Below are 57,671 nucleotides of genomic sequence, written 5' to 3'. Positions count from 1 at the left end.
ACGGATTCGTCCATATGAACGGACAACACTTGCTTCTGAATACGTAGGATGTCCTCGATGCCAGCCATCGTCTCCACACGGTCCGAAGGCTGTGAGCCTTCACTTCCGAACAGCACCATCCGATGCTCATCGGCCTCATCGGGATAGCCTAGCGTTAGCTTCATCATGAAGCGGTCAAGCTGCGCTTCCGGCAGCATATAGGTGCCTTCGAACTCTATCGGATTCTGCGTGGCCAGCAGGATGAACGGCTCAGGCAGCAGATAAGTGTCCCCGTCTACCGTTACATGCCCCTCTTCCATAGCTTCCAGCAGAGCGGATTGCGTCTTCGTCGTCGCGCGATTAATCTCATCAGCCAGCAGCACGTTCGCCATCACCGGACCCGGACGGAACAGGAACGTCTCCTGCTTCGGGTGATAGATGGATACGCCTGTTATATCAGTAGGAAGGAGATCCGGGTTGCATTGAATTCGCCGGAACTGTCCTCCGATTGACTTAGACAGTGCCTTCACGAGCTGTGTCTTGCCTGTGCCGGGCACATCCTCCAGCAGCACATGGCCGCCGGCTATGACGGCAATGAACAATCTCTCAATCTCATCATGCTTCCCCAGGATACAAGAGTCTAAGTTATGAAGAATGGCAGCGCACAGCTGCATGTCGGCAAGCCGAATATCCATGGATGGAACCCTCCCGGTGAGTAGGTAAAATAAATCTATGAATCTATTTTACAGTACTAACGTCGGGCCGTACAAATTAGTTGCATTCCAAAAAAAACTGGAGGATCCCACAGGACCATCCAGCTCTGGTTGATATTATCCCTTGGGTCTGACAACAAGCGCAGCCAGGAACGAGAATATAATCGCTGCCGATATACCGGCGCTCGTAACCTTGAATATACCGGAGATGACTCCAATCCAGCCCACGTTGTGAAGCTCGGTGAGCGCTCCGTGAACCAGCGCGTTGCCGAAGGAGGTAATCGGAACGGTCACCCCGGCTCCTGCGAACTTAATGAGCGGCTCATACCAATCCAGACCATCCACTATGGCGCCAACAACAACTAGTGTAGACATCGTATGCGCCGGAGTCAGCTTGAGCACGTCGAACATTAATTGGCCGATGACGCAGATCGCTCCGCCGACGAGAAATGCCCATAGAAAAATCATCTGCCTTACTCCCTTCGTCCTATTGCTACAGCATGGGCAATACATGGTATGCTCTCGCCCTGTTGGAAGGAGAGCGGCGACAGCAGCGCCCCTGTAGCTACAACCAATATCCGCCCCAGCTCGCCCTGTGCCAGCCGCTTGAGCAAGTGACCGTAGGTTACGACCGCGGAGCAGCCGCAGCCGCTTCCCCCCGCCTGAACCTTCTGCTTCTTCACGTCATAGACCATCAGCCCGCAGTCGCCGAACACCGTCTCGTTCATCGGAACGCCGTTCTTAAGCAGCAGCTCATTCGCTATGGGATGGCCTACCGACGCCAGATCCCCGGTCACGATCAGGTCGTAATCCGCTGGAGTTCTCCCCGTATCATTGAAGTGCGATTGAATCGTATCCACAGCAGCTGGTGCCATGGCCGCCCCCATATTGAAGGGATCCTTGATGCCGAGGTCAACGATTCGGCCAATGGTAGCGCATTCGACGACGGGTCCTTCTCCCTCTGAGGACACGACGGCCGCACCGGCTCCAGTCACGGTGAACTGTGCGGTCGGCGGCTTCTGAGAGCCGTATTCCGTCGGGTAACGGAACTGCTTCTCCGCTGTGCAGTTATGACTGCAGGTACCGGCAAGCGCATAATCTGCCGAGCCAGAGTTAACTAGCTGCGCGGCAAGCGCAAGGCTCTCCATTGAAGTGGAGCAGGCGCCGAATACCCCGATATACGGGGTGCCTAATGCCCGGGCAGCGAAGCTGTTGGATATAATCTGGTTCATGAGATCGCCGCCGATATAGAATTGCAGCTGCTCCTTGTCAATGCCTGCGTGCTGCAGTGCGAAGTCTGAGGCCTGCTCCAGCAGCAGCCGCTCCGCCTTCTCCCAGCTCTTCTGCTGCATATCGAGCTCAGGATGAATGAGGTCGAAGTCAGCCGCGAGCGGGCCTTCCCCCTCATCCGGCCCAACGACCGTAGCAGCGCCGATAATGACTGGGCGTCGATCGAACCACCAGGTCTGCTTACCCATTAGCATCGCTTATTGACCCCCTGTGCCTAATATCAGATGGACGATGCCGACGAAGAATGCTGCAACAGTCCCGTACACAATGACCGAGCCCGCCAGCTTGAACATATTGCCGCCTACGCCAAGTACGAGACCCTCGCTCCGATGCTCCAGCGCTGCGGAACACATGGAATTCGCGAAGCCTGTCACTGGAACCGCAGAGCCTGCTCCCGCCCATTGCGCCAGCTTGTCGTATACCCCGAGACTGGTTAGTATGACCGAGATGAGAATGAGAACCGCAACCGTCGGATTGCTTGCATCCTTCTCGCTCATGCCCATGAGATGAACGAACATCTCCTGGATGCCTTGTCCGATGAGGCAGATTGTCCCTCCGATCAAGAAGGCTCTCAGGCAATTAAGGGTAATCGACCTCGGCGGCTCCTTCTGCTTGGCGAAGGTCTGGTATTCCTTCGGTGACATATTCATCTTCTGATACTTGTCCGTCCTGCCCGATTGTTCAGCAGCCAATCCTTCCAACCCCCTTCCATTAGATCTGACTATATTCCCTCAATTATATGGTTGCAGGGATGAACCTCTTCGATCATTATTCGTCATGCCGAGTGTTGTTATTCTTGTTCATGCCAAAAAAAACCGCTCCATCGGCAGCTAATGCCCGAAGAGCGGTCTATGGACGAGGCTGACTCGCTATGCGAGCAACGCCAGTAACAACATGAGAACTAGAAGGACATATAAAACGAGAACTGCAAGCATGAAGGTATGCAGCTCTTGCTTCTGCTGCTTCGTCAGCTTCACGGTTAATCCCTCCCTAGGCGGGCTTCTACCTATAGCTTATGCCTCTTGCCCAATTATGGAGATTGTCCACGGATAATCCGTTGCACTGACGTGCTGTACTTGTCTTAAGCCAAGCTCAGCTCCACCTCAATGTTGCCCCTTGTCGCCTTGGAATAAGGGCATACGCCGTGCGCAGCCTCAACAAGCTGCTGAGCTACATCAGCCTCTACTCCCGCAATCTTCACGTTAAGCTTAGCTGAGAGCAGATAGCCGCCATCAGCAGGATCCTTATCCAGTGATACGCTCGCCGTGACCGATGTGCTGTCAACGGACAGCTTCTTCGTACGAATAACTAGGGCTAATGCACTGTCGAAGCACGCAGCATAGCCGGCAGCGAACAACTGCTCTGGATTCGTCGCCTCTCCGCCTGGACCGCCTAATGCCTTCGGCATACGAACGTCCAAGGACAGGTTACCGTCTTCAGATACGACCTTGCCGTTGCGTCCACCCTCTGCGGTTACTGTTGCTGTGTATAGATGACTCATGTTGTCCCATCTCCTCTTGTAGTTGTTAGCTTACAGCTTGTGTGGCTGTGCAATTGTACTTGCTTGTGCAAGTATAGCTCGTCTGGCAGCAACCCGCGTTAAGACTGCAGGAGTACCTTAATATGCTTCTCAATCTGCTCAGGCGTATCCGTCGGAGCGAATCTTCTCACTACTCGGCCATCCCGGTCGACCAGGAACTTCGTGAAGTTCCACTTGATGGACTTGGACCCTAGGATGCCAGGAGCTTCCTTGGACAAGAACTGGAATAACGGATGAGCGGTCGAGCCCTTCACATCTACCTTCGCGAACATCGGGAAGGTGACCCCATGATTAATCTGGCAGAATTCAGCAATCTCTTCCTCATTGCCCGGCTCTTGGTTAGCGAACTGATTACTAGGGAATCCTAGGATCTCGAACCCTGTATCCTTGTATTCGTCGTACAGCTTCTGCAGGCCCGTATACTGAGGGGTGAAGCCGCACTTGCTGGCTGTATTCACAATCAGCATCGCCTTGCCTCGATACTCGGATAGTGGCTTCTGTACGCCCTGGAGCGTTACAGCTTCATAATCATAGACTGACATTGGATTACCTCCTTCACATCTATCACTCGCAATTAGATTGTATGCAATTAAATAACGAATGTCAACCCTCACTCTATTCCTCTAACACGAAGAAGCCGATTATCTAGCAGCATAGATGCCACTTGATAGATCCGGCTTCTTCGGATTCTTCTCTAATAACGGTCTCATCATACATCGAGTGGGTACATCTTGATCTTAAGGACAGCCTTGCGCACTAATTGCTCTTCATCTGATTCCATTAGGCAACAAGGCCGGTGCACGTCCCCAGGCAATAACACAATGAACATGCCTTCATTGAGTCTAATGAACTGCTCCCCTTGTACTTGCTGGAAGAAGAGATGATCATCCATAGCAGGCGCGTGATTAGCAGCTAATGTAAGACCATTGTCCCTTGCCCAGCCCATCATCTCATAGCCTCGAATGACATAATGGATATCCACATGCTGTATATGGCGCTCTGCATACACCTGTTCAGGTCTGCGAAGAGCCACCTCCTTCACGATGAGCCTAGCACTCTTCCCAACCTCATATTCGCCATCCTCGCAGGTCTGCCAGTCCATGGATTGCAACATCTTCAAGTCATGCTGCAGCCTCTCAGAATAGATCTCATGTTCAATCTCCCATGATGACAGCTGTCCGATAATCACTTGTGCCGCCTCCTAATTCGCCGTTCCAATGGGATATCAATGTCTAATTAGCATAACGACCGCACCCGCTACAGGTGTCATAATCATCGCCGTTCTCAGCAGCAGGCGAGGCGCACGCTTAGTGAACTTCGCTCCAATATAAGAGCCAATGATTGTACCTGCTACAACTTGAAGCAGCAGGCTTCCATCCAGATACCCGGCCTGAGTGAATCCTATGGCACCGAATAAGGCAATCGGCACAATGACGATCATCGTAGTCCCTACTGCTCTCCGAAGCGAGAATCCGAAGAAGATTAACAAGCCGAGCTGAATGAACGGGGTTGAACCAATGCCGAATACACCAGACAATAGGCCGGTGACAACCCCAGTTCCACCTGCGCTCAGCCAGAATCCGAGCTTCCTAATGTCCTCTCGACCTGCAGCAGCATCCTCCTCTGAGACCTTCATCCGAGTTCGAATCCAGATGAGGAACCCTGAGAGCAGCAGCATGCCGCTCGTCAACCAGATCAGATACTGCTCTTCAATTCCTCTGGAGATGAAGGTTCCGCCATAGGCACCTCCGGCACCGAACAATCCTACGATTAACCCCGTCCTCAAGGAAGCATTCCCTTCCTTCAGATGACTGATAGAGCCGGACAACGTCGTGAACACCATGGCTGCTATGGAAGTGCCAAGCGCAGTATGAATTGGAATGAGGAAGAGAGCTACGAGCAGACCTATGATGAAGCCGGAGCCGCCCGTCCCAGCGAACCCAAGGACAACCCCCATTATCAGCATGGTTAGGAAAATCATGCGAACTGCTCTTCATAGTGCTTGTAGAATTCAGGACGCATATCCTTAAGGTTGCGGTTATGACCATTAGCCCGAATAGACTTCAAGTAGTCTATGTTGAGCTCAGCCGTAATGACGCTCTCTACGTTAGGCTCACCTTGCTTAATAATTCCGCTTGGTGTTCCAATCATCGGTTGAATCGGACTATAGATACCGCTCTGTCCAGTGAAGGTGAAGCCATATGGGATATGCTTAGGAATGGGCAGTGCACCAATCAAGTGGCTGTTCACAACGAACAGCTGATTCTCACTAGCGCGGGCTTGCGAGAAGAGCACATTCCTCGCTCTACCCCATTCATCAAGGCACGCCGTTGGGGCAAGGATGATGTCTGCTCCAAGCCGGCTTAGTATTCTCGCTATCTCAGGGAAGGAGCTGTCGTAGCAGACGGATATGCCTATCTTGACTGAATCAATCTCGAATACGCTCAGCTTGTTACCTGGCGTTGTGATGTCCTTGTTGTAGACAAGCTCGTAGGAAGGATGAATCTTATTCTGCACATGTGTTCTGCCATCCGGCAAGAAGACGAAGGCGGTGTTATAACAGCGATCCTCACTTGAATCGTAGGCGAAGTGGGAGCCCGCAGCAATTGCTAGATTATACTCTGAAGCGAGGTTCGCACACACTTCCTTAACAGGTTCCGTATACGTCTTGGCGAATTGCTCGAAGATCAACTCCATCTCCGCATTCGTCTCTCCTGTGTATCCTTCCAACGTCATGAGCTCAATCGTGAAGAACTCGGGAAGCAGCAGCAGACTAGCTCTTTGCCGTGCCGCTTCCTCCACATGCCATCTCACGTGCTCTTCAAAATCGTTAAAGGAACTTAGCATCCTTACTCTAAACTGACTGGTAGCGATTCTCATGTACAGATACCCCTCTCGGTTCGGTTATCGGATTCAGACTGCGAAGGAACTGCGCCATCCTCGGAGAAGGCTGGCCGAACAGTTCATCCGGTCTGCCATCCCGGGTAATCCTGCCTTCCTCCATGAACAGCACACGATCTGATACATTCCTGGCAAAATTCATCTCATGGGTGACAACGACCATTGTCATTCCCTCTCCAGCAAGCTGCACCATAATCTCGAGCACCTCATGCACTAACTCCGGATCAAGCGCTGAGGTCGGTTCGTCGAAGAGGATAACCTTAGGCTGCATAGCTAACGCTCTTGCAATAGCAACCCGCTGCTGCTGTCCGCCGGACAAGCTGGTAGGATATTCATTCATCTTATCTGCCAAGCCTACCTTCTCGAGCAAGCCCCTTGCTCTGGCTTCGGCGACCAGCTTCGGGACCTTCTGCACAATACGCGGCCCTTCCGTAATATTGTCCAGAACCGTCTTGTCTGGCCACAGATGGAATTGCTGGAATACCATTCCTACATCTGTACGGAGCCAGCTCAGTCGAATGTGTGATAGAATGGTCAACTTCCCCTTAGCATTCGTCTTATAATGCACGGGCTTGCCGTCTACAGCCATCTCTCCCTCACTCGGCACCTCTAATAGATTAATGCATCGAAGGAGCGTACTTTTGCCCGCACCGCTTGGGCCAATGATGGACACCACTTGCCCCTCTTGGATATCAAGATTAATGTCCCTCAGTACCTGTCGCCCCTTGAACTGCTTGCCTAGTCCGCGAATTCGAATCACAAGATACTCCCCCTTACTTCCTATTCATGCGCAGCTTCTTCTCAATAAGCGTCTGAAGCAGCATGATGGCACTAGTCATCGTCAAGTAGACCGCACCGGCTACACCTAACGTCTCTGCTACGCTGTACGTACTGTTATACGCACGTTGAGCAGCTAGCATTAAGTCAGGCACCGTAATGATTGACACTTGAGCAGATTCCTTCAGCATGATGACACAGTTGTTAATGTATGGAGGAGTCACTAGCCGGACTGCCTGCGGAATCGTAATGCGAATCATCTTCTGCAGCGGAGTCATTCCTACCGCTTCCGCAGCTTCGAGCTGGCCCTTGTCAACAGACTGCAGTCCAGCCCGTATAATCTCTGACTTGAATGACGCAGAATTAATAGTCATTGCTGCAAGTCCAGCTGTGAATGCAGTTAAGGTTAGATTGAAGGGAGTAGCGTAATAGAGCCAGAACAAGGTGAGCATGAGAGGGGTTCCGCGAAGCACCCACACATAAGTGAAGGCAACCCCGCGAAGAACCGATAGACTTGACAGTCTGAGCAGAGCAACGAAGTATCCGAGAATCGTGGCACAGATCATCGCTAATACGGAGATTTGCAAGGTCGTCCACGCGCCGTCTAGATACAATCGCCAATAGCTGGATACAATGTCCCAATTCATAGGCATCACTCGTTTTCTATATAAGTTGGCTGTAGCTTCGCATGCACTTTCTTACTTGAATGGCTTGCCAATCCACTTCACGGCCAGCTTATCTATTGTGCCGTCCGACTTCTTCGTCTCTATGAATTCATCTAGGAATGCCCTTAGTTCAGACTCTTCCTTCCGCAGGCCAATCCCCATCTCCTTAATCGCATATACTTCGCCTACCAGCTTAAGCTTCTCGTTGCTCTTGTCATTCTTAATATAATCAGTGGAGGCGATATTCCCCGTCGCGTAGACGTCCATACGGCCAGCCTTCAGATCGGTGAATGCTTCAGCATTACCCGGATACTCCTTCAATTCCTTATAACCTCCAATGCCTTGTACGACGGTATGGGTGCCGGAACCTCCTATAACCCCAACAACCAAGCCATCAAGCTTGCTCACATCCGTCACCTTGGCATCCCCTTCCTTCGTCACTGCAATGACTCCGTCTTGACCATACGGCGCAGAGAAGTCAATGGACTTCTTACGCTCATCTGTAGCTAGCAGCCCTGACATGACGAGGTCGAACTTCCCTGACGTAAGGCCAGGAATAAGTCCTGCGAGATTGCCGGGAACGAACTCCACTTCAACACCTAGCTCCTCTGCAATCATCGTGCCGAGCTCAATATCTAATCCATCCAGCTTGCCTTGCTCATTCATGAATGTAATGGGGCGATAATTGCCTGAGGTTGCAATGACCAGCTTGCCTTTGCTCTTGATTGCTTCTAGGGCGTCGTTCTTATCAGCAGCACCTGCCTCAGCGTTACTCTCAGGCTTGTTAGTGTTGTTGCCTCCTTCATTGCTGCACGCTGTAACGAGAAGCAATGCCACCATAGTTAACACTAGAATCGTTTTCCTCATCTCCAACCGCTCCCTATGTACGTTTTTGTCTTCTACATGTAATAATATATAACATATAGTAGAGCCCAACATTGTCGTTAAGCAACAAAAACATTCAGAGGATTTGTGAACTCTTCACAATGAAAATAAGAAAAACGCAATAAAAGCCTTCCGTTCAGCTTAATTCCAAGGATATCAATTGTGAAATAAAACGAAAAGATACATGAACGATATCCCACTACGTGTTATAATATCTTACATGTGATAAAAAAGGGGGGAGTGGAGCGATGAGTGCGATAACCGTTCACAAGCTGATTACAAGCAAACCCTACTTATTCGGGGAGCAACCTGTTATAAGCGGTCGCCAAGGCCTCGATCGAATCATCACGAATGTGAACGTGATGGAAGTGCCCGATGTGTATCGCTGGGTGCGACAAGGAGACCTGCTGCTTACGACTGCCTATTCCATTAAGGACAACGAAGAAGAGCAAGAGAAGCTTATTCCTAAGCTAGCGGAAGTCGGTATCGCGGCATTAGCCATTAAGACCGGACGCTATATTAAGGAAGTTCCCTTACGAATGATAGAGATGTCCGAACAGCATCACTTCCCTATCCTTAGCCTAAATTATAATATTGGGTACTCCCAGACGATTAGTGAGGTGCTCGAAGAAATACTCAGCCACAAGACAAAATGGCTGACCGTGCTGCACGATAACATTCAGCTGCTGACTAGATCCATATTAATGGGTGAGAATATACGATCGATCGTGGAGACGATTGCTGGCAGTATGGGCGTTCAAGCCGCGCTGCTGCTTCATACGAAGGAATGTATCTCCACAGATCCCCTCATGCCGCTTGCTTGGCCTGATGGATCTATCGAGCTCGATGGAGACAAGGTATATTATCCAATTGAGAAGAATCAGGAAGTTATCGGATATCTCGTCTGCTGGAGCCTTAAGAGCAACTGGGATGAATATGCTCTCTTCGTCCAGCATGCCGTTGCTCTCTTAACACTCCAGCTGAGCAAGCAGCAAGCGCTACATGACATTGAAGACAGTCAGAGAGACCGATTCCTGAAGACATGGATACTTGGGGAGATGGATGAAGCGACCATAGTCCTTCACGCTGCGATGGTAGGGATGGAGTTGAAGAGTCAATATTATGTATGTGTTACCTCGAAGCTTGACACCGTCTCTTATAAGGAGACGGCTCGCCTCAGGTCTGCGTTCATTACGCAGGGCATCATCCTAATCTCGTTAGGGACGGAGTTGGCTCTGCTTGTCTCAGCTGAGCAGCCGCGTCTGGATGAGCTGTTCTATCGACTGCTTAACGAGCTCAGGCAGACGCTGAAGCAGCCCCTCATTCGAATGGGAATCAGTGAGAGGAAGTCATTCGGGGCTGTGCATGAAGGGTATGAGGATTCGCTGCAAGTATTGGAGCTAGGCATGATTATCTACCCGAACGAACCGATCAGCCGCTATGAGAAGCTGGGCATGTATCCGATTGTCCACCTGCTTGCTGAACAGAAGGGTATTCATCATCGGCTGACAGCACTAATAGAACCTCTGCAGCGTTATGACCACAAGAACCAATCCAAGCTGATCGAGACATTAACCGTATTCCTCCGGCAGGATGGCAATGTGAAGGAGACAGCAGCCCGGCTATTCTGCCACTATAACTCCGTTACATACAGACTGGATAAGATACAGAGCTTGCTTGGCGTTGATATGAGAGATCCTGAGACGAAGTTCCAGCTCCAGATGGCGTTAAGAGTGCTTGAATATGCGCAGCTAAGAGATAATCTTACAGATTCCAATGGATAATGTGCTTATGGCAGCCAAGCTGCGGACTAATAAGCTCAATGACATCACCATTCCGGCCATACTGAGGATTAGCTGGTGTGCCGGTTAATATCATATCTCCTGCTCTTAACGTCATCATCTCAGACAGATGTGAGATTAGCCAGTTGGCAGAGAAGAGCAGCTGGCTTGTATGATCCTGCTGCTTAAGTTCTCCATTCACCCACATCTCTAAGGTCACATCGGCAGGGTTGATGTGTGGGATAAGCGGACCAATCGGAGTCGTCTGGTCGAACATCTTGAATCTGCCCGTGTCAAGATGCGCCGTTGCTGTAATATCATTCACTAAGGCGCAGCCGGCAACAATAGAACTCACCTCTTCTTCCCGAATACGCTTCACGTCTTGACCAATCACTACTGCAAGTTCAACCTCGCAGACGAACTCCGTCAGTAGGCTTGGCAAGTAGATATGCTCAGCCCCGGTTAAGCTATCTGGAGACTTCAGGAACAGGAACGGCAATCCTTCATCTGGCAGCTCTCTCTGAGCCCGGAAGGATCGGAAGTTAGGTCCTACGCCAATTATTTTCCTTGTACTCTGGAACCAGTCCTTATGCTCCGAGCTCATAGTCCTTCCATCCCTTCATCGTACGAATATGCTGTAAGCTAGAATTAGCTTAGCCTGAATCCTCCTCATTGGTCAATCAGCAGAATCGACAATAAGCGGCTCCCAGGCTGAATGCCCGGGATACCGCTTCTATCATTGCTTACTTCACACCCTTAGCATCAAGCTGCTTGATGACTTCTGTCTTCACGTATTCTTGCAGCTTGTCTACACCTGCAGACTTCAGCTTGTCGCGATACTCCTGAAGCTTCTTGTCTACGTCATTCACAAGTCCAAGCATAAGTGGTCTGCCATATTGCTCAACAACTTGGTTAACAGCTGCCAGCTCAGACTTCACAGGATCATAATTAAGTGAGATTGAGCTAAGAGTATTCGGCTTAGCTATACCTTCGAATTCTTGCTTCAGCGCTTCAAGGCCCGACCATGCACCGTCTTCTGTCTTCATGTTAGGCTCATAACGCCAGCCCCATGAAGCAATGTCATAACGCGGTACTTCATTAAGATCTATACCAGGTGCCGGTACGACTATCGTCTTGTCATCCTTGCCTTGCGCCCAGTGACGGCCTTCAATTCCATAGGTCATCAGGTTGAAGTATCTCGGATCATTACGCAGCTTGTCAAGAACCATGAGAGAGCGCTCTGGATTAGCCGCATTCTTCGGAACAGCCATGCCATTCGTGATTGACAGCGTCGGAACGACATAGTCATGGAAGCGAGTGAACGGGAAGTAACCAAGCTCCATCTTCAGCCCCTTGCCCTTCACCTCATTGATGAAGCCGCCAGCAGCGGAAGGATTACGCCAGTATACCGCACCCTGTCCAGTCTTGACGAAGTCCCCTGCCTCTTGCTTAGAGGATAGAGTATTCGTGCTCCAATAACCCTTCTGCTGCCATTCCTTCATCTTCTTCACCCAAGCTTCATACTCCGGTGTGAAGGCGTAGTTAATAATCTCGCGCGGGTTATCATAAGATTCGGAAGCAATAGGCGAGAATTCATTAATGTAAGGCTGATAGTCATTCATCGCACGGAAGAGCTTGAATACGTTCTCGTAAGCAATCCCGTTAATCGGTGTCACTTGCTTCTTCGTCTTCACCGCGTCAAGGTAAGCCTCAATGGAAGCAAGGTCCGTCAGCTCAGGTGTACCGAGCTCTTGGCGCCAGTCTTCGCGATACACCCAGCCATCCGGGCTGTATTCTGCATAGGTGCTAGGAATAGCTAGAATCTTATTATCCAGCGTTACATCAGCCCAGTGTTCCTTAGGAACAGTCTCCCAAGTCTTAGGAGCGTACTTCGGAAGCAACTCCTTAATGTCCAGGAACGCACCTTGATTGGCCAGACGATAGAAGTCAGCCCACTGGGAAGCGAAGATCATGTCCACCTTCTCGCCAGAGGTAAGAAGCAGATTGTACTTCGTCGTCCAGTCATTCCAAGTTGTGAAGTTCAGCTTCACGGTCGTATTGAGGTCCTTCTCCAGCATCTTGTTCCACTCGTCTACAATCTGCTGCTGATCCTTGTGCGCATCACCTACTAGGTACCATACTAGTTCAACCTTCTTAGACGTATCCGGTGCACCGCTGTCTGTCTGTTCGTTCGCGGCACCCGTATTGCCTCCATTGTTGCCTGCATTTCCTTTGTTGCCATCGCCATTGCCCCCGCTGCATGCTGCAAGCAAGGAACCCATGAGCGCTACAGTCAGTACTAGCGTCATCAGTTTGAACCATTTGTTGTTTACTCTTTTCACATAGACTCCTCCTAATTAAGTATGTTACCCCTTCAATCCTTGCTCTAGCGCATAATGACTATATGTTAGCCGGACTCACCGGTACTAACCGCATGTAATCAGGGAGCTGTTGGCTATCCTTTTACAGCACCAATCGTCAGTCCCTTGACGAAGAATCGTTGAACGAATGGATACAAGAGGACAATTGGTCCTGTTGCAATGACGGCTACCGCCATTTTCAACGTCTCCGTTGGTGGGGTTACATTCGCTGATATATAAGCAGCTGCGTTCGTCTGCAAGACAGCTGAGCTTGCCAGGATCTTGTACAGCAGGAATTGAAGTGGATACTTGGATGCGGTTGTGATGAACATATTCGCTTGGAACCAATCATTCCAGTACCCTAGTGCGAGGAATAATCCGATCGTTGCTAGACCCGGCGTAGACAGAGGCAGAATCAGCGAACGATAGATTCGGAAGTCATCTGCCCCGTCGATCTTAGCGGATTCTACAATCGAGTCCGGAATTGACTTCATGAAGTTCTTCATTAGAATGATATTCCACGCACTAATGAGAAGCGGTACCACTAACACCAGATAGCTATCCTTAAGCGACAGCTGATTCACAATGAGCATATACCATGGAATAAGGCCCCCGGTGAACAGCGTCGTGAAGTAGATGAAGAATGACAGTTGATTGCGGTACTTCATCTCCTTGCGAGACAGCACATAGCCGGCCATGGAGGTCAGGAACAACCCGATAACCGTCCCAATGACAGTCACCGCAATCGTCACGCCATAGGCGCGGTAGATCTGGTCGGGCGTAGCGAATACCGCCTTGTAAGCTTCCATGGAGAGCTGGTCCGGGATGATCTTGAAGCCCTCGGCCATAATCTCCATCTCATCCGTGATCGAGCCGGACACGATTAGCCAGAACGGGATGAGACAGAACAGCGCGAGCAGCGACAGGAACACATAGCCTATAAGGTTGAATGCAACCGTGGCACGTTCTGTTTTTATTTGCACAAGATCCTCCTCCTAGAACAACGCATAATCTTCGCGAGTCTTCTTAATGATGTAGTTGACCGTCAAGATGAGAATGAAGCCGAAGAAGGACTGGTACAACCCGGCTGCTGAGCCCATACCTAGATCGAAGGAGACCGCAAGTGAGCGGAATACATACGTATCAATAATATCGGTCGCTTCATACAGCAGGCTGTTCGTGCCAATAATCTGATAGAACAGATCGAATTGACCCTTCAGAATACCGCCTAAGCTGAACAAGATAAGCAGGACGAACGTTGGAACGAGCAGCGGAAGCGTAATGTGCCTGATCTGCTGGAATATATTCGCTCCATCGATTCGAGCTGCCTCATAATAATCCTCACTGATGCTCATAATGGCCGCCAAGTAGATAATCATCCCGTAGCCAAGCCCCTTCCATAGGAAGAAGGTCGTAATAATGTACTTCCAAGGGGAGGCCGACAGATAGAAGTCGTAGTTCGGCAAGCCCAGCTGGGTAAGCATCGTATTGATGACCCCAGTGTCGAAGTTGAACAAGTTATAGACGAAGGCACCGACTAGCACCCATGAGATGAAGTAAGGCAGGAACATGAGCGATTGTGCCGACTTCTTGAACAGCTTGCCAGGAATCTGTGCCAGGAAGATCGCGCTGACTAGTTGAAGGATGTTCCCGATTAAGATGAAGGCGATATTGTACAGCACCGTGTTTTTGGTAATGTTCCACAAGACGCCTGACTTATAGAGGAATTCGAAGTTCTGGAATCCAACGAACGTGCTTCCGAACAGCCCTTCCTCGAAGCTGTAATCCGTGAAGGCATAGTAGATGCCGACCATAGGAATGTAATTGAATACGATGAAAAAAATTAGCGTCGGCAGTATCATTAGATACAACAGCCGGTTACGCCTCAGTTCCCCAAGCAAACCTGCCATGTTCTCGCCCTCCTGTTTCTTTTTCTATGGTGTTGTTGTTTCCCGTCCTGTTCAAATTGTAGGGCGAAGGGCTATTACGGACAACTAACCATAGCCGAAATGCCTCACTTTTCTAATAGGATTCGTCCTAACCTTTTCCGAACTGACTGTACTTCTGCCATCTGAGCAGCACCAGATAGCCTGATATAGCGGGATTCTAGGCTTGTAACGACAATAAAAAACCCGGACCCTGTAACTGCTCAAGGTCCGAGCCTATGGCTGCTTGCTATTCCCTGCTGCCAGCCGATCTGGCATGCTTACGATATTCAACCGGAGTAACGCCGTTCACCTTCTTGAAGGCCTTGAAGAAGTATGGGCTGTTCGAGAAGCCCGTTCGTTCAGCAACTTCCCCAATCGGCAGATCTGTCGTGACTAGCAGCTCACGGGCACTATTCATCCTAACCTCGTTAATATAGCCTAGGATGGTCTTCAACGTATGCTGCTTGAAGATTCTCCCGATATAAGTAGCTGACATCCCCAGCTCTTCTGCAATCGTATCGAGCGAGAGATTCTGGTCCGTATACTTCGTATCGACTAGATCCATGACGCTGCCGACGAGATCGTCATGCTTCGTCTTCCTCTTCTCCTCGAGCTTCGCTGCTAATTCATCGAACAAGGTATAGAACTTACGGGTTATCTCCTCAAGAGTCTCTACATGATTGTCCATCACGGTATGAAGCTGAGGCAGATGGAGCTCTCCTGCCGAGCCCGAATATTGACTAATCGTGGCAATCGTATTGTTCACCGCCAAGGACAGCTGGGAGAAGGCAAGCTGGAAGGAGACGAATGGATAATCAGCAGTCTCGCTCATCATCTCATGGAACAATCGCTTCACTTCCTCCGTCCGCCCGAGCATGAGCTCATCAATCAGCTGCTTCTCCTTGTGTGCTGGATAGCTGTATGGCTTATCAATATGCGCATGAAGCTTCTCGGCGTCAATAATGCTCTCATAGCCGTAGAAGAAGCGGTGATAGGAAGCGGATATGAGCTGATTGTACAGGGCCGGAAGACCGCTAATCCCGTCCTCGGAAGCACCGAAGACAGCCGTGACAGACAGCTTCAGCCAATCATAGACATTGAACTGCAGCTGCTTGATGCTCCGGAGCAGCAGCGAGGTCAAGTCTGAGCCAAGCAGGGACTCCCCCGTGAGGATGACGGCAATTCGGTCATCACCCATATCGACGGCGAACGCTTGATTGTCCTTCGAGAGCACTTCCTGGGCAATATTCATGATCGCGAACTTGTACAGCTTGCGATCCTCGCTGCTGAACCTCTCCACGAACTCCTGATAGCGGTCCAATCGAATATAGACCATCGCTGCCGGGCTGCCAGCTTCGATTGCAATATTATATTTCTTGAACTTGGCGTCCAGCTGGCTATCGGACTTCTTCTCCCAGCCGAGCAGGACGTTACGCATATATTCTTGGCGCAGAATGTGAAGGCTGTCACGCTGCTCGGCCTCGAGCTGATTCAGTTGTTCCAGCTTCTTATCTACCTTGACGAACAGCTTGCGTGAGATAATGTACGAGAGCAGCAAGCCAGCGAGCAGGATGGAACCTGCGATTGCAATAGTTTTCATCCTCATCTGATTAATCTGAGCATTAATCTCCCCGTATGGAAGAATGCGAATATAGCGCCAGCCCAGACTGTCTGGCTGCGTATAGGCGAAGAAGGCTTTTTTTCCCTCTATTGTCCCTCTGACATAACCGGAGGAGTTAGGCTTGCTCAGAATCTCTTGTATATAAGGCAGCTTGTCGACAGACGAGAGGATTGGATACTTCCAGCTGCTCGACATCAGTCTTCCTTCTTCATTGATGATGAAGGTATTGCCCTTGGATTGCGTGAGGAGACCGTCAATCTTCTTATGCAGATGCGTCTCTGACATATTAATGATGACGGCATTCTGCCGCGGCTGATTGGCAAGGGTGTCGAATAACAAGAAGGTATAGGTATCTCGCAGCTTCTCTTCCGGATTGCTCTTGTTGTCAACCTTCATCTGCCTCGGGATCGGCTTCAGAGCCTCGTACTTGTTCAATTGCCCGACCATCGACACCAGCTCCTGATCGATGACCTCTTCTTCCCGCTGAACACCTACAGCACTCTGTAAGTCCGAGCTGACGTAGAAGGTTCGCTGTTGAGCATTGTATACATAGATGGAGTCAATGAACGGCGATGTCGCTCGATAAGCATTCATCTGATTAATGACGTTGAACGCGTCAACGGCCTCAACCGACAGATTATTCAGCAGCTTCGTCACCTGGACATCGTTGTAGATCTGCTTCGCGAAGGAAGCCGCGGTCACCGTCATGACGGATGCGTCTTGAGAGGTCTGCTCCAGATTGCTGACGGTCTGCTCGTAGGTCTGTCTAAGCGCAATATCTTCGAAGTTCAGGTAGAGAATGGTGGATAGAATGACAATGGTAGCTACTATCGTAATCGTGAGCACGGTGAATACTCTGGCGTAGAATGATGTTGCATCTGAGCGCGTACGCGGCTTCCACAGCAATGGCATAGCTAATGAGCCCCTTCGGTAGGTGTAATGAAGTTAGCGGGAGGGTAACAATCAACTGTACAAGTATACCTGCCTGACAGGCGATTCGTAAACCCTTACAGAATGGCTCAGCACAAAAAGAAAGCTGCCCAATCGAATGGGCAGCTTAGCTTATTCATGCGATAACGCGAAGTACATCTTCCAGCTGGGGCATACCGTCTTGGGCACCGAAGGTCTGGACGGAGAGGGATGCTGACGTTACAGCTAATCTAACGATATCCTGAATAGGCTGCCCTTGCGAGAGCCCATAGGCAAGCGCTGCGTTGAATGCATCCCCTGCTCCTGTCGTGTCGACAACCTCTACTCGGGGAGCAGGGATTGTAATGAGCTTGCCATCCTCTAGGTAAGAACAGCCCTTCTCGCCGCGCGTGATGATAATCTTCGTGCCATGCCGCGCTTCCCATTCAGCCATTGAAGCTTGAAGGGACTCCTCCGAGTCAGCTGGTCTGCCGCTAATCAGCTCCCATTCCGACTCATTCGGCGTTATGTAATCGGTCAGTCGGAACAGCTCGTCTGGCAGCTGTCTGGCAGGAGCTGGATTAAGCACCGTCGTAACGCCAGCTTCCTTCGCGATCTGGAAGGCGCTAATGACCGCTTGGATCGGAATCTCCAGCTGGGCAATGGCTACCTTCGAGCTGGTTATATCCCCTTGTCTTGACCGAACATACTCGTCCGTGCATGCTTCATTCGCACCTGGTACGACTACGATGCAGTTATCTCCCTCGGTCAGAGAGATATGAGCGGTTCCCGTCGTATAGCCTTCCAGCGCTGACAGTCCGTCGAGATTAACCCCGCTGCGTCCTAGCTGCTCTTGAATCGTATGACCGAACTGATCCGTGCCAACACAGCCAATCATTCTCGTCACTGCGGTCAGCCGGCTTGCACCTAACGCCTGATTGGCCCCCTTCCCTCCAGGGATGTAATGAACGGAGTCTCCGCTAATGGTCTCGCCGAGCTTAGGCAGGCGAGGCATCTGAACGACGATGTCCATGTTGAGGCTGCCTATTACTGCAATGCCTTGTTGATTGTTCATGTTCTGTTCATCCTTTGCATCATAATTACCTTGCCTCGTTATTATCCTCTTCATCATACAGGATGATGGAAGAAGACTTCAATACTGCACCGTGGTGCTCCTCACTAGCAGGCTCATATGGGGACGTACAAGGTGAAGGTGCTTCCTGCTCCTTCCTTGCTCTCCAGCTCAATCCGCCCTCCGAGCATCTCCGCCAGCTTCTTCGAGATGGACAATCCAAGGCCGGTCCCTCCGAACAGCTGGGAGATGGTGTTGTCCGCTTGGGAGAAGGCATCAAAGATCATATGCTGCTTACTCTCTGGAATGCCGATTCCGGTGTCGGTTATCGAGAATCCCAGCCATCGGCCGGCCGCAGCGCCATCTGATGAGTCCTCTGCCGCCTGCTTCACGAAGGTGTCCAGATGGACGGCTCCTTGATTCGTGAACTTGAACGCATTGGATAACAGATTCCGCAGAATCTGGTTCAATCGCTGTCCATCCGTTGTAATCACCTCGGGAAGTCCTAGCTCCCTCTCGACCTCGAAGAGGATTTTTTTGCTATCGGCCAAGGGCTTGAAGGTCTGCTCTATAATATCAAGCATCTCCCCAAGGGCAATCTCCGAGGAATACAGCTCCATCTTCCCGGCTTCGATCTTGGACATGTCCAGGATCTCATTCAGCATACTGAGCAGCGTATCGCCGGATAATCCAATGAGCTTCGCATATTGCACTTGTTCCTCGGTCAGATTGCCCTCCTCGTTCTCTTCGAGCAGTTGAGCCAGTACAAGCACAGCGTTGAGCGGTGTACGCAGTTCGTGAGACATACTGGCAAGGAATTCTGTCTTGTATTGGGAGGCTTGCATGAGCTGTTGATTATTGTCTTGAAGCGCCTTGCCTGTCTCGAATAACTGCCGCGAAGTCTCTTCGGATATTCGGTATTGCTTCGCCAGCTTCTTGTTCTGGCTGAGCAGCTTCGACCTTCGGCCGGCTTCGAGCATGAAGTCGCGGAGCACGAAGAGGAAGAAGTAGCCTAGCACAATACTGAGCAGGAAGGTCACTGGCGCAATCTCATAGAGATACACCCCGGTAGGAATGACACCGAACGAGGCTAGGAACACGACGTTCGCAATGTTCACGGACCAGATTACGGCAGACATCTTCTTGTAGAACTTCCATTCATATCGTTCGGAGAACGTCACGGCAGCAATGACGATTAAGCTCATGACTGCCATATTCATGAATCCGACCCACGAAGCTTCATTGAGACCGAAGCTAAGCCGCACTGCGCCGACACTCAGGCCTAACAGCAGGATGAGCGGCTTGCGCTGCAGGAACATCGGAGCGACAATAATGGTCATATAACGAAGGTCGAACATGATAGTCTCGGTCAAGCGAAGCCCATTATGCATGGTTAACCAACCCGCTGTAACAGCCAGCAGCACGAATAACCATTCAAGCGCTGCAGCCGGCATGGTGTACAGCAGATGCTTGTACAGCAAGTTGGCTACATACATGAACATGAACAGCAGACTAATGTTCGCCACGAATGTACCTATAAAATGAAACGCATTGTCCAATTCTGCCAAACCGCCTTTGCAACAAAGTGAATCTATCCTTCCATTGTATCGGAAGTAGCGGCGATTGACTATGGTTTCCTGTTGGATGAGGATGATCTAATGTATACACAAACAGACTGTCCGTAATTGGGCAGTCTGTTCGGAAGAGAAGCCTTATCTATTATTCCACTTCCACGTACTGGTACTGAATTCTCCCATCTGCTAGACTGCTACTTACCTGAGGCACGGTGCCTCTCTTCCAATCTGCGAACAGAAGAATAGGCACTTGAATGGAGCCTCGAACTGGAGAGAACGTCTTCCTGCTATGAACGGCATCATATACGAAGCCTGCAGCGGCATCCAAATATCCGAAGATGGCTACGCCTCGAGGGTAGAAGCTTAAGCTGTTGCCATAGAAGGTCTCGAAGAACATGGATATATGCTGTGAATTCGTCGTACATTGCCAGCTCCAGTAATTCCCTGCCAAGTGAAGCAGATCAAGCCCACGGTAGGCTGCTCCGATATCTCGAAGCATATTCATCGAGATCCAGCCAACCTTACGGGAGTGGCTGGCCAGCCCCGGAATGAAGACACTCTTGTCCTGTGTATCAATATAGCTCGTATGGCGGCATCCATACCGACCGAGCGTCTGCTCTGCTCCAGTCTTCATATCTAGAACGAGTCTATCCTTAAGAAGACCGGTATCATGCCCGACCATATCAAGCAGCGTTAATCCGTTCACAGTATAGATATGGTAAGCATCCCAGCCTAGCAGCTCACCTGACTTCGGCTCTCCTGTCCAAGGATCCGTAGTTCCGTCCATCGTCCGGGATAGTGTGACCGCGTAATGATCCTCTAACCAGCCTGTGCTCTCGATTGTAGCCAGTGCTTGTCTTGCGAATTGCTCATATGGGTCCAGCTCAGTCCCGTTCGTATGCTTCAGAATCTCAATTCCGACTTGACAGGCAGCTAACGCCTTGACTCCCAGGTACACTTGTTCAGAGCCGTACTGAATAGCTGGAGAAGCATCATCAATCGTATTCGCACAGCCCTTGTCCGGAATACCGTTGCCTGTCGTATCACATCGTACGATGAAGTCCATGAGTTGTCTAATGAACGCCGCATGTTGAATGATGGCATCGTCCTTACCCGTTCTTCTCCAATGCGCATAAGCAAGCAAAATATAATTCGTACTCTCTTCCACTTCCATCTCATGATGATAGTATTGCTTCGTACTGTCCCCCATAACTCCCATATCATGGGACAGGAAGAGTGTACCTTCCCCCCTCTCCCCTAGAACACGGGAGCCGTCCTTGCCGAACAGAGGCCATTCCTGCAGTTGAAGCTCTAGCAGCTCCGGCCAGAGGGTCAGATAGAACGGTGCCTGAGTGTACTCCACATCGACTGTGGAGTGGAAGTAGCAGTTGCCCTCCCAGACCGTGAACCAGTCCTGTCCATTATCCCTGACCACCCACCATGTATTCATCAGCCACGAGTGCAGAGTCTGCGCCAGCAGCTTGGAGACAGGCTCTCCAAGACTGTGCCCGGCTATGATCTGATCTACCTTGTCTGAATTAAGCTTGACTTCCTCCTCATGCTGGACAGCCCAGTCTGCGACCTGCTCTATGTCCGAGAAGGTCTGTGTATACTTGAACGGACTATTCGTCCCGAGCACATTCAAGAGCGGCCGGTCATAGGCACACCATGCAAGAGACAAGCTTGTACTCGCCTCCGCCTTGCCTAGTGAGAAGATCGAGGTGAGCCTGGTTCCCTCCCACTGCCCGGATAAGACTGCTATGCGATCCCTGCAAGCCACTTCCTCTTCACGGGAACGAATAGCCTGGCTGTGATCATCTTCCTCATACGGGCGATGAATGATTGAAGTATAACTCGCGGTTATGGCATTACGCTCCGATTCATAGTGCAAGTCCATTCCGGCGCCAGACACACCTAGGAACAGCCGGCCCTCTACCCGCTCTTCGTGCTGCGCTACCCATCGGAAGGATGAGGGCAATCTATCTACCTCCAACTCCAGATATACGACCGGTACTGTACTGAACTCGTCATCTCGCGGCCGGAAGGGAATTCGCGCGGTCAGCTTGATGTGAATGCCAGTCTCTGGATCTATCCCACCCAGAGTCATCGTTGTCGCGGTCATCTCTTGATCGACGAACTCGAAGGAATCCCCTTCCTTACTCAGCGGCAAGGTGAGCACTCTGCTTCCAATCTGAACGCCTGCATGAAGTTCAATAGGAATGCCGGGATGCTGTCCATGTCGAACCAAGTATGTCTGGCGGTTAGCGGGGTCCCAAGCTATTCCTATTCGAGAACCTAGTACGGTTAGTGAATCTCCCATTAGTTGCACGATCTGTTTTCCTCCTGATAGTTCCTATATTTATAATTACATTATAGAACTGCTAGGTTAGGTCTCATGATAGATAGTATTTGGATTTTGTATGGCATTCTTTTGGACATCTCTCAGCTAATACAAGGAAGAAGACAGACCCGCAAGAGGCCTGTCCTCTCCGTTATGCCCGTATTTCTTATCTTCCAGTGACTAGCATATCGTCGAACTTCGCATTCGTGAAGCTTGCATAGTAGCCAGCATTGCCCGTGAGATATTCCGTATCCGTTGCGGTTAGCTTAGGGGCTGCTCCGCCATTCACGTAGAAGTCCAGCTTGCCGTCACTCCCGAAGACGCCCTTTAATTGGTATACGGTACCCAGGTTCCAAGTGAATGGCGTTTCCTTCAGAATCTGCGTCGAGCCGCCCTTATACTTGACGATCTGAAGCATTCCGTTATCTTGCTTGTAACGCATAACATAATAATCATTATTGTTCACATACTTGCCGACGATGCCCACATTGCGATAGGCAGACGTACCCCATGCAGATACCTTAACAGGAGCATATACGATGTAATTGCTGCCGCTGTAGCTGGAGATAAGGGTAGCCACGCCTGATGCAGCAGGAAGCTGAACCACGTCATCCTGCTGGGTCGTACTCCCGCTCCATGTCGGCTCAGTACTCAGAATAGACCAAGCTCCTGTAGCCGTCCATCCTGTGTAATTAGCATCCTCGAAGTTATCACGGAACAGCACTTGCTTGAATAATCCCATATCATCTGCGAGACTCCGGAAGAAGGAATAGTAGATCTCATCCTGCGCCGTATCATAATAGAAATTCCCATTGCTTATGTTCCAATAGCCATTCTCCGCCTTGCCGAGCACATCGCTGAATCCGACCTTCATGCGATTCTCAATGTCCGTTCTCTGTGTGCTAGAGCTTGTCCCACTCCAATCGCCCATGAAGTCAATCAGATATCGATTACCGATGCTATGATTCAATCCATGCAGGACATATCCAAGCGAATCTCTCACCCCATAGGCATCCGTTGTAGCGAACTCCTTCGCCCTGCCCAGCACGCCGACCTGATCGCCTTCCGTTGCAAGCTCTGTATACGTGAACTTACCAGTGGTGTCATAGTAGAACCTGAACGGATCCGCATAGAAGTCCGTAAGCTTCTTCCCCCTGAAGAATGGCTTGCCAGCTGTGTCATTATTATCAATGTTGTTGACATACCCGTTCACTGTCGCATTCGCGGTAAGGTTAAATGAATCGTACACGTCAGTCAAGCCTGCCGCGGACAGCTCTGTCTTGAAGGAGGCATGGTCGTAGCTGTTCAGGAACGAGCCCACGTTACTCACTCCGACAATATAGGCCCCTGCAAGGAATGAGCCAAGAACAGCCTCTGTCCAATTCGGATTGCCTTGGGGCCAGCAATTCGGATCTCCATCCATCGTGATTCGAGAAGCATCTGTCCGGAGAACTCCCGAAGCATTGTAGTCCGCTGTCACATAGGCCCCTGCCGCAAGGGCAGCCTTCGCCATCAGCAACATACGGCTCTGCTCGGCGGTTGTGAAGGCAGCCTTGAGGTCAGGCGTGTGCCAGATCAGGGCTAGTGTGATGAGATAATACTGCTGCTGTCTCATATCAATTCCCCCGTGCATATCCGGCATATGCGCCGTACTATTAAGCGTCTGCTTCACCCAGTAGACTAATCGATCCTTATAGCTGGTCGTCGTATCTCCAGCTATATAATTTCTTGCCAGTGTGAATAGGGATTGTGCACGCTTAAGTTCGCCAGCGCTTCCACCGTTCGTATTCACGAAGAAGTTCGTGAAGGAATTACTCGCGTAGCTGTACGCTTCTGTCAGTACGGTGCTGCTGGGTGCTGGGAGGCTTGAACCATAGGCGTAGACATCCTTAGCAGGAACCAAGCTAGGCAGCAGTAACGATACACTTAGAACGGCCGTTGCTGCTGACTTTTTCCATGACCATTTGGGCTGAGTCCTTTTGTTCATTCTCATAACACACCTCTTTTTCTAATTTTTGTTAGCGCTTACATATCTGTATAACAGAAGAAGCTCTCTTCTCCACATCACTCCTCTCCAGCCAGCCATATACCGGGGAGCAGCCTCTGCTCCTCCCCAGCTACTGTATTGGCTAATGCAGCTTCTCAAGCAGATTCCAGATCGCTTGTGCACTCTCTGCTCGGGTACAGGTATCCTACGGATAGAATTGCTGATTGGTACGGCCGCTCATTAGTCCCAGAGCAACAGCACTGGCAAGCTGTTCCTTCGCCCAGCTGCTGATATCCGCTTCATCTGCGAAGTCTACTCCTTGTGCTACACTTACCTTGCTATTCTTCTGCTCATAGGCTCTAAGCAGAATGACAGCCATCTGCTCCCTTGTCATGACGTCATTCGGACGGAACTCATGCTCAGTGACCCCGCTAATAATGCCTGCTTGGTAAGCCGCAGCAACAGAGCCTGCATACCACACTTCCTTAAGTACATCCTGGAAGTACTGCTTCGATACACTGTATAGCCTAAGGGCACGAACCAATATCGCGGTGAATTCTGCTCTCGTCACTTGCCGTTCCGGAGCGAAGGTCGTTAAGTCTGCCCCTTGAAGGACATGCTTGGCAGCAAGCTCTTCAATCGCGGATGCAGCCCAATGCTTGTCTGATACATCGCTGAAGCTTCGCTTGTATTCGAGTACCGTATAGCTGCCTGGGTGCAGCACTTCTGCTGCCAGACTACCGTCGCTCAACAGCGCAGTGTGAACATAGGCAAGGCTTCCGTCTGCGCCAACTTCATAGATGCCTTGAATTCTCTGATTCCCCTGTGTCTTAGTCTTCATTACAAGGAGCAATGGGGCTGGGAAGGAATCAAGCTCCTTAATCAACTTGCTATCCTTGACGAACTTAACTTGAATGTCATATTGGGCAGTCACCTGCTTAACATTCACCTGGACCTGCTTCTTAAGCTTCTTCTCAGCTTGCTGAATAGACACTACAAGCTCTGCACCTTCTCTATCCTCTTCGCTGATTGAGGCTGCGAGCGCATCTAAGGATGGTGCTGTCAGCGTAACTTGGGATTCACCTGCTTGAATTACGAGTGAATGACTCCCTCTGTCCTTCATCCCTTCCAGAGACACCATAACCTGTCCTTGCCCTTCAGGCAGCCTGACAACAACGTTGCCATTCACACTATTCCTCCAAGCATCGGCCTGGACTCTAACCTGCAAGGGATCGGATGGAAGGGAGGGGCCAGGAACTGCTGCCCCTCCTCCTCCGCCAACAGGAGCAGAGATAATCTCTGCTCCATTCTCCCCTTCCAGTCCCGTGCGGTAGGCACTTACTGTGAAGTAGTACGTGGCACCCGCTTCAAGCCCTGTAATTTTTACTCTATCTGTGAGCGGTGCTGGCACAACTACCTCATTCGAATAGACTCCCGGCTTCTTGCCGTACTTAATGCGGTAACCTTCTGCTCCCGCTACAGCGCCGAACTTGACTGCTGCCTCAGTCTTGCTGCGACTGATGTCAATCATGGAAGGCTGATTCAGCCCGTTCAACAACTCTACCTTATAATCATCATAGCCAATTGTTGAACTAGCGGTTAATATTCCAGCTGTTCCTCTATCCAAGGTGCTTTCGGCCGCTTCCGCTCCCAGCTTGCCATCGATGTATACCTTAATGGAACTGCCGCTGAATTCGGCCTCGAGCAGATGTTCCTCTTGACCGTCCCAGCCGATTTCCTCTTGCTTCACAACCGTAATCGATCCATTCACCTTTTTGCTAATGACGGCGTAGCCCTTATTAGCAGCCTTATCTACCTTGTAACCGACCGTATAATAGTTGTTAAGACTCGTAACCCTGCCCAGTACATAAGCTTCATGGAAGTTATGAACAGGGTCCGGCAGCAAGGAGATTCTAGCGGATATTCGGTAATCCTTCCAGTTCATTCCATCAGATACCCACATCCGATCTGGATTGTTGCCAGCGGAGACGATTCTGGAGTTACCGTTATTCGCATCGAACTTGTAACTGCCCGTAGACTTGAACCAGTCACTTGTCAGCTCTCCATCTGTGAAGTCATCCTGGAACAGCAGACCGCTGTTCGCTGTTCCTGCCACTTCATTCGAATTGGCCGAGATGCCCGTCGCATTCTGCCCGGCAACGACGAAGTAATACGGAGTCTGGGATGAATTGACCTTAACTATATGGCCGCTCTGAGTTACCCCTTCAATAACATTGGAGTAGCTGCCAGGCTTGCTTCCATAACGAATGATATACGATGTGTTCTTGGGATTCGTCGTGAAGTTCACGATGAGGTTGCTTCCGCTAGCAATCACTTGCTTCATGACAGGTGTAGCCACATCAGGCACGACCGGAGTCATGGACAGCTCTCTCGAGTTATCACTCTCCCCTACCGCAGTCTGAGCGGATACCGCTACATAGTAGGTCGTATTATTCGTCAGACCTGTTAAGACCTTCTCTGTTCTTCCCGTTATTACGGTATTCGTATATTGTCCCGGCTGGGTGCCGTACTTCACCTTGTACAGCATCGCACCTTCCACTTCACCAAGCTTCACGGTCAACTGCTTGTCGCCAACCTGGAGAGACTTCAGCTCAGGAACATCGGGTCTTGTACTCTGAACTAGTACGCCGTCGAACGTCGTGCTTCCGCCATCATTATACAGACCGACTGAACCTTGCGGATGTGCAGCATCTGCCGCAGTCAGCTGGAGACTTCCGTTCACGTAGAGCTTCAGTTCATCCCCTGTAGCCGTTACCTTGAACCGTTGAGCTGCCCCAGAAGGAAGCGTATAGGCCTTCTCTGCGAGGACGGTTGCTGTGCCGTTCTGAACCTTAGTTACAGCAAGCTTGCTCCCGTCATACGACATCAGATAATAGTTGCGCTCATCCACTGCTCTTACGAGCAGTCCAGCTTCGGCAGATGCAGCCGGCTTCATCCATGCCATGTAGCTGATATCCTTGAAGGTCTTCTTCGTATAGATGATAGACGGTGCTGCTGCAGAACCACTCTCTGTGAGCACCTTCTCTTCCGGATCAACAGCCGTTGCCCCTGAAGCTGAGGTTAGCGGAACCTTAGTATTATAAGGAATGATAGTGCTCTTAACTGCTGACCAGTCACCGCTAGGGAGCATCCACTGATCTGCTACAGGCTTCGATGCGTCATAATTGAACGTATCATTGAAGATGGCAAGGTTGAGCAGGCCCACACTTATCATGGTATCCACGAAGTACTTGTACCCTGTTAAGTAATCCATATGAGTGCCCATCCAGGACTGTGAATAGTATCCGTTAACGACCTTAGCATAATAATCAGATACGCCTGTCTTATGCCAGCCATCAATCTCACTCGCCCGAGCCTGATTGTCTGGTGAACTCCAGAAGCCGTAATAATGGAGCAGAATACGATTCAGGAGGGAAGGGTCGATTCCAAGTACGACGTAGCCTGCGCTCTGTCTACTGCCAGCTTGGTCAGTCGTGTTGAACTCCTGAGCCATCCCCTTCTGCCCCATATAATCTCCGTCTTGAGCGATGAGTGACCACATGTACTTCTGCGTCTCGTAGTACATCTCCATCGGGTTAGCGAGGAACTCATCCAACGTTACCCCCTTGAAGGACCACTTGCTGCTGTGCACAATATTCTCCATCATCTCAGCCTTAGCTGCCAGGCTGCCATAGGTCAAGGTAGACTTGTAAGACTTCAGAATGGACGTAAGCCCTTGAGCCTCCAGCTCTTGATTGAAGGTGTCGAAGTCATACTGCTGCAGGATTGACTTGACATTCTCCAGTCCAAGCACGAACGAAGAAGCGTAGAAGATCGTCATATTCGGCTCGGAGAAGTTGCTGTTCCCCCCGTTCCACACGTTCGTATCGCCATTAACCCCAATGCGCTGTGCACTGCGTGGGTTATCCTTATCATCGAAGTCGCTTAAGGTATAAGCCGTACTAATTAGCCCCGCCTTGAAAAGTGTAATCAGCTTAGACTGCTCAGCAGCTGTGAATTGCTCCATAATGGGCCTATCATTCCATAGCAGAGCAATGGCATAGAGCAGCGGTGACTGCTGTCTGGAATCGAGTCCACCCATCAGATTAGGCATGTTCACTTCATTCGAGAGCATCTTCTTCACCGTAGTTACATAGTGGCTTATATAGGCAGCATCTCGGTCACCCGACGCGATAGCCATCGCTAACGTCGCAACAGCACCTGCCGCCATCGTCTCTGAGCCCGATCCGCTAGCTGCTAATAGATTGCCGAATACAACACTGCTTGAATCAAGCAATGCCTCCTTCGTATAATGCTCGCTTGGCGGTGCATATGGATAGACGGCTGACTTGCTGGCAATGGCAGATGTCTCTAAGACTGCGGCCACATTCCCAGACAGGTCCTTCAAGGCATCAGAAGCCACGCGGAACGTATTCGCAGCACCTTGCAGCGGCTCCTTCAAGGTAATCGTCAATGTACTTCCGCTGACTTTGACTTGATCCTCGGCATGGAGGGCTTCATAGGTCACTCCGCCGTTCTGAGAGCGCTCAACTGCTGCCTTTAACTGCGAATCGGATAGTCCATTAACGACAACATTCTCGTCGAATACGATGACTACTTTTTTGTTGAAGTTAATCGTGTATGCACTCTGTATCGCCGGTGGTGTTGTATCTACTGTTACCGGCTGCGAGGTCCACTCCTCTGACGTTACATTTCCTGCGGTGTCCATCACTGCTCCGGCGGCAACCTTCAGACGGCTCCCTGAGGCCAGGCTGTTGGACTTTGCAACGACAAGCTCTCCTCCAATTATGGATACAGTATCTGCACTCTCCAGAGGAGCGTAGGCCGATCCGTCTGCTGCATAGGTTACAGCTTGCTTAAGGGCATCCAAGGTAGGAAGAGCATTCAGCAGAGGCTCGTTCGCCCGAATTGTCATCACCTTATTGGAAGCATCTACATCTGAATTCGTCTCCAACACTGGAGGCGTGACGTCATAGTTCAATCTCTCAGAAGTCCATTCCGTGCCTTGAACATTACCCAGGTTATCCTTCAGCAAGCCTCCATCCAGCTTCAGCACCGCAGCAGCAGCCGTTAACCGATTGGCAAGTCTGATCAGCAGTCGATTGCCCGCGAGCTGCACTCCATCTCCTGAAGCTAATGCGCTCCAGCCCGTTCCGTCTCTATCGAGACGAATGCCTTGCTTCAGAGTATCCGAGGAAGCCGTATGGTTCACGATCGCTTCATTGAAGGTAATGGCAATCTCGCGATTCTGACTGTTCACGTCCACGCTCTCTACTTGAGGCGGAGCAGAATCATAATGCAAGACGAGCTGTGGTGCATTCGCCCCGCTCTCCTTCGAATGGATCGTTCGATTAGAAGCAGAATTCGTTCCTAGCAGCAACAGAGATACTGTCTTGTCGCCCGCAGCTTGGCTCGTTGTGAAGCTCGTAATGTCCCATTCATACCAGCCGTCTCTCCCGCCAACAGCTGTACTAGAGATTGCATTCCCCGCAGCTGGTGTCGGTAGTGGCTGGTTCCCGTAGGTAATGCCTGTCTCCGTCCAGGAATCATCTGTAACCCCGTATACCGTCATCGGGTCTGACGTCGCGCCTGCACTCGGAAGATATAGGCGTAATCTAGCGCTATTGAATGTCTTAGCATCAGCAACATCGAACTTCATATAGAACCGCCGATTATACACCGATCCGCCTTCCTTAAGATTCGCGATACTGGCGCTGCCGAAGTTCGTGCCTACATTAGCCGCTCCGCTGTCTACTCCCGCATCCGCAGCTACAATCTTGGTTCGGTTATTCTCATACTCCTGTACGGGAGGCACAGGTTCGTTCTCTACGATTATGACCGGTCTCTGATCAACTGCCGCCCGTTCACGGCTGTAGATCTGACGGTTGTTCCCAGTGGAGCTTATAAGCATAATGGAGGCTTGTCCGTCGCCTGCCTTCTGCTGCTTCACATAATCCGTAATATCTACCTCATAGTATCCCGCAGCACTTCCTAACTGGAAGCTGTTAATCATGCCGGAGTGGCTCGGCTTAGTCAACCAATTGACGGTGTTCTCCGCCCACGTATCATCATCTACCGCATATACGCCAATTGCGTCTGTCGTCGTGCTTGCGACACCGTATACCTTCAGCTTCACACTGCTGATGGTACTTGAATCCGGTAAGCTCGTTAAGTCATATCTCATCAGCACCCTTCTTGTATAGGGGTAAGCGGCGCTCGTATTGGAATCCTCCTTCAAGGCGAATTGGTTATTCGGTGGATTATTGTAATTAATAGACTGATTCGTTGCAGATCCGCTTCCTCCGTCAACATAAGCGTCTGCTGCCGGCTCCAGTCTTAGCGTTGCAGCGTGAGCGCTCTGCGGTAACGGTCCGATTGTTCCAACCACAGTTGAGACCAACACACATGCAGCAACGAGTTTAGACAGCTTTCTTTTCCAGGTTAACCATTTCATTAGTAAGCCTCCAATTCCACATTATGTAAGCGCTAACAAACGTAAGGTAAGACAAGGGAATCTGAACAATCTTAGATTCCCTTGCTTTTTTCGTTCTTATTTATTTTTTAGTGTTATACCAATCAGTAGCTTGCTTGATAAGCTCGTCTCCACCTTGCTTCTTCCAATTGCTAACATACGTATCGAAGTATTCAATCTTCTGATCACCGAGAACAATTTTAGAAGCCGTCTCTACGAACATCGTTGTAGCTGTACCGAACTCGCCAACCTCGGGAAGAGAGGACTTAATTGCAGGCATGCCTAGTGTTATAGAATTATAACCATCTTGCTTGCCAACTTCATAGGTAGCCTTAAGCAGGTTAACGGCATCTTGGCCAACTTGGATTTTCATATGCTCTTCATTCCAGCCCGCTAGGTTGAAAGCTTGAACTCTCCAGATGGAAGTCTTGTTATCCACATCAAGCTGCTTATTGTAGAAGATGGAGCCGTTATCCTTCGTATGCGTAATGCCAGGTACGCCGAAGTTGACAAATTCTTGTCCTTCTTCTGTCACAAGCCAATCGAAGAATTTAATGATCGCTTCTGGATTTTTAGCAGCGGTGGTGATACTGAAGGCTTTGTTGTAGGGAAGACGGCTGAAGCCAGCTTGCTCTACGCCAGGAGCTTTCGGTGTTGGAATAACGGCCACTTGAGCACCAGCACCAGGCAATGATTTGTTCAGACGATCTTGCCAGTCTACGATAAGGTCAGGTGCATGGGTCCATACTGCTACTTGACCGCTCTGAATCTTCTGTTCCCAAGTGTTACGTTTATTCGTCATGAATTCGCTGTCAATTAGCTTCTCGTCATACAGCTGCTTAATGAAGGTCAAGGCATCCTTCATCTTCTTGGACGTATTGCTAGGAACAACCTTACCGTCCTCCAGCTCTCCTCCGAACACGGATGTTCCGAACATGCCTACAATGCTGTCAAGCCAAGTGAAGTTCTCACGAGCGGAGTAAGGGATTAGGTTAGGATCAAGTGCCTTCAGCTTGCGAAGCAGATCCAGGAACTCGTCAGTTGTTTTGGGCGGTGTTGTATAGCCTGCTTTCTCCATCAGGTCCTTACGAACGTAGAGAACACGGTTAACGAGCGAATCACCTTTGGGAGCCTCTGGAATAGCGTAGATCTTGCCATCACGCTTCACACCGTCCCATGCCGCTTGAGGGATAACCTTCTTCAGGTTAGGACCATATTGATCAATGAGCTCATCAAGCGGAATAAGCTGCTTGTTGATATACAATTCACCATCAACCCCATAGCCTTGCACTACGTCTGGAATCTCACCTGCTGCGAACTTGATTCTTCTCTGATTATCAGCCTGTCCTTGCGGCAGGAAGATCACATTCAGATCGGTATTCGTCTTCTCAGCCAGATACTTCAGAGTAGGATCATCCATACTCTTCCCGCCTGGGACTGGCTGGCTGAAGTCATTCGTCATAATTGAGATCTTGGCAGGCTTAGCTGCATCCGCAGTAGGAGCCGGGCTCTCACCTGTCCCTGCCTCTTCCTTATTGCCTCCGTTATTACCTGATGAACACGCTACCAATGCAATCATGAAGGATAATACCACTAACAAGCTGACCCACTTTTGTGCTGCTTTCATCTCTTTTTTCCTCCTCAAGGTTGGTGTGAAGCAACAGTACCCCTTCTAACTTAATGCTTACATTATATATGAAGATCCTGGTACGGATCGACATACCATTCTTAGATGAGATCATGACCTACTTAGACTAGGTCATCTCTATTCCTTGACCGAACCAAGCGTAGCACCCTTAACGAAATGTTTCTGGAAGAACGGATACAAAATGACAATAGGCAAGGTTGCAAGCACAATAGTAGCCATCTCAAGCGCCTTAGGAACCATAGACAAGCTCGATTCCGCTGATGCACCCGCTGCAATATCTGACATGGAGCCTTGCATTAAGAAGTAGAGATACATCTGCAGCGTCTGCAAGCTTCGGTCATTAATATACAAGAGCGGGGTCATATAACTGTTCCAGTGACCTACCGCATAGAACAGCAGCAAGGTGAACAAGATGGGCTTGGACAGCGGGACTACGATAGAGAGCACAATTCGGTAATCGTTCATTCCATCGACCTTGGCTGCCTCGAATAGCTCTTCAGGCAAGCTTCGGAAGAAGGTAATACACAGAATCATATTAAATGCACTGATGGCACCGGGTATAACTAGAGCCCAGAGCGTATTAAGCATATCCAGCTCCTTCACCATCATGTACACAGGAATCATAGGCGCTTGGAAAATCATCGTGAAGATGACGAATAGAAGGAGCGGCTTCCGGCCCCGAAGATGAAGCTTAGACAGGGGGTAAGAAGCAAACACGGTTAGACACATATTGATGAAGGTTCCAATAAGAACAACTTGAATAGTCATCCAGCCAGCCTTCCAGAATGCGTCTGTATTCGCTACCAGCTTGAAGTGCTCCAAGGTTGGCTCAACCGGCCATAGAAATACTTTGTTATGAGTGATAGCTGCTGGTGAGCTGAGAGAGCCGGACACGACATGAAGAATAGGGACAAGAGCAGCAATTCCAAGTAAGGTTAGCAGAATAAGATTGAATACATCGAATGCCCGTTCTCCCTTTGTTTGCTTAATATACATACCTTCACTTCTCCTCGATTATAATATGCCGCAAGGACAGCTGATCCCGACTAATATAATCCCTCACCGGTAAGAGCCTTGCTTAATCGGTTCGCGCTTACGAGCAGGACGAATCCAATGACTGACTTGAATAACCCAATTGCTGTTGTAATACTGAATTGTCCATTAATAATACCTGCGCGATAAGAATACGTATCAAGAACTTCACCGATCTCAAGTGTCATTGGGCTTAGGAAGATGTAGATCTGCTCGAATCCAACATCAAGCACGTTGCCTATCTTGAGCAATAGAAGAATTACGATAGCTGGCAGCAGGCCCGGGAAGGTAATATGCATGAATTGTCTCCATCGATTGGCCCCATCCATCTTGGCTGCTTCGTACAGGGAAGGACTAATTCCAGATAAGGCAGCTAGGAATATGATGGCACTCCAGCCCATTTCCTTCCACACCCCTGCTCCTACTATTACCGTTCTGAAGTATTCTGTAGAATCAAGGAAGTTAACAACCGGCTCTCCTAAGCTTCCCAGTAGAGTATTAACAAGTCCTGATTGGGTAGAGAACATCATGTAAGCCAGGCCATAGACCAGCGTCCAGGATAAGAAGTGCGGCAAGTAGATAACCGTTTGGATGGACCGCTTGAACGCTACGTTGCGCAACTCGTTAAGCAAGCATGCCAGAATAATAGGGGCTGGGAAAGCGAATACAATCTGATAGAAGCTAATGACGAGCGTATTCTTTATAATCGTGACATATTGCGGATTAGAGAACAGCACCTCGAACCACTGGAGCCCTACCCACTTGCTGCCGGTGAATCCTGTGAAAATATTATAATCCTGAAAGGCAATCACACTTCCAAGCAGCGGGAAATATTTGAATACGAGAAAGAAGATAATCATCGGTGTAAGCATGACGTATAGGGCGTGATTCTTCATGACGTATTTCCAGAACGATTCTTTCTTAATTGGCTTACTCGCTGTATTCTGTATTGCGATTGTCCCTGGGACCGCTTGCTCACTTCTCATCTAGCTCCACTCCTTCTCTGTTCTATTTATATTATATAGGGTGGAAGTCATAGTTCGAATAGAGGATGTTTTGTTGTTACTATGAGGATATTTGGGAGTTATATCTGAATATGATTCATCAAAAAGAGCCTCCGCATGGGTTCCGCATGGGAAGGCTCTATTCCTACCAATCTAACCGTCTAGGCGTCCATTCTTCGCTTGTAATCATTAGGCGTCATGCCGTAATGCTTCTTGAACAGCTGGGAGAAGTACGCAACATCTTCATAGCCGACTGCGCCTGCAATCTCGTAGATGCGATCCTTCGTCTGCAGCAGCATGTCGCGGGCCTTGCGCATCCGTTCACCTACAATATAGGACCAGATAGTCATCTCGGTCTCCTGCTTGAACAGCGTACACATATAGGACTTGTTCATAGCCACTTGGTCGGCAAGATCCTGCAGGTTGATGGATTCGCAATAGTGCTCTGCGATATAGCGCTTAATCTGCCCTATGGCCTTAATGGTCGGCTGATCTCTGGCGCCTCTCATCGTATCCATGAGCCGGTATGCGCCTTCCTCCAGTCTTCGAACGGCACATAAGCGGAAGTAGCTTCGCAGCCTGGATACAGGCAGTGTAGCCTCACCCAGCCCCAGGTCCTTCCCTTCATCCAGTTCTAATGTGAACTGCTCGGTCGTAAGCTCTTCAATAATCGATCGAAGCCACAGATTAGACAGTGCGTTCAGACGATAATATTCCCCCTCCACCCAATGCTCCAGCATATCGAGCGTATCTACAATGAGCAGCGGGAGGGTAGCAGCGTTCAGGGTGCGAATCTGATCCAGCCATCTATTCATCATATCGTGATGATGCGGAAGCTTGCGAAGGATGAGATCAGCTGCCATCCGATTGCGTTCCTGCGTTAGGCTGCTCTGCGCCCTCATTAGCGCATCATACAGCAGATCCTCGTCGATCGGCTTCAGAATATAATCTATGGCATTCAGTTGAATACTCTGCTTCGCGTACTGGAAGTCATCGTAGCTCGACACAACCATGCACTTCATCCATGGATAGCGATCGTTAATCTCGCGTATTAACTGGAGTCCATCCATGATTGGCATACGAATATCCGTAATACATAGATCTGCATAATTCTCCTCCAGCCAAGCAAGCGCGCTGAGCCCATTCTCTTCCTGGCCTGCGACAATAATCGTATCCGCACACTCCTCTACGGCAACACTCACACTCTCTCGGATGACGGGAGCATCATCTACAATTAATACACGTATCATTAGGCGTAGTCCTCCATTCCTGATTCCTGAACAGCGCGATACGGGAATAACAAGGATATTCTAGCTCCTCCATAATGTGATCTGGCCACTTGCAGCTCTGCCAACCCTTCGCCGTAGAAGGTTATAAGCCGGTAACAGACGTTCAGCACCCCAATATTGGATAGTTGACTGAAGTGCTCGGGCCTCAGTTGATGAAGCGCCATCTGCAGATCTCTCAGCTTCTCCTCTGTGAAGCCTGTTCCATTATCTTCAATGTCTATGCGAATTGCTCCTTCTTCGGTTCGATAAGCGTGAACGTAGACGATTAATCCCTTACCCATCACTTCATACCCGTGCTTAATGCAATTCTCGACGAAGGGCTGCACGATTGCCTTCAAGCATTGTGCTCCATGAATGGATGAATCCGTATTAATCTTGAACTCAATAGCATCCCGATAGACACTCTCAAGTACTCGGATGTAGTCTGACAGATGCTTCATCTCTTGCTGAATGGTAACGACGGCATCCTGATAGTTGGACGTATACCGCAGCATATTGGAGAGAGCTACCGTCGTTCGCCTAATCTCCTTATGCCCTGCCAGATGAGCCATTGAATTAATGGATTCAAGCGCATTGTAGAAAAAATGAGAGTGAATCTGTGACTGCAGCGCAGATAGTATAGCTCGTTGCTGCACCAGCTTCGTCTCAGCAAGCTGGGTGACAGAGCTATCGATTCGATCGAGCAGCAGATTGTACGCTGCTCCTAGCTCAGCTACTTCATCAGTTCCTTGTACATTCAAGCGAATGTCGAAGTTGCCCATCCTCGTCTGCTTAATTGTACGGCGCAGCTCCTTAAGCCGCTTAGTAATCGATCTTGCTACCAGCATAACCAGTATGATCGCGATAAGCACTCCTGCTGCGGTCATAATAATCGTCCAGTTCCGAATATCTGTAATACTCTTCGCTAGATCACTGTACGGAATAATGACCAGCAGCTTCCATCCAATCCTAGGAAGGGACTGATAGACCATCATCTCCTTCGTTGCTTCGAGATAACTCGAGCCGTTAGGATCAGGATACATATGCTCTGCAAGCGATTCATTAATTGTAGTCGTAATCAGTTCGGTGTGCGGTGAGGAGACAATCTTCCCATTCTCATCAACGAGCATCGCATAGCCGTTGCTGCCTAAGTTAATCTCATCTAGTATCTCTCGCATGGCGAGCAGGGACAAGTCCATAACGATATAGAACTCTTGTCCGTCGTAATTAAGCTTATGATAATACCTAAGTACCGGCACGCGAATGGACTGCGAATACTTGTCCGTGTAGCTGTCTGAGAACAGAATGAGCCGTTCCGTTGTAGACTCCAGTGGCTGGTTAACAATCGTAGGATCACTCAACATTGAATACTTCGTATTCAAGTAGATATTGGGATTCTTATCACTGCGGTAGATACTCTCATTGCCGTTCGCGTTATACAGCATAATGGACAGCAGCTCAGGATGATAGGTGACGAAGGGCTCAATGAACCTTGTCGCTATTGATTGGTAGATAGTAACAGTCTCATACTTGTTCCGGGCATTGGCCCATTGCCGAAGCTCTTGAGAGCTGACTAATGTCTGGAAGAAGTGCTGGCTGTCATTCATGTACCGGCCAAGATTAAGATTGGCCTGCTTAAGAATCTGTCTGCTGAATCGTTCCACATCATGGTCTATCGCCTTCGAGCTCTTGACGAAGCTGAAGCTCCCGATTGCGGTGACGACAAGGATAATAATAGATGTAATCATGAGCATTAGCTTCCATTGCAATGAGCTTCTAATGGTGTTAAGCATCGCATGTCCCCTATTCCACTATGCATTCAGTCTATTCTATCATCTCAATTGAGAGTAGAGTACTTCAGCAGGCAACATTATTCTACTTATTATAGAGGCTTGTCCTGCGACGGGATACAGGATTATATTTCGATATCGCTGGGACAATATTTGGACGGGACCATACACGCACTGTAGCAAAAAGGGATAGACCTCCGGGCATGACCCGAGATCTATCCCTTATTCTATACAAATCAACTACCATACGTCATGCCTTATCTCCAGGCTCCACGCCCTAATCGAACGTCAAGCTGCCACTCCGCCGTCTGTCTTGGAGACAGATGAAGCAGTTGATCTCTTCCGTAAGCGTCATCGAGCTTGTCATAGAATCCGTTACATGGCTCCAGCGCACATACCGCCTCTTCCATAACCTCGCCTTCATTAATCCAGGCTCCTAAGTACGGCAGCTGCTCCGGCAGCCATTCGAGTATGAGGTATTCCTTGCTGTCTTGCTCGTACAATCCGGTAACGCCTTGCTCGACCTTGCCATCTACGTAGAACTTCCTCGAGTCCTTACTCTCTGCAGAGCCAATTCGACTAAGACCGCCCCGCAATTGTCCATCCCCATCCGGCCAAGCATACTTCTTGCCTGCCGTAAGATGCTTGCCTCCATCGACACAGAGCAGCTCGGTCACTTCATCCGGCATAATCATCTCCGTATGCTCGGTAGCTCGGAAGAGCGGATGGGCGCACCAGAATAGGGATAAGGGTTCATCACTTAGGTTAGTCAAGCGGTAAGCCATCCTGAACGTGTCATCATCGACATAAGACAGCGTTCGACTGAAGGAATAAGGCAGCGCTCGACCTTCTACCTCGCAGGTGACGGCTTCACCCTCTACCCTTGCAGACCAAGGAATGGACCACAGCTCCCCGTGATCGGGCAGAGCTCTGCCATGGAACGGCCCTTGGGCTGGATAGTCACAGGCAACTATGGTTGGACAACATTCATCCCAGCCGCTTAAGTCTGCCTGCCCGTAGTCGGATCCGTAGTCCACTGTGCGCAGCCCCCTGCTGCCAGCGCCGATTAACCACTCCTTGCTAGTCGGCTTATAGAGCATAGAGACGATCTTGGCTCCGAGCTCAGGAATGACCGTGACGCTCATCACGCTGGATTCCAATGTGATCGCCTTGAATCCAGCATAGGACGTATTCTCTATCCGATAAGTCATCGTTCACCGCTCCCGAATAGTTGATGAAGAGCTCGCTCGGCCTGCTTCCACTGGGAACCAGGCGTAACTGGCAGCTGATCTTCATGAGGCTGGGAGGTGACCCAATCTGCCCGCTCCTGCCATAGCTGCTGCCACAGCCCCTCAATCATCTCGTAAGTCATCATACTTCGTGCTGGCTTATCTTGGCCCAATGGGACTCTCTCTACCTCTTGGATGAGCTGGCGGAGGCAGGCTTGCATAATATGCTCTCCAAGCTCAGCGCTTGCTTCACGGGCATTGTCCCCAATGGCAAGAGCTCCTCCAGCTTCATCTATGTCATGCAGATGATCTCTTGCCAAGTCAACCAGCTCTGGACGCAGATACATGAGCTGCGAGATCTCATACTTGCCTGCATGATCTCCCTCATACTGCCCGGTTACCAATTCAGGATCGCTGGCTACATAGACAGGAACGGACGACAACCGCGTGAAGGCTGCTGCTGCCCGCCTCAGATCGAATTGATTGCCTCCGCTATGTCCCGAGATGACGAAGATCGCCTTGAACCCTGCATGAACGAGAGCCCTTAATTGGTAGAGGAAGAAGTGCAGGTACACATGCGGCGGCATTCCCGTCATATGCGGATTATGCTCGCCAACTGTGTCCTCCAGCCATCTGGCATGATAGCCGGATTCATGGATGTGATACCCCATCGTCGGCGCTACGATCCCGCCAGCCTGCCGAGCAGCCTGCTCACACAGCCACTCCGCCTTGATGGTGTCAAGTCCTAGTGCTGCTATCTGGCCATGCGGCTCGCATAATCCAAGGGGAAGGTAGGCGACCGGACATTCGGCCAAGCGCTGCTTGAACTCCCAGGGCAGCAGCTCTGCCCACCACACCTTGCCCCCGCTACCAGAACTTCGTGTCATAGAAGTTCCTCACCCAGCGATGATAGCGGAAGATCTCCTCGAAGATGTCATCCGGCAGAGGCTCCTTCGCCAGTGCAGCAATATTCTGGTCAGCGTAAGCCGGCACATGCATGGACACGAGCGCCGTCGTGACGCCAGGATGCTTCAATACGAACTTGATGGCCAGCTCAGCAAAGTTATCGGCATATTGCGGAATGAACTTACGGAGCTTATCAATACGCTCGATATACATGCTGCGAGGTACATAATCGAAGTAGGACTTGCGATAGTCACCCTCCTCGAACGTCGTCTCCTCCGTTAAGAATCCGCTTAAGCCGCCTTCATCCATAACACAACGCGCGATGAACGCGACGTTGTTCTCTTCACAGGCCGGGATGAGACAATCCAGCGGAAGGGGATCGAATATATTGAACACCGTCTGAATGGAGTCAATCTGTCCGCTGTTCACTAGCGAGAGAGCAATATCATGCCGCTGGTCTGGGAGAGATACGCCGATATAGCGAATCTTGCCTTCCTCCTTCAGCCTGAGCAGCTCCTCGAGCCAATAGTCCTGCTTGCTCCACTGCGGCCAGTACTGGTGAAGCTGCATTAAGTCGATCGTGTCTACGCCCAGCTCTCTAAGCGAGATCTCGGTGCTCTTGCGCAGCCAGCCTGCTGGGTAAGCGCTCTCGACCGGAATGGGTGTACCCCAGCCTACGCTGCCCTCACCTAGCGACTGAACCTTGGAAGCAAGGAATGGCTTTACCCCGCTCCATTGCTTCAGAGCCTTGCCCACCAATCGCTCTGACTCTCCGTACGCACGAGCTGTATCAATGAACGTAATGCCTTGGTCTAAGCTGTGCAGCAGAGAGCTGACCAATTCCTCTTCCGTATACGTCCCAAGTGTTCCTCCAAGACCCATCGCTCCGAATCCGAGCCGAGTCACCTGCTCGCTGCCTCCTGCGAATATAGCCGTTCTCACCTAATCCTCAACTCCCTGTATTATTGTCGTGAGCAGCGCCTTCAGCTTCACCGATGGGTCGGCCAGAGCCGCAGGCTCCAGCACCGCTTGACGCTCGATGAGCATCTCAGCCAGTCGAATATCCTTAGACAAGCTGGCGCTTCCTATCCCGCTCACCGCTTCAAGTACGCCGGAATCATTCAGATGCAGATAGATCTGCTCCCCGCCCTGCTGCTCCCTCGTAACCGTCGTTCCTCCTATGCCGATCAAGCCTGCTACCTGAAGCGTCACGTCATATTGGTCTGACCAGAACCATGGGACGGCCTTATACCGCTCCTCAGCTCCAGCCATATTCCGTGCAGCAACGATACCTTGATCCTGAGCATTCCTCCAAGCCTCCAACCGAATACGCTTATGTCCATACAGCGCATGAGGGAATGAGCAGCAATCGCCCGCTGCGTATATATCCGGATCGCTCGTCTGCAGCAGATCATTAACGGCTATCCCATTGTCCAAGAGAAGCCCAGCTTGCTGAGCAAGCGCCGTCTCGGGTACGGCTCCAATACCGGCAATGATCGTGTCGCAAGGAATAGTCGTGCCATCTGCAAGGGTGAGGAGCTGCTCTTCCCCGTCTGCCTGCAAGCTAGCTAGACCTACACCTATCTTGAAGGAGACTCCCTCGCTTCGGTGCTTCCTCTCCACCGCTTCGGCAATGGCCTCAGGCACTCCGCGCATCAGAATTCGCGGTCCTGCCTCGACAACCGTCACGTCACAGCCTCTCGCCCTAGCGCTGGCTGCTACCTCGAGTCCGATGAATCCGCCCCCGATGACTACAATGTGCTTGCCCGGAAGTAAGCTCGCCCGTATGGCCTGCGCATCCTCGAAGGAGCGGAGATGAAGCACACGGCTTGTATCCGAACCAGGGATGACGAGCTTGCGGGGGCTTGCACCTGTCGTCAGCAGCAGCTTCTCGTAGGGAACAGGTGAACCGTCACTTAGGGTAATGTGATGGCTCACACGGTTAATCTCTGTCACTTGCACGCTGACAAGCAGGTCAATGGCAAGCTCTGCGAGCCTGTGATTATCGAGAATATAAGCCGGCTGGGGCTCTTCAGACTCTGTTAATACCGCCTTGGAGAGAGGAGGCCGCTCATACGGTCTCCTTGCTTCCCCGCCAATCAGCGTAATCTTACCTGTGTATCCGCACTCACGAAGCTCTATGGCCGCTCTTGCTCCAGCCTCTCCTGCTCCTACTATAACCATTCCTGCATCTGTCACGATGTGTTCTCTCCTTAGTCAATCTTCACATAGACCTTGCCGGATTCCACCTGTACGGGATAAGTCTTGAGCGCGTCGCATGCCGGAGTCTTCTTCGCTGCACCAGTCGTATAGTCGAAGCGCCCGTTGTGCTTCGGACATTCGATGGTGCTCCCCATCACTAGGCCATCTGCCAGATGAACCTTCTCGTGCGTGCAGAAGCCTTCGGTGGCGTAGAATTGGTTCTTGTCTGAGCGATACACAGCTAGTGATACAGGGCCGTGATCGAACCGTATGACATCCTCCTCGTCAATCTCGTCAACCTCGCATACTTCAATCCACTCTTGCGGCATAGTGCAGTTCTCCCTTCGATATCGTGCTTGGATCCCAATAAGGCTGTGCGGTAGGCGGCAATGCTCGATGGATCGTATAGGTCGGGTCCTTGCGCTGCTTCCACAAGGCAGTCACCACATCCTTGAAGGCTGACCACAAGCTAGGGCTCGGAGCGGGAGTATCCCCTCTCATCTCGGCATGCAGCTGCGGCAGCGCATGATAGGGAACCATCGGGAACATATGATGTTCAATATGGTAGTTCATATTCCAGTACAGGAACCGGAAGACGGGATTCATATAGATCGTCCGTGTATTCAGGCGATGATCAAGCACGTCTTCTCTTAGCCCAAGATGCTGCGTAAGCCCGAACACAAGGACGAGAATGGCGCCGTAGAAGGAAGGCAGGATCACGAACATCGCCGGCAGGATGCTTCCTGTATAGATGCAAGCCCCAATGACCGCTATGAAAATAAGTACATAAACCCGTGACTCCCAGAACGTCTTGCGATACTCCGTAGCCGGAATATATTCCTTCTCCGTCTTGTCCATGATTCCGAAGCAATGCAGGAACATCCGCTTCACATCCCGCGGACCCGCATACAGGTGCATAATCTCCATAAGTATAATTCGCCAGACTGGCGGTCTTGGCTGGGCAATCTCGGGGTCGCGACCGACAATATACGTATCCGTATGATGCCTTGCATGACTCCACCTCCAAGGCGTTGCTGGCCGGAGTACTAGGAAGGAGGCAAATTGATAGATGACCTCGTTCATCCAAGGCGTCTTGAACGCTGTACCGTGTCCGCATTCATGCCATCTCGAATCGCCGGGCGAAGAGTAGAGAATACCGTATACGAGGAAGGCTGGCACCGCCCACCAGGTTCCCCATGAGTAGTAGGCAACAATGCCTGCGCCGATTAGCAGGCTGAGCCATATGATCGTATCCCTAATAGCTGGACCATTGCTTCGCTTCATTAATTCCTTCATTCGCTTGCGTGGAATGGGCGATGCATACCACTCTGCGGATGCCAGTCCCCGCTCAACTGCAAGCTTGCTCTCTGGCCCTGTGAGACTATAATCCCTCTTGAGTTGAGAGACGCTCATGATGAATCTCCTCCATTAATCTGACTTTTGTCATATAATGATCTCATTATAAGCGCTTACGAAGAAGAAGTATTTGGTTCACATTGTGAAAGATGTATCCAATCTCACACTTCTGAAGCACGCTTCCGATAAGCGGAAGGCGTCACTCCAGTATGTCTCTTGAAGGTGTCGATGAAGTGGCTTGCTTGATTGAATCCGCATGCCAGATGAATCTCTGTAATAAGCATCGTCGTCGACTTCAGCAGCTCCTGTGCCTTCTTCACTCTCATTCCATTCACATAAGCCGTGAAGTTCTGACCGGTCATCGCCTTGAACACGCTGCTGAAGTATGCCGGAGCCATGAAGGCCTTCTCCGCCACGTCCGCCAGATGCAGTTCTTCCGTGAAGTGATTGTCGATGTACTCGATCGCTTGCAGGAGCGCTTGCTTCTTCCTCTTGAAGCGGCCGTGCTCCTCCCTGCCCTCCCATGCCGCATTGAACTCCCTGCCAGCAATAATAAGCAGCTTCAGCATCTCTGCCCGCACGGCAAGCTGATACATGGGCCGCTGCTCCTCGATCTCTATTCTCATATGGTCAATAAGCTGCTCCACTTGCCGTTGTGAATCATAATTCAGGTTCAGCTTCGGCAGGAGCTGCTCCGTAGAGTGAAGCAGGGGGTGGAAGTAAGCAAAGTCAACAATTCCGTCCAGCTGCTCAGCATACGTCAGATGCTCCTCCAAGAAGCTCGACTTGAAGTCGATCTGGGCGATAGATACGTCCTGATCCTCTACCCTTCTCAGACTATGAGACATATATGGAGGCACCGAGAAGAAGTCCCCCTTGCTTAACACGACCTGTGTATCATGAATGTCATGAATGCAAGAGCCCCCTAGCACATAACAGAATTGATAGAAATCATGGGCATGAAGGACTGTGGGCAGGGTGCCGGAATCGCGATAGGTGAGCGTGAATGGGAAGGGATCCTTCAATAAATCAATATGCTGATACAGCTTGGCAAAAGCGGGGATGGCTCTGTCTTGTGACATAGATATAGGCTCCTCCTGAAGTGAAGTGGATGGCTATGCTGCTCCTTATCGAAAGATAAAGTAATTTTTCATTAAAAAACCGCAATCTTACTTGCATCAAGCTAGCTTACACTGTATGAAAAGGAAATAGGAAAAGGGAGCTGCTTGACATGAATATACTAATCACCATGCAGAAGAGTCCGCTTCGAGATCAATTCTTCCCTGAGCACATTATGACATCTCTTCGAGCAATAGGGAATGTACGCATGAATGAATACGGAAGAACGATGACCGAGACGGAGCTTGCAGAAGAGCTGAGGGACATTGATATCTGTATGACCCACAGCTGGCTTGGATGCCCGACATTCGACGAGTATTCGCTGAGGAATGCTCACCGCCTTCGGATGATTGCTCATGTATGCGCCTCGGTTGGGCGGTTCCTAACAGATGAAGTGTATAATCGGGGAATTAAGGTCAGCAGTGCCAATAAGATCATGGCCAAGTATGTAGCAGAAGGAACGCTCGCCTATATGCTGTCAGCACTCAGACATATCCCTCAGCATGATCAGGCCATGAAGCAAGGGAATTGGATGAAGTATGACAAGGTAAGCTTATTCGGCCGAAGGATAGCCTTCGTGGGACTGGGTACGGTTGGACGATTCTTACTGGAGCTTCTGCGGCCGTGGAACATTACAGCTCGAATCTATGATCCATACATCCAGGAGGAAGATCTTCTTCATTATCCAGAAGCGGAGCTGGTACGGAGCTTGCCCGATGTCCTCTCTTGGGGCGATCTCGTCACGGTACATGCGTCGCGAACGAACGAGACCCATCACTTGCTGAATGGGCAGATGCTGAGCATGATGAAGGATGGTGCCATCCTAGTGAACACATCAAGGGGAGAGCTCATTGACGAGCAAGCCTTGACCGCCGAGCTGTCAAGCGGTCGCATAAGTGCGGTGCTTGATGTTTTCACACAAGAGCCGCTTCCCCTAGACAGCGAACTAAGGAAGCTGAAGCAAGTCATTCTCCAGCCTCATTGTGCAGGTGATACTGACTATGCAGGATATACGATGGGACTGGTAGATGAGATTCGCAGGTACATGGCGGGGGAACCGCTGCAATTGGAGATATCGCATAAGCAATTCCAGCGAATGACAGTATAACGGGGAGCGATCATTGACATGAAGCTTAGCTATACGACACTTGCTACACCGGGATACAGTTGCCGGCAATCCATTGAGGCGGCGAGAACCTATGGGTATCAAGGCATTGATCTGCGCTTGTCCAATCAGGGTGAGCTGACGGTCCGTTCCACGGATCAAGACATTCATTACATCAATCAGTTATTGAGCGAGCATGACATAGCAGCGAGCAGCCTGCTGTTGTATAACCCTGGTGTAGATCGCAGCGAGTTATCCTGGCGTGAGCTCGAGACTTATCTGCTGCGAGGGCTGGAGCTTGCTGATGCCATTCACGCACAGTCGGTGCGAATGTTCTGCAGTCTGCCCACGACTGTCGAGGCGAATTGGTACAGAGATCGTACTACGGAGCTGCTGCAACGCGTAGTAGATCAAGATAAGTCAGGCGTGGCCATCCATCTCCAGAACCATCGGAGTCATGCTACGGTTGCGAGACTCGTCAAGCTGCTAGAGATGACGAATCATCCTAGAATTGGCATGCTGCTGTCACCAGACCACTGTCTCCGCTTGGAAGAAGAGGTGTTCGACCAGCTGGACCAGCTCGAGCCTTACGTCAAGCAGCTGTATGTGGCGGATGTCATCGCATCCGGCGGGCAATTCCCCGATGTCCTTCCAGGGTATGGGGAAGTTCCCTATGAACGCATTCTGCAGCATTATGATCAAGCTCGCTTCGACGGCTGGGTCAGCTTCAAGTGGGAGAGAATGCACCATATTCATCTAGAGAGTCCGGAGGTCTCCTTACCGCACTTCATCTCTTATATGAACCGGGTGCAGCATGTCTAGCCGGTCAGCGGCGCGAAGTGCAGCGTTGCCCTGCTTCCTCATGATCCTTGTTGTATTGCTATGGTCATCTGCCGGGGTTGTTGGCAAGCATATTGGCACCAGTCTGCCTGCTCTCCAGGTGGCGGAGTGGCGGACGATCTTCGGAATCCAGTCGTTATTGCCATTCTTATGGCTGGAGAAGCGGCACGCCTCATCCTCTCCTGCGGGATGGGAGCTGCGAAGACTGCTGCCCCTCTGGATGGTTGGCCTTGCAGGCTATGGCCTCATGCAATGGCTGTTCTTCCTCTCCGCCCAGCGCACCTATGCCAGCCATCTCATTCTCATCATGGCGTTAACGCCCATCTGTACGAAGCTTCTGAGACGCCTATTGTTCCGTGAGGACATATCTGGAATGTTCTGGTCAGGAGCAGCAGTAGCGTTGGCTGGTTCTGCCCTCATCCTATGGCCGAGCAGCAGCGGGGATGCCTCTATCTGGGTCGGCGACCTGCTTGCATTAGGAGCGATGATCTCCTTCTCGTTATATACCGAGGGAATGGCTCACTATGCACGCGGCTATTCCTTGACGGCCGCGAATGTTCATGTGCTCACTGCCGGGTTGTTGTTCTTATATGTTGCAGGGGGGGTGAGCGGGGGCAGCGCATCTGCCAGCTTGTTCTCCTTGGAAGCCTGGACAATCATGCTGCCTTCCACCCACATTATCGGGTGGCTGGCCTTCCTCGGCATCGGATGTACAGCCTTCGCGTACTGGGGTTATGGCTGGGCCATTCGCCGTCTGTCTGCTTCGGTTGCCCTTCCATTCCTGTATTTGCAGCCGCTCTTCGGTGTGGCCTTATCGGCTGTATGGCTGGGTGAGGCGCTAACCTTGCGATTTGCCATGGGATCCGTCCTCATCCTGTTAGGTCTAAGAGTCAGTCAGCTGAGACCGACACGCAGGCAGCATTCACAGCTGCCGAGTCAACTGTAAGGGGACAAGCCAGGCTTGTCCCTTCCCGGCAACTATCTAATTATCGATCCGGCGTATCTCGGAACAGGGTCGCTACGAACTGGCTGAGACTCATGCCGGTTTTTTTTTTGAATATTTTGCCGAAGGCGTGAATGTCTGCATATCCGACCTCCTCAGCAATCTGACCGAAGGAATAGCCGGACTGCAAGGCCAGCTGCTTCGCCCTCTCGAGGCGTATCCAGACCAGATATTGGAGGGGTGACATGCCGAACAGCCGCTTGAATTGGGTGATTATGTAATTACGGCTCCAGCCGGTTAGCTGCTCCAGCTGCTGGTGACGGAAGCCTTCCTTCATATGCGCGTCAATATAATTGCGAACAAGAATAAGCTTAGCTGTCCCCGCCGCCTCCTTCGTCATCTCATCATCCCCCCGCTTCCGATCGGCAAGGGTAAGCAGAATGCCTAGCAGCAGGTGCTGGGCCATCTGTTGATGATACAGTCCCGGGTGGCGATAATGATGCACCAGCTCGGACAGCTTGTTCTCGAGAGGGTGATCGGAGAAGCTGCCCATTAGGTGAGGGGAGTTCGAACTGCTTCCTTCGAATCCAATGAAGTCGCGAACTGGGAATTCGGTCTCTCCGAAGTGGAAGACGACTGAGATACACACATAGGGCTTCCTCGGCAAGGTCTCTACACTATGCAGCTCGCCCGGACCATGGAAGATGAGATCCCCCCTCTTCGTCCCATAGGAGATTCCTTCAATCTGGTAGATGGCCTCTCCCTCCAGCACATATTGCAGCTGATATTGCTTAAGCACTCTTGACCGAATGGCCCATTGCTCGGGAGCATGGAACATATGAGCCAGTGTAATATAGGGCGGATAGAATATCTCTTGAAGCTCCTCCAGCGTCTCCGACGGAGCGAGCGTGTATAGCTGTCTGCTCATGAAGCTCCCTGCCTTCATCTTAATTAAGTATGGTCTTAGTATAACAGAAGGCCGGGAACACCTGAACAGAGTACAGGTAATCTATCATACGCTGTATTCGCATGGAATCTGTAATCAGGAATAATAGGATGAAGTGGTTAATCGTCAAGTTAAGTCATTGACTATTAGCCCCATACTCCAGGAGAGAGGAAGATCTATGCGATGAGCAACACCCAGCCTAATGGCAAAAAGCTTCGTGTAGCCCTAGTCGGGCTGCGCTTCGGAGGCGCATTCGCCCCCATCTATCATGCACATCCTGATGTGGAACATGTCGCGATCTGCGATACAGACGAGGAACTGCTGAATCAATACGGGGAGAAGTTCGGATTCGACGAACGGTTCCATACTCTTGATGACGTATTGCGTGCGGAGCATATTGATGCGGTGCATCTCATTACGCCAATCCCTAGACATGCGGAGCAGACCATCCGTGTATTGCAAGCAGGCAAGCACTGTGCATGCACCGTACCGATGGCTACAACCATTGAACAACTGAAGGCTATCGTCGCCGCTCAGAGGAGCAGCAACAAGAACTATATGATGATGGAGACAGCGGTCTACACCTATCAGTTCCTGCTGGCGCAGCAGATGCACGCCCAAGGCGAGTTCGGCCGCATTCAGTTCCTGCGCGGAGCCCATTATCAAGATATGGTCAATTGGCCGCCGTATTGGAAGGGACTTCCTCCGATGCACTATGCGACCCATGCCATCGCTCCCTTGCTAGCTATTGCAGGGACAAGAGCGACGAAGGTACATTGCCTCGGATCAGGTGTCATGGCAGATGAGCTCGTGCAGCAGTACGGCAATCCCTATCCGGTTGAGACCGCCATCTTCCAGCTCGAAGATGGACAGGTTAGCGCGGAAGTTACCCGGACGCTGTTCCAGACGGTCCGTCCATACATGGAGAGCTTCAATATCTATGGTGAGCAAGCAACGGTGGAATGGCATATGGAGGATGAAGCGCTAATGGTGTTCCGCAATAGAACTGCCAGCATGGGAGAGCGAGGAAGCAAGTCAGAGACAGAGAGGGTGAAGGCGCCTGCTCGGCCGGATCTGCTGCCGGATGAGCTCGCTTCGCATCTAACGGGCCAGATCGAACTCGATTCGAACAATCCGCATCAGTCCGTTCTCCAAGGCAATGGGCACCACGGCTCCCATCCGCATCTTGTTCATGAATTCGTCCGCAGTATTGTCGAGGAGCGCCAGCCATGGATTCATGCCGTTACCGCCGCTAACTGGACAGCTGCAGGCATATGCGCCCATGAATCAGCAATGAACGGCGGCAAGGAAGTCATCATTCCCAAGTTCGAATAGACATTATCCGTCGCCTCGCATCCGGTAGATGCTTCTCGTATAATCGGACGGGGCTTCTCCCATTACCTTTTTGAACACTCGGCTGAAGTAGAATGGGCTGGCATAGCCCATTGTATAACTAACTTCCGAGATGTTCATAGACGTGTTCTTGAGCAGCTCGGCCGCTTGATGAATTCGCAGCTGTTCATGATACCTGAAGATGCTTACGCCTAGCTTCTTCTTGAACAGTGTGCTCATATAGCGATAGTTCAGGTGCAGATTATCCCCCATATGCTCCGTACGAAGCTCTTCCTGACTATGCTCTTCCAAGTAGGCAATCATTCGCGACACCAACACATCCGACTTGCTCCTCGACTGATGCTCCTGTGACTGCCGATATAGATCCAGGAGCACCTCCATGGCGCCAAGGCTCATGTAGATATGACGGAATTCTTGAGAGGAGCTGTACAGCTCGTACAGTTCCCTGAGCTTGCGTATCATATATGAGCCATTCTTCACCTTCATTCGCTTGGGTAGAACGAGCTGATAGTCGTATTCCTTACGGGTGAACACCGTGTAGGTTGATTGAAGCTGTTGAAGCTGCGCACTGCCCCGATCCATGACAGGCACTTCTCTCTCCATGGCATCATAGAAGTGGAGCCATAGCGTGGAAGTGCCAGGCAGCGTGCCCTCTCCTCCGAAGTGAGGTACACCGCTCTTGAGCAAGAAGGCTTCCCCTTCCTGCAGCAGGTACTCTGTCCCGTCCTCAACCACTTGCATCTGACCTTCAATAACATAGATCAGCACATTGAACTCTGCCGTTCGGTTAGGGTGAATCCACCCCATATTCGTTAGAGTAGTCCCTACATCTCTGATGAGAGGCAGGCGGCTCGCATCCACTCGGACTTCATGCACCCGTACTCTCTCCTTGTCATCGTGTTAGTGGCAGCTCCTAGGATCCGCTTCGGGGTCCGGGTTCAGGTCTAGATCCAGATCCAAGTGCTGTTCCACTCCTTGCCCCTAATCATACACGATTGTGAAGGATAACGTGAAGAGAAGTCCGTGCGTATATGTCAGCCTCCTTGCCCCTTGACTATAACTTCAATGCTTCCTGGATTGCCTCATTCACACGCTGAACATCTGCGGATGGTAATGAAGTATCTTCAAGCTTCGCCTTGGACTTCAAGCGAAGGATGCGATACAGGCTCTCGTCGAGACGTTCCTCTGTAATCTCGTTGTTGTTCAGCGCCTCCTTAAGCGCTCGAAGCACTTCCAGCTGCTGTTCGTGCCCATGACCGATTAGAATGATGTCACTGCCTGCCCGAATGGAGCGGACAGCTGCCTCACCAATCTTGTAATGGTCGCTAATGCCGCCCATCGTCATATCATCCGTAATGATTACGCCCTTGAAGCCGAGCTTCTCTCTTAGAACGCCTGTCATGAGCTTAGAGGACATGGACGAAGGATATTGATGATCGATCTGACGGACGAGCAGATGTGCCACCATGACCACATCTGCTCCCCCATCGATCGCGGCCTTGAACGGCTTCCATTCGAAGCTCTCCAACTGTTCATAGCTCTTCCCTACGACTGGCAAGGCTAGATGGGAATCGACCGAAGTATCCCCATGTCCGGGAAAATGCTTCACCACAGGAATAACCTGCGCTGAGCTGAGACCCTTCACGGCAGACAGTCCCTGCTGCTTAACGACCGATGGAGTTGTGCCGAAGGCCCTGCTCCCAATGACCGGATTGTTCGGATTACTGTTGATATCCAGCACGGGCGCGAAGTCCATGTTGAATCCGATGGCCGACAGCTCCTTGCCTATCGCTTGGTAGATTCCGTACGTGTAGGAAGGGCGATTCACCCGTCCAATGTCTGAGGCCGGGGGAACCTTGGTGAACTCATCCGGCATTCGGTTCACGAGACCTCCCTCTTGATCGACGCTTAGCCAGAGAGGAATGGATGAGCTCTTATGATTAGCGGCCTTCAATTGATTGAGCAAGTTCACCATCTGCTGCGAGCTCTGCAGATTATTCTTGTACAGAATGAAGCCTCCCACATGTGACTTGCTCATCATGGCAGCGGTCTCTGAGTCCACCTCCGTGCCTTGGAACCCAACCAAGACCAGCTGTCCGAGCTTCTCCTCAATCGTCATTCCACGAATCTGATTCGTAATGTCTACATCCTGAGAATGCGCTGTTGATCGGGGCGGCACCGCCTCCGAAGGGGGATGAGGGGCTTCAGCAGCAGTCGGTTCAGGTGTCTCCTCAGCTGAATCTGCCCCTTCACTAGTGGGCTGCGGCTCCTCGGACGCTGATTCGCCCGCATTCGGCTCGGCTGGGAGCGATTCTCCAGACTTGTCAAGGCCGCATGCTGACAGAATGGCGCAGCATAAGGTGATGCACACTACGATGTATGCGTATCGTTGTAAGTTGCCGTTCATGCCAATAACCTTCCTCTCGTTGTCATCTCATTGGGTGCCTGGTTATGAAGCATCATAGTATCCACATTCATTAAGCATTCATTAAGCATCTGCGGCGATCTGCGGATCATATCGGCGTACAGGTAGTGCTTCTTCATGAACCTTAATGTAGGAAGAATGCCATAGAGCGAATATATAGATCGTCCATAGCTTGCGAGAGTAGTCCCCCTCACCTGCTCGGTGCAAGTGAAGCATCTCACGGGTCCGTTCCATGTCCAGCCACTCTTCCGCTCCGCTGCCTTCAATCTGCTCCAGCATCGCGTCTCCCATGCTCGTATGAATCCAGTCCCTGAGCGGAACAGGGAATCCCAGCTTCGGACGCTTCAGCACACTGTCAGGCACGATGCCTGCCATAGCTTCCCGAAGAACATGCTTCGTCGTGCCCCCCGCAATTCTGTGTGTATGCGGTATCCTCCTTGCAATATCGTATACCTTCTTATCCAGGAACGGTACGCGAAGCTCAAGGGAATGCGCCATGCTCATCTTATCCGATACGGTAAGAATGTCGCCAGGCAGCCACAGCTGCAGATCAACCATCTGCATGCGGCTTACCTCGTCCAAGTGAGCATTATTCGTATAGATCTCTCTCGTCAACACTGTTGAATCAAGCTCTGGGAGGCTCCCGTCCCCAGGATACAGCTTGATCAATTCCAGCTTATCCTGTTCATTGAAGATTCGAGCATTGCCAATGAATCGCTTCTGCAGAGGGGTAAGCCCCCTGAGCAGATAGTTCTTGCCGTAGAAGGAGCCTGGCAGATCAGCAATCATCTGATGCAGACGCGGCTTCCACCGCTCTGGGACCCACGACACGGGACGCAAGGATCCTGGTTCTCTGTAGATGCCGTATCCGCCGAACAGCTCGTCCGCTCCTTCACCAGACAGGACGACGGAGACATGCCGGCTCGCAAGCTCCGAGACCCGATACGTAGGGATAGCTGCAGGGTCAGCTACCGGCTCATCCATATGCCATACAGCCCTTCTTGTATCCTCGAGGAATTGCTCTGGTGTAATGACTTCTTCATAGTGATCCGTCCCCAGCTGAGCTGCTGTTGCGGCTGCGAATATCGTCTCATTGTTGTTCCCTTCGAAGCCAACGGAGAACGTCTTCAGCGGTTGTTCCTTAGCTAAGTATGCTGCGATAGAGGTTGAGTCGATACCACCGGACAAGAAGCTCCCTAGCGGAACATCACTTACCGTATGCTCTTGAACAGAGCGCTTCATAACGGACCTGAGCTCCTCAGCGAACGTCTCAATCGGCCGATTCTCCGGTTCGAATCGAGGCTCCCAGTATCGCTTGATCTCCATCTTCCCTCCTTCATTAATCCGCAGCAGATGACCGGGTTCAAGCTTCTTGATTCCTTCGAACATCGTCTCAGCATGAGGAACATACTGGAACGTGAGATAGTGTGACAGAGAGCTGGCATTCACGATAGGCAGGATGTCACCGCACGCCAGTATACTCTTAATCTCGGAAGCGAAGACGAACTGATCCTTATCCTTATAATAATAGAACGGCTTAATGCCGAAGTGATCTCTTGCCGCGAACAGCCTTCTCTTGCTTCGATCCCAGACAGCGAAGGAGAACATGCCTTGCATGTAATCAAGACAGCTCTCCCCGTACTCTTCATAGAGATGCAGAATAACCTCAGAGTCCGTCTGAGACTTGAACCGATGTCCGACACTCTCCAGCTGTCCTCTAAGTTCCTTGTAGTTATAGATCTCCCCGTTGAAAACAAGCCACATAGACTCGTCCTCATTCGTCATCGGCTGATTGCCGGACGTGTGCAGATCAAGAATGGATAATCGGGCAAAGCCGAGCCCGATCCGATCTAATACTTCAATGCCCGTCTGATCAGGGCCTCTATGCTTCATCTCTGCAACCATACGCTCGATCTGTGATCGGCTTGGTCTGGTTCGCTCATTCCATGCTACAATTCCTGCTATTCCGCACATTATACCTAATCCTCTCTCGACACGTTATTCCGCCAGCCATATCTGCGGAACTAGTATCTACAAGCAACTATAACGCTGCTATGTTTCCATCACATACAAGGATGTATCGGGTTTATACCTACAATGTAACCATGTTGTAAACCTTCTAGTCCTCATTGAATTCAATAGCAACATAAATAAGGCCACGTCATGCAACGTGGCCTCTACTTGCTTTTAAGCTAGGAGATTGCTAAAAGTAACTTATTGTCTTGCTCACTGTTTCCCCATGCTGGTCCACATATGAGCATACCCGTATCATCCCACAGATTACCGCATAGCTGATAGGCATCATCGGCTCGATATTGATTTGGTGTGCGGAAAAAAAGGAAAAATCTTGATAGCATTTGCAGCAAGCTTAGACTGCTGTTGTTGAATATTTGGTCCCAACAAAGCAAGTTACAATTGATTCGCTGATTGTGAAAGGTTGAAATTCGTATCTACTTCTGCTGGCTTGCTCGACACATATGTAAGTGCTGTATACTTTACCTTTATCTCAGCCCTCGTGGCCTAATCGCTCGATCACTTCCTTCATCACATGATCAATATGGGCTTCCATGAATTGTGCCGCCGCATCGGGATTGCGGGTGGCGATGGCCCCGAGAATATGCTCGCGGTCGAATTGTGACTGCTTGACGACCTTGTCACTCTTATTCGCCAAGGAGCGTACAATTTTAATCTGCGAGCCCATCGATGCCAGCATCTGATAGAGCACCTGATTGCCAGCGTATAGAGCCAGCTTCTCATGAAATTGAGCATCATAGCTTGCAAAATCAGCCATGTTCTTCGCTTCCTGCGCCTCAGCAGTTAATCGCACTAAGGCTGAGATTTCTTCGGCTTCCGCCTCGGTCATACGAAGCACAGCGGATCGGACCGCCATGACTTCCAGATTTTTACGAACCTCGTACAGATCCTTAATATCCTTGGCCGAGAATTGCTTAACGAAGTTCCCGCGATACGGAATCTCATTCACAATGCCCTCTTGAGCCAGACGATTAAGCGCCTCTCGCAGCGGTGTGCGACTGACGCCCAGACTCTCCGATATCTCCTTCTCATCCAGCTGCTTGCCTGGCTCCAGCTGTCCGCTAATAATCGCTTCGAGCAAGTAATTGTATACCTCCTGCCGCATCGGCAGCTTACCAAGCTTACTTGATAACATACGACACTCTCTCCGTTCTGTATGATCACTTAACGCGATCCATGATCTTCTGATTATAGCAAAATCATGTCGAGATCGGTACCGTCTTGCCTTCGGACAATAGCGCAGCCTCGTACAGCTTCGTAATCTCCAAGGCAAATTCAAGAGAGCCTAGCTCGGGCTGACGTCCTTCGAGCACACAATCACAGAAGTACTTCATCTCACCATACATGCCTTGGGTGAACTCCGCCTTATTCTCGAGTGTAGCTAGGCAGTTCTGCGGCTCCCATACAACCGCGCCGGTATCGGTACCCGCAGGAACATAGTTGTGCGTGCGGCTATATACGTGCGGGATACCACGCTGGAGCTTGACTCGCAGTGAATTCTCAATCTCTAGATGCCAGCTCCCACCGAAAAATTGGTAGGATTCAATAGGCTGCGGACCGGAAGCTAGATGGAAATTCCCAACAGCTCCGCTAGCAAAATCCAACATGATCGCACCTGTGCCTCTAGCGTTGGTGCGTGCTGTCAAGGCTTCCACCTTGCCGCCAACCGCCATCATAAGCGAGAGCGGGTGCGAGGCGTTCCCCAGCCAATTGGTTGGCTTAAAGTTAGTCAGAATATCGCCGCGCTCCGGAGGAAGCGACATCGGATATACGGCTAGAATCGAATGCAGATCTCCATATTGCTCCGAATTCACAAGCTCGATCGCTTTCTCGGTTGAAGGCATGAAGGCCTTCTTATAGCCGACAACGGCTACTTTCCCGCGCCGCGCCTCAATCATCGCTTCCACTTCTTGCACGCGAGTAGCCACCGGCTTCTCCATCCACACATGCAGCCCCGCTTCGAACGCTTCCAGCGTTAACTTAGGGTATGCCTGAGGGGATACACACAGAAAAACAGCATCAAGTGCTTCCTTCTCGTACATCTCAGCGGTGCTCGTATAAGCTTTGCAGCCGAATTGGGCAGCCGTCGCATTTGCCAATTCCTCGTTCACATCACAGATTGCAATTAACCGAATAGGCAAATAATGCATCACCGGCAATATATTCCGATAGCTATGACTGCCGACACCGACAAGTGCTACATTTAAGTACTGGGTAAATTCCCGCTGATAAGTCATTTGGTTACCTCCACTTGAGCGATTAGGCTGCGCACATACGTATAATCCTGCTTCGTGACGCTAAGGAAATCATAGTCCGGCTTCGCCTTGCCATGCGATGGATTGATACAAATGGCCGGACTACGACCTTCCTTAACTACCCTCGTTGTCATGGCAGCAACAGGCCAGGAAGACTCCTCCAGACTGGATTTCCAGACGAGCGCTAAGTCATCGCCTTCACTCTGCCCGCCCTTCACATGGTAGAAACCGATGTAGGGTGCAAGCTGCTCATAGACATGAATCGTTGGAAACGTCCCCATCTGCCACAGGTTCTGCACATCATAGGTGAAATAAACGCGATCCTTCCGCGCCAACGCTTCGAAAAATGCAGTAACCTCAGAAGGTGTGGAAAACATATTATCAGCAGCTTCGTTCTCGACTGTCGCTTCAAAGCCCGCTGCATGAATGCGGTCGATTGCCTCGCCATACATCGGAATTAGCCACGGATGCTGTGCCCTCAGGTACGATATACTGTCAGCAACCTCGCTTCGCCCTTCTATCTTGGCTGAGAGCAGGCGAATTACCTTCGGCTTCATAATGGCCGCCAGCTTCAGCAAGTGATCTAACCGGTTCAGATACTGTTCCCGAAAGTAAGCTTCGCCCTTCTCGACCATATCGTGAAACAGCTCCGAGGAGAAGCAGTAAACCGACAATCCTCTCGCTGCAATCTCGTTGGCCGCTTGCTCTGCTTCAGCAATGGACAGGTCAATCAGATTTTTGCCATAAATCCCGTTCTTCAGATCCAGAACCTTGACGCCCCAGCTCCTCTGCGTATCGAGTGATTGTATGAAATCTCCGCCGGCCATCACATTAAGCATCGTCACTTCTACCATTGTGATCTTCCTCTCTGTAACGCCTAGTTTACATGGATTTGCTTGAAGCTTCTCACTTGATTCGCGATGGCAACCTCAGTCGGCAGACGCTCCACACTCGACGCTCCGAAAAATCCGACTACACCATTGGTATTCTCCAAGACATACGCAGCATCCTCCGGCTCAGAGATCGGACCTCCATGACAAATGACAATAATATCAGGATTTATAGATTTGCCTGCATCGTGAATGCGCTGCACGAGATCTACGGATTCCTCCAACGTCATCGCAGTTTGGGCACCGATCATTCCTTTCGTTGTCAGCCCCACATGGGCAACCAGCATATCTGCGCCAGCCTTCGCCATTGCAATGGCATCTTCCTCATTAAACACATAAGGCGACGTAAACAAGTCCAGCGCATGCGCCTTGCGAATCATCTCTACCTCTAAGCCATAGCCCATGCCGGTCTCTTCGAGATTCTGACGGAATACGCCATCACATAAGCCCACAGTCGGGAAGTTCTGCACGCCCGAGAAGCCTTGCCGCTTCAGATCCTCTAGGAAGATC

General features: G+C 50.7%; 47 protein-coding genes (2 of these 47 running past the window's edge). 5 read left to right on the top strand and 42 right to left on the bottom strand.

Translation table 11 applies throughout. The features are described 5' to 3' along the window. From ACFO9Q_RS08080 to ACFO9Q_RS08025, 12 genes are all read right to left on the bottom strand, one after another. On the bottom strand, window positions 1–674 hold the 5' portion of the coding sequence (locus ACFO9Q_RS08080) for an AAA family ATPase (RefSeq protein WP_379180545.1). It extends 286 nt beyond the left edge of the window; only the first 674 of its 960 coding nucleotides appear in the window; its start codon is at window positions 672–674; the stop codon falls past the left edge of the window. Window positions 675–809: 135 nt separating this feature from the next. Continuing rightward, window positions 810–1,160, bottom strand: a complete 351-nt coding sequence (gene spoVAE / locus ACFO9Q_RS08075) for a stage V sporulation protein AE (protein WP_379180542.1) — start codon at window positions 1,158–1,160, stop codon at window positions 810–812. A 5-nt stretch (window positions 1,161–1,165) separates the two neighbouring features. Beyond that, on the bottom strand, window positions 1,166–2,176 hold the full coding sequence (gene spoVAD / locus ACFO9Q_RS08070) for a stage V sporulation protein AD (protein WP_379180540.1): 1,011 nt from the start codon (window positions 2,174–2,176) through the stop codon (window positions 1,166–1,168). A 3-nt stretch (window positions 2,177–2,179) separates the two neighbouring features. Then, window positions 2,180–2,632 carry a stage V sporulation protein AC gene (gene spoVAC, locus ACFO9Q_RS08065; RefSeq protein ID WP_379180631.1) on the bottom strand — a complete coding sequence of 151 codons (453 nt, stop codon included), beginning with the start codon at window positions 2,630–2,632 and terminating at the stop codon, window positions 2,180–2,182. Window positions 2,633–3,063: 431 nt separating this feature from the next. Beyond that, on the bottom strand, window positions 3,064–3,483 hold the full coding sequence (locus ACFO9Q_RS08060) for an organic hydroperoxide resistance protein (RefSeq protein WP_379180538.1): 420 nt from the start codon (window positions 3,481–3,483) through the stop codon (window positions 3,064–3,066). A 98-nt stretch (window positions 3,484–3,581) separates the two neighbouring features. Continuing rightward, window positions 3,582–4,064, bottom strand: a complete 483-nt coding sequence (locus ACFO9Q_RS08055; RefSeq protein WP_379180536.1) for a glutathione peroxidase — start codon at window positions 4,062–4,064, stop codon at window positions 3,582–3,584. A 167-nt stretch (window positions 4,065–4,231) separates the two neighbouring features. Further along, window positions 4,232–4,711, bottom strand: coding sequence for a YhcH/YjgK/YiaL family protein (locus tag ACFO9Q_RS08050; RefSeq protein WP_379180533.1), 480 nt, complete (start codon window positions 4,709–4,711; stop codon window positions 4,232–4,234). A 36-nt stretch (window positions 4,712–4,747) separates the two neighbouring features. Beyond that, window positions 4,748–5,503, bottom strand: coding sequence for a sulfite exporter TauE/SafE family protein (locus ACFO9Q_RS08045; protein ID WP_379180531.1), 756 nt, complete (start codon window positions 5,501–5,503; stop codon window positions 4,748–4,750). Continuing rightward, window positions 5,500–6,402 carry a nitrilase-related carbon-nitrogen hydrolase gene (locus ACFO9Q_RS08040; protein ID WP_379180528.1) on the bottom strand — a complete coding sequence of 301 codons (903 nt, stop codon included), beginning with the start codon at window positions 6,400–6,402 and terminating at the stop codon, window positions 5,500–5,502. The genes ACFO9Q_RS08045 and ACFO9Q_RS08040 overlap by 4 nt, the downstream gene beginning before the upstream one ends. Next, a complete protein-coding gene (locus tag ACFO9Q_RS08035) occupies window positions 6,377–7,183 on the bottom strand; it encodes an amino acid ABC transporter ATP-binding protein (RefSeq protein WP_379180526.1) in 807 nt (268 codons plus the stop codon). The genes ACFO9Q_RS08040 and ACFO9Q_RS08035 overlap by 26 nt, the downstream gene beginning before the upstream one ends. Before the next feature lie 13 nt (window positions 7,184–7,196). After that, a complete protein-coding gene (locus ACFO9Q_RS08030; protein WP_379180524.1) occupies window positions 7,197–7,847 on the bottom strand; it encodes an amino acid ABC transporter permease in 651 nt (216 codons plus the stop codon). A gap of 51 nt (window positions 7,848–7,898) precedes the next feature. Further along, complete coding sequence (locus tag ACFO9Q_RS08025; protein ID WP_379180522.1) at window positions 7,899–8,732, bottom strand: substrate-binding periplasmic protein; 834 nt, start codon at window positions 8,730–8,732, stop codon at window positions 7,899–7,901. Between the two features lie 266 nt (window positions 8,733–8,998). Here ACFO9Q_RS08025 and ACFO9Q_RS08020 point away from each other — a divergent pair, with 266 nt between their 5' ends. Further along, the gene (locus ACFO9Q_RS08020; protein WP_379180520.1) at window positions 8,999–10,534 is read left to right on the top strand and encodes a PucR family transcriptional regulator; all 1,536 of its coding nucleotides are present in this window, start codon (window positions 8,999–9,001) and stop codon (window positions 10,532–10,534) included. Here ACFO9Q_RS08020 and ACFO9Q_RS08015 read toward each other — a convergent pair. The 22 genes from ACFO9Q_RS08015 to ACFO9Q_RS07910 form a co-directional block, all read right to left on the bottom strand. After that, window positions 10,515–11,135 carry a fumarylacetoacetate hydrolase family protein gene (locus ACFO9Q_RS08015; protein ID WP_379180518.1) on the bottom strand — a complete coding sequence of 207 codons (621 nt, stop codon included), beginning with the start codon at window positions 11,133–11,135 and terminating at the stop codon, window positions 10,515–10,517. The two genes, ACFO9Q_RS08020 and ACFO9Q_RS08015, sit on opposite strands and share 20 nt — an antisense overlap. A gap of 139 nt (window positions 11,136–11,274) precedes the next feature. Continuing rightward, window positions 11,275–12,873 (bottom strand): extracellular solute-binding protein, encoded by a 1,599-nt coding sequence (locus tag ACFO9Q_RS08010; RefSeq protein WP_379180516.1) that lies wholly within the window; start codon window positions 12,871–12,873, stop codon window positions 11,275–11,277. A gap of 113 nt (window positions 12,874–12,986) precedes the next feature. Continuing rightward, complete coding sequence (locus ACFO9Q_RS08005; RefSeq protein WP_379180514.1) at window positions 12,987–13,874, bottom strand: carbohydrate ABC transporter permease; 888 nt, start codon at window positions 13,872–13,874, stop codon at window positions 12,987–12,989. Window positions 13,875–13,886: 12 nt separating this feature from the next. Further along, the gene (locus ACFO9Q_RS08000; protein ID WP_379180512.1) at window positions 13,887–14,801 is read right to left on the bottom strand and encodes an ABC transporter permease; all 915 of its coding nucleotides are present in this window, start codon (window positions 14,799–14,801) and stop codon (window positions 13,887–13,889) included. Between the two features lie 265 nt (window positions 14,802–15,066). Beyond that, window positions 15,067–17,352: an AraC family transcriptional regulator gene (locus tag ACFO9Q_RS07995; RefSeq protein WP_379180510.1), complete on the bottom strand. Its 2,286-nt coding sequence runs from the start codon at window positions 17,350–17,352 to the stop codon at window positions 15,067–15,069. Window positions 17,353–17,506: 154 nt separating this feature from the next. Next, entirely contained in the window at window positions 17,507–18,424 is a 918-nt protein-coding gene (gene rbsK / locus ACFO9Q_RS07990) for a ribokinase (protein WP_379180508.1), read from the bottom strand. 113 nt (window positions 18,425–18,537) lie between these two features. After that, window positions 18,538–19,980 carry a sensor histidine kinase gene (locus tag ACFO9Q_RS07985; RefSeq protein WP_379180506.1) on the bottom strand — a complete coding sequence of 481 codons (1,443 nt, stop codon included), beginning with the start codon at window positions 19,978–19,980 and terminating at the stop codon, window positions 18,538–18,540. A gap of 160 nt (window positions 19,981–20,140) precedes the next feature. Beyond that, window positions 20,141–22,315 carry a glycoside hydrolase family 52 protein gene (locus tag ACFO9Q_RS07980; protein WP_379180629.1) on the bottom strand — a complete coding sequence of 725 codons (2,175 nt, stop codon included), beginning with the start codon at window positions 22,313–22,315 and terminating at the stop codon, window positions 20,141–20,143. 187 nt (window positions 22,316–22,502) lie between these two features. Further along, window positions 22,503–24,323: a hypothetical protein gene (locus tag ACFO9Q_RS07975; RefSeq protein ID WP_379180504.1), complete on the bottom strand. Its 1,821-nt coding sequence runs from the start codon at window positions 24,321–24,323 to the stop codon at window positions 22,503–22,505. Window positions 24,324–24,528: 205 nt separating this feature from the next. Next, the gene (locus tag ACFO9Q_RS07970; protein WP_379180501.1) at window positions 24,529–30,798 is read right to left on the bottom strand and encodes a DUF7594 domain-containing protein; all 6,270 of its coding nucleotides are present in this window, start codon (window positions 30,796–30,798) and stop codon (window positions 24,529–24,531) included. A gap of 100 nt (window positions 30,799–30,898) precedes the next feature. Continuing rightward, complete coding sequence (locus tag ACFO9Q_RS07965; protein ID WP_379180499.1) at window positions 30,899–32,443, bottom strand: extracellular solute-binding protein; 1,545 nt, start codon at window positions 32,441–32,443, stop codon at window positions 30,899–30,901. 138 nt (window positions 32,444–32,581) lie between these two features. Further along, complete coding sequence (locus tag ACFO9Q_RS07960) at window positions 32,582–33,460, bottom strand: carbohydrate ABC transporter permease (protein WP_379180496.1); 879 nt, start codon at window positions 33,458–33,460, stop codon at window positions 32,582–32,584. Window positions 33,461–33,510: 50 nt separating this feature from the next. Further along, on the bottom strand, window positions 33,511–34,482 hold the full coding sequence (locus ACFO9Q_RS07955) for an ABC transporter permease (RefSeq protein WP_379180494.1): 972 nt from the start codon (window positions 34,480–34,482) through the stop codon (window positions 33,511–33,513). A 179-nt stretch (window positions 34,483–34,661) separates the two neighbouring features. Continuing rightward, window positions 34,662–35,750 (bottom strand): response regulator transcription factor, encoded by a 1,089-nt coding sequence (locus ACFO9Q_RS07950; protein ID WP_379180492.1) that lies wholly within the window; start codon window positions 35,748–35,750, stop codon window positions 34,662–34,664. Further along, window positions 35,750–37,516: a sensor histidine kinase gene (locus tag ACFO9Q_RS07945; RefSeq protein ID WP_379180490.1), complete on the bottom strand. Its 1,767-nt coding sequence runs from the start codon at window positions 37,514–37,516 to the stop codon at window positions 35,750–35,752. The genes ACFO9Q_RS07950 and ACFO9Q_RS07945 overlap by 1 nt, the downstream gene beginning before the upstream one ends. Window positions 37,517–37,815: 299 nt before the next feature. Beyond that, on the bottom strand, window positions 37,816–38,769 hold the full coding sequence (locus ACFO9Q_RS07940) for a hypothetical protein (RefSeq protein WP_379180488.1): 954 nt from the start codon (window positions 38,767–38,769) through the stop codon (window positions 37,816–37,818). After that, complete coding sequence (locus tag ACFO9Q_RS07935; RefSeq protein WP_379180486.1) at window positions 38,766–39,674, bottom strand: creatininase family protein; 909 nt, start codon at window positions 39,672–39,674, stop codon at window positions 38,766–38,768. Before ACFO9Q_RS07935 ends, ACFO9Q_RS07940 begins: the two co-directional genes overlap by 4 nt. Then, on the bottom strand, window positions 39,655–40,635 hold the full coding sequence (locus ACFO9Q_RS07930) for an aldo/keto reductase (RefSeq protein WP_379180484.1): 981 nt from the start codon (window positions 40,633–40,635) through the stop codon (window positions 39,655–39,657). The genes ACFO9Q_RS07935 and ACFO9Q_RS07930 overlap by 20 nt, the downstream gene beginning before the upstream one ends. After that, window positions 40,636–41,892: an NAD(P)/FAD-dependent oxidoreductase gene (locus tag ACFO9Q_RS07925; protein ID WP_379180482.1), complete on the bottom strand. Its 1,257-nt coding sequence runs from the start codon at window positions 41,890–41,892 to the stop codon at window positions 40,636–40,638. 14 nt (window positions 41,893–41,906) lie between these two features. Next, window positions 41,907–42,224: a MocE family 2Fe-2S type ferredoxin gene (locus tag ACFO9Q_RS07920; RefSeq protein ID WP_379180480.1), complete on the bottom strand. Its 318-nt coding sequence runs from the start codon at window positions 42,222–42,224 to the stop codon at window positions 41,907–41,909. Continuing rightward, the gene (locus tag ACFO9Q_RS07915) at window positions 42,205–43,308 is read right to left on the bottom strand and encodes a fatty acid desaturase family protein (protein WP_379180478.1); all 1,104 of its coding nucleotides are present in this window, start codon (window positions 43,306–43,308) and stop codon (window positions 42,205–42,207) included. Before ACFO9Q_RS07915 ends, ACFO9Q_RS07920 begins: the two co-directional genes overlap by 20 nt. A gap of 104 nt (window positions 43,309–43,412) precedes the next feature. Then, window positions 43,413–44,333 (bottom strand): helix-turn-helix domain-containing protein, encoded by a 921-nt coding sequence (locus tag ACFO9Q_RS07910; RefSeq protein WP_379180476.1) that lies wholly within the window; start codon window positions 44,331–44,333, stop codon window positions 43,413–43,415. Between the two features lie 149 nt (window positions 44,334–44,482). On the opposite strand from ACFO9Q_RS07910, the gene ACFO9Q_RS07905 reads away from it, so the two are divergent. From ACFO9Q_RS07905 to ACFO9Q_RS07895, 3 genes are read left to right on the top strand one after another with little or no spacing between them, the layout of a single operon-like run. Then, the gene (locus tag ACFO9Q_RS07905; RefSeq protein WP_379180474.1) at window positions 44,483–45,478 is read left to right on the top strand and encodes a hydroxyacid dehydrogenase; all 996 of its coding nucleotides are present in this window, start codon (window positions 44,483–44,485) and stop codon (window positions 45,476–45,478) included. Between the two features lie 18 nt (window positions 45,479–45,496). Then, the gene (locus ACFO9Q_RS07900) at window positions 45,497–46,297 is read left to right on the top strand and encodes a sugar phosphate isomerase/epimerase family protein (RefSeq protein ID WP_379180471.1); all 801 of its coding nucleotides are present in this window, start codon (window positions 45,497–45,499) and stop codon (window positions 46,295–46,297) included. Then, window positions 46,290–47,261: a DMT family transporter gene (locus ACFO9Q_RS07895; protein ID WP_379180469.1), complete on the top strand. Its 972-nt coding sequence runs from the start codon at window positions 46,290–46,292 to the stop codon at window positions 47,259–47,261. The genes ACFO9Q_RS07900 and ACFO9Q_RS07895 overlap by 8 nt, the downstream gene beginning before the upstream one ends. 40 nt (window positions 47,262–47,301) lie before the next feature. On the opposite strand, the gene ACFO9Q_RS07890 is transcribed toward ACFO9Q_RS07895, so the two are convergent. Beyond that, window positions 47,302–48,186: a helix-turn-helix transcriptional regulator gene (locus ACFO9Q_RS07890; protein WP_379180467.1), complete on the bottom strand. Its 885-nt coding sequence runs from the start codon at window positions 48,184–48,186 to the stop codon at window positions 47,302–47,304. 201 nt (window positions 48,187–48,387) lie between these two features. Between ACFO9Q_RS07890 and ACFO9Q_RS07885 the strand changes: the two genes are divergently transcribed. After that, entirely contained in the window at window positions 48,388–49,539 is a 1,152-nt protein-coding gene (locus ACFO9Q_RS07885; protein WP_379180465.1) for a Gfo/Idh/MocA family protein, read from the top strand. Window positions 49,540–49,542: 3 nt separating this feature from the next. Here the strand turns inward: ACFO9Q_RS07885 and ACFO9Q_RS07880 are convergent, their stop codons facing one another. From ACFO9Q_RS07880 to ACFO9Q_RS07850, 7 genes are all read right to left on the bottom strand, one after another. Next, window positions 49,543–50,433 (bottom strand): AraC family transcriptional regulator, encoded by an 891-nt coding sequence (locus ACFO9Q_RS07880; RefSeq protein ID WP_379180463.1) that lies wholly within the window; start codon window positions 50,431–50,433, stop codon window positions 49,543–49,545. A 178-nt stretch (window positions 50,434–50,611) separates the two neighbouring features. After that, on the bottom strand, window positions 50,612–51,964 hold the full coding sequence (nagZ, locus tag ACFO9Q_RS07875) for a beta-N-acetylhexosaminidase (RefSeq protein ID WP_379180461.1): 1,353 nt from the start codon (window positions 51,962–51,964) through the stop codon (window positions 50,612–50,614). Between the two features lie 81 nt (window positions 51,965–52,045). Beyond that, entirely contained in the window at window positions 52,046–53,956 is a 1,911-nt protein-coding gene (gene asnB, locus ACFO9Q_RS07870) for an asparagine synthase (glutamine-hydrolyzing) (protein WP_379180459.1), read from the bottom strand. A 532-nt stretch (window positions 53,957–54,488) separates the two neighbouring features. After that, complete coding sequence (locus ACFO9Q_RS07865; RefSeq protein ID WP_379180457.1) at window positions 54,489–55,151, bottom strand: GntR family transcriptional regulator; 663 nt, start codon at window positions 55,149–55,151, stop codon at window positions 54,489–54,491. A gap of 64 nt (window positions 55,152–55,215) precedes the next feature. Then, window positions 55,216–56,253 (bottom strand): Gfo/Idh/MocA family protein, encoded by a 1,038-nt coding sequence (locus ACFO9Q_RS07860; protein WP_379180455.1) that lies wholly within the window; start codon window positions 56,251–56,253, stop codon window positions 55,216–55,218. Next, the gene (locus ACFO9Q_RS07855; protein WP_379180452.1) at window positions 56,250–57,125 is read right to left on the bottom strand and encodes a sugar phosphate isomerase/epimerase family protein; all 876 of its coding nucleotides are present in this window, start codon (window positions 57,123–57,125) and stop codon (window positions 56,250–56,252) included. Before ACFO9Q_RS07855 ends, ACFO9Q_RS07860 begins: the two co-directional genes overlap by 4 nt. Before the next feature lie 23 nt (window positions 57,126–57,148). Next, a protein-coding gene (locus ACFO9Q_RS07850) for a phosphoenolpyruvate hydrolase family protein (RefSeq protein ID WP_379180450.1) crosses the window boundary here: on the bottom strand, window positions 57,149–57,671 show its 3' portion. Its footprint extends 308 nt past the window's final position; only the last 523 of its 831 coding nucleotides appear in the window; the start codon falls outside the window, past its right edge — the gene reads right to left on this strand; the stop codon is at window positions 57,149–57,151.

This window comes from Paenibacillus sp. GCM10023252, assembly GCF_042653305.1.
Lineage (GTDB): Bacteria > Bacillota > Bacilli > Paenibacillales > Paenibacillaceae > Pristimantibacillus.
Note: the sequence above shows the minus strand (reverse complement) of the source record. Positions and strands in the feature narration are given on the sequence as shown.

Excerpts from the sequence above, each read along its gene's own strand:
- ACFO9Q_RS07885 (WP_379180465.1), top strand. The coding sequence starts at position 48,388 with ATGAGCAACACCCAGCCTAATGGCAAAAAGCTTCGTGTAGCCCTAGTC.
- ACFO9Q_RS07855 (WP_379180452.1), bottom strand. The coding sequence starts at position 57,125 with ATGGTAGAAGTGACGATGCTTAATGTGATGGCCGGCGGAGATTTCATA.
- ACFO9Q_RS07950 (WP_379180492.1), bottom strand. The coding sequence starts at position 35,750 with ATGATACGTGTATTAATTGTAGATGATGCTCCCGTCATCCGAGAGAGT.
- ACFO9Q_RS07910 (WP_379180476.1), bottom strand. The coding sequence starts at position 44,333 with ATGTCACAAGACAGAGCCATCCCCGCTTTTGCCAAGCTGTATCAGCAT.
- ACFO9Q_RS07975 (WP_379180504.1), bottom strand. The coding sequence starts at position 24,323 with ATGAACAAAAGGACTCAGCCCAAATGGTCATGGAAAAAGTCAGCAGCA.
- ACFO9Q_RS07960 (WP_379180496.1), bottom strand. The coding sequence starts at position 33,460 with ATGTATATTAAGCAAACAAAGGGAGAACGGGCATTCGATGTATTCAAT.
- ACFO9Q_RS07965 (WP_379180499.1), bottom strand. The coding sequence starts at position 32,443 with ATGAAAGCAGCACAAAAGTGGGTCAGCTTGTTAGTGGTATTATCCTTC.
- ACFO9Q_RS07900 (WP_379180471.1), top strand. The coding sequence starts at position 45,497 with ATGAAGCTTAGCTATACGACACTTGCTACACCGGGATACAGTTGCCGG.
- ACFO9Q_RS08020 (WP_379180520.1), top strand. The coding sequence starts at position 8,999 with ATGAGTGCGATAACCGTTCACAAGCTGATTACAAGCAAACCCTACTTA.
- ACFO9Q_RS07920 (WP_379180480.1), bottom strand. The coding sequence starts at position 42,224 with ATGCCGCAAGAGTGGATTGAAGTATGCGAGGTTGACGAGATTGACGAG.
- ACFO9Q_RS08055 (WP_379180536.1), bottom strand. The coding sequence starts at position 4,064 with ATGTCAGTCTATGATTATGAAGCTGTAACGCTCCAGGGCGTACAGAAG.
- rbsK (WP_379180508.1), bottom strand. The coding sequence starts at position 18,424 with ATGAACAATCAACAAGGCATTGCAGTAATAGGCAGCCTCAACATGGAC.
- ACFO9Q_RS07980 (WP_379180629.1), bottom strand. The coding sequence starts at position 22,315 with ATGGGAGATTCACTAACCGTACTAGGTTCTCGAATAGGAATAGCTTGG.
- ACFO9Q_RS08040 (WP_379180528.1), bottom strand. The coding sequence starts at position 6,402 with ATGAGAATCGCTACCAGTCAGTTTAGAGTAAGGATGCTAAGTTCCTTT.
- ACFO9Q_RS07890 (WP_379180467.1), bottom strand. The coding sequence starts at position 48,186 with ATGAGCAGACAGCTATACACGCTCGCTCCGTCGGAGACGCTGGAGGAG.
- ACFO9Q_RS07905 (WP_379180474.1), top strand. The coding sequence starts at position 44,483 with ATGAATATACTAATCACCATGCAGAAGAGTCCGCTTCGAGATCAATTC.
- spoVAC (WP_379180631.1), bottom strand. The coding sequence starts at position 2,632 with ATGAATATGTCACCGAAGGAATACCAGACCTTCGCCAAGCAGAAGGAG.
- ACFO9Q_RS07865 (WP_379180457.1), bottom strand. The coding sequence starts at position 55,151 with ATGTTATCAAGTAAGCTTGGTAAGCTGCCGATGCGGCAGGAGGTATAC.
- ACFO9Q_RS07935 (WP_379180486.1), bottom strand. The coding sequence starts at position 39,674 with ATGACACGAAGTTCTGGTAGCGGGGGCAAGGTGTGGTGGGCAGAGCTG.
- ACFO9Q_RS08025 (WP_379180522.1), bottom strand. The coding sequence starts at position 8,732 with ATGAGGAAAACGATTCTAGTGTTAACTATGGTGGCATTGCTTCTCGTT.
- ACFO9Q_RS07955 (WP_379180494.1), bottom strand. The coding sequence starts at position 34,482 with ATGAGAAGTGAGCAAGCGGTCCCAGGGACAATCGCAATACAGAATACA.
- ACFO9Q_RS07860 (WP_379180455.1), bottom strand. The coding sequence starts at position 56,253 with ATGACTTATCAGCGGGAATTTACCCAGTACTTAAATGTAGCACTTGTC.
- ACFO9Q_RS08045 (WP_379180531.1), bottom strand. The coding sequence starts at position 5,503 with ATGATTTTCCTAACCATGCTGATAATGGGGGTTGTCCTTGGGTTCGCT.
- ACFO9Q_RS08060 (WP_379180538.1), bottom strand. The coding sequence starts at position 3,483 with ATGAGTCATCTATACACAGCAACAGTAACCGCAGAGGGTGGACGCAAC.
- ACFO9Q_RS07970 (WP_379180501.1), bottom strand. The coding sequence starts at position 30,798 with ATGAAATGGTTAACCTGGAAAAGAAAGCTGTCTAAACTCGTTGCTGCA.
- ACFO9Q_RS07995 (WP_379180510.1), bottom strand. The coding sequence starts at position 17,352 with ATGCCATTGCTGTGGAAGCCGCGTACGCGCTCAGATGCAACATCATTC.
- ACFO9Q_RS07940 (WP_379180488.1), bottom strand. The coding sequence starts at position 38,769 with ATGACTTATCGGATAGAGAATACGTCCTATGCTGGATTCAAGGCGATC.
- asnB (WP_379180459.1), bottom strand. The coding sequence starts at position 53,956 with ATGTGCGGAATAGCAGGAATTGTAGCATGGAATGAGCGAACCAGACCA.
- ACFO9Q_RS07915 (WP_379180478.1), bottom strand. The coding sequence starts at position 43,308 with ATGAGCGTCTCTCAACTCAAGAGGGATTATAGTCTCACAGGGCCAGAG.
- ACFO9Q_RS08015 (WP_379180518.1), bottom strand. The coding sequence starts at position 11,135 with ATGAGCTCGGAGCATAAGGACTGGTTCCAGAGTACAAGGAAAATAATT.
- ACFO9Q_RS07895 (WP_379180469.1), top strand. The coding sequence starts at position 46,290 with ATGTCTAGCCGGTCAGCGGCGCGAAGTGCAGCGTTGCCCTGCTTCCTC.
- spoVAE (WP_379180542.1), bottom strand. The coding sequence starts at position 1,160 with ATGATTTTTCTATGGGCATTTCTCGTCGGCGGAGCGATCTGCGTCATC.
- nagZ (WP_379180461.1), bottom strand. The coding sequence starts at position 51,964 with ATGAACGGCAACTTACAACGATACGCATACATCGTAGTGTGCATCACC.
- ACFO9Q_RS08000 (WP_379180512.1), bottom strand. The coding sequence starts at position 14,801 with ATGGCAGGTTTGCTTGGGGAACTGAGGCGTAACCGGCTGTTGTATCTA.
- spoVAD (WP_379180540.1), bottom strand. The coding sequence starts at position 2,176 with ATGCTAATGGGTAAGCAGACCTGGTGGTTCGATCGACGCCCAGTCATT.
- ACFO9Q_RS08030 (WP_379180524.1), bottom strand. The coding sequence starts at position 7,847 with ATGAATTGGGACATTGTATCCAGCTATTGGCGATTGTATCTAGACGGC.
- ACFO9Q_RS07945 (WP_379180490.1), bottom strand. The coding sequence starts at position 37,516 with ATGATTACATCTATTATTATCCTTGTCGTCACCGCAATCGGGAGCTTC.